General features: G+C 66.0%; 51 protein-coding genes and 2 tRNA genes (1 of these 53 cut by a window edge). 21 read left to right on the forward strand and 32 right to left on the reverse strand.

All coding sequences use genetic code 11. The annotated features are described in order from the left end of the window. Positions 1–429: 429 nt before the first annotated feature. The 3 genes from lpdA to aceE are packed head-to-tail and all read right to left on the reverse strand — an operon-like array spanning position 430 to position 6,683. Entirely contained in the window at positions 430–2,280 is a 1,851-nt protein-coding gene (gene lpdA / locus A1D30_RS01470; protein WP_063459032.1) for a dihydrolipoyl dehydrogenase, read from the reverse strand. Positions 2,281–2,299: 19 nt separating this feature from the next. Further along, on the reverse strand, positions 2,300–3,946 hold the full coding sequence (aceF, locus tag A1D30_RS01475; RefSeq protein ID WP_063459033.1) for a dihydrolipoyllysine-residue acetyltransferase: 1,647 nt from the start codon (positions 3,944–3,946) through the stop codon (positions 2,300–2,302). Between the two features lie 19 nt (positions 3,947–3,965). After that, positions 3,966–6,683 carry a pyruvate dehydrogenase (acetyl-transferring), homodimeric type gene (gene aceE / locus A1D30_RS01480; protein ID WP_063459034.1) on the reverse strand — a complete coding sequence of 906 codons (2,718 nt, stop codon included), beginning with the start codon at positions 6,681–6,683 and terminating at the stop codon, positions 3,966–3,968. 168 nt (positions 6,684–6,851) lie between these two features. On the opposite strand from aceE, the gene A1D30_RS01485 reads away from it, so the two are divergent. From A1D30_RS01485 to A1D30_RS01505, 5 genes are all read left to right on the forward strand, one after another. Continuing rightward, on the forward strand, positions 6,852–9,413 hold the full coding sequence (locus A1D30_RS01485) for a PAS domain S-box protein (protein ID WP_063459035.1): 2,562 nt from the start codon (positions 6,852–6,854) through the stop codon (positions 9,411–9,413). Continuing rightward, a complete protein-coding gene (locus tag A1D30_RS01490) occupies positions 9,410–10,036 on the forward strand; it encodes a response regulator transcription factor (protein ID WP_015013997.1) in 627 nt (208 codons plus the stop codon). Before A1D30_RS01485 ends, A1D30_RS01490 begins: the two co-directional genes overlap by 4 nt. Positions 10,037–10,111: 75 nt before the next feature. Further along, positions 10,112–10,966, forward strand: coding sequence for a bifunctional methylenetetrahydrofolate dehydrogenase/methenyltetrahydrofolate cyclohydrolase FolD (gene folD, locus A1D30_RS01495; RefSeq protein ID WP_063459036.1), 855 nt, complete (start codon positions 10,112–10,114; stop codon positions 10,964–10,966). A gap of 81 nt (positions 10,967–11,047) precedes the next feature. Further along, positions 11,048–13,093, forward strand: a complete 2,046-nt coding sequence (locus tag A1D30_RS01500) for a M3 family metallopeptidase (protein ID WP_063459037.1) — start codon at positions 11,048–11,050, stop codon at positions 13,091–13,093. Between the two features lie 46 nt (positions 13,094–13,139). Further along, on the forward strand, positions 13,140–13,793 hold the full coding sequence (locus A1D30_RS01505; RefSeq protein WP_063459038.1) for a glutaredoxin family protein: 654 nt from the start codon (positions 13,140–13,142) through the stop codon (positions 13,791–13,793). 108 nt (positions 13,794–13,901) lie between these two features. Here the strand turns inward: A1D30_RS01505 and rpiA are convergent, their stop codons facing one another. Then, positions 13,902–14,597: a ribose-5-phosphate isomerase RpiA gene (rpiA, locus tag A1D30_RS01510; RefSeq protein WP_063459039.1), complete on the reverse strand. Its 696-nt coding sequence runs from the start codon at positions 14,595–14,597 to the stop codon at positions 13,902–13,904. Between the two features lie 36 nt (positions 14,598–14,633). Here rpiA and A1D30_RS01515 point away from each other — a divergent pair, with 36 nt between their 5' ends. Then, entirely contained in the window at positions 14,634–15,686 is a 1,053-nt protein-coding gene (locus A1D30_RS01515; RefSeq protein ID WP_063459040.1) for a quinone-dependent dihydroorotate dehydrogenase, read from the forward strand. A 93-nt stretch (positions 15,687–15,779) separates the two neighbouring features. Here the strand turns inward: A1D30_RS01515 and A1D30_RS01520 are convergent, their stop codons facing one another. From A1D30_RS01520 to uvrB, 16 genes are all read right to left on the reverse strand, one after another. Beyond that, positions 15,780–16,127: a hypothetical protein gene (locus tag A1D30_RS01520; RefSeq protein WP_242421753.1), complete on the reverse strand. Its 348-nt coding sequence runs from the start codon at positions 16,125–16,127 to the stop codon at positions 15,780–15,782. Beyond that, positions 16,124–16,519 (reverse strand): phage holin family protein, encoded by a 396-nt coding sequence (locus A1D30_RS01525; RefSeq protein WP_063459042.1) that lies wholly within the window; start codon positions 16,517–16,519, stop codon positions 16,124–16,126. Before A1D30_RS01525 ends, A1D30_RS01520 begins: the two co-directional genes overlap by 4 nt. A gap of 51 nt (positions 16,520–16,570) precedes the next feature. Continuing rightward, complete coding sequence (locus tag A1D30_RS01530) at positions 16,571–16,873, reverse strand: DUF883 family protein (protein WP_063459043.1); 303 nt, start codon at positions 16,871–16,873, stop codon at positions 16,571–16,573. A gap of 147 nt (positions 16,874–17,020) precedes the next feature. After that, positions 17,021–18,118: an NAD(P)/FAD-dependent oxidoreductase gene (locus A1D30_RS01535; RefSeq protein ID WP_063459044.1), complete on the reverse strand. Its 1,098-nt coding sequence runs from the start codon at positions 18,116–18,118 to the stop codon at positions 17,021–17,023. A 48-nt stretch (positions 18,119–18,166) separates the two neighbouring features. Beyond that, a complete protein-coding gene (locus tag A1D30_RS01540) occupies positions 18,167–19,207 on the reverse strand; it encodes a histone deacetylase family protein (RefSeq protein ID WP_063459045.1) in 1,041 nt (346 codons plus the stop codon). 169 nt (positions 19,208–19,376) lie between these two features. Next, positions 19,377–19,451, reverse strand: a tRNA-Val gene (locus A1D30_RS01545). Positions 19,452–19,501: 50 nt separating this feature from the next. Then, positions 19,502–19,576: transfer RNA gene (locus A1D30_RS01550), tRNA-Val, on the reverse strand. Between the two features lie 38 nt (positions 19,577–19,614). Beyond that, the gene (dnaQ, locus tag A1D30_RS01555) at positions 19,615–20,328 is read right to left on the reverse strand and encodes a DNA polymerase III subunit epsilon (RefSeq protein ID WP_063459046.1); all 714 of its coding nucleotides are present in this window, start codon (positions 20,326–20,328) and stop codon (positions 19,615–19,617) included. A gap of 1 nt (position 20,329) precedes the next feature. Then, positions 20,330–20,668 carry an ISC system 2Fe-2S type ferredoxin gene (fdx, locus tag A1D30_RS01560; protein WP_010458418.1) on the reverse strand — a complete coding sequence of 113 codons (339 nt, stop codon included), beginning with the start codon at positions 20,666–20,668 and terminating at the stop codon, positions 20,330–20,332. Positions 20,669–20,711: 43 nt separating this feature from the next. Beyond that, positions 20,712–22,583 (reverse strand): Fe-S protein assembly chaperone HscA, encoded by a 1,872-nt coding sequence (gene hscA, locus A1D30_RS01565; RefSeq protein WP_063459047.1) that lies wholly within the window; start codon positions 22,581–22,583, stop codon positions 20,712–20,714. Between the two features lie 71 nt (positions 22,584–22,654). Beyond that, entirely contained in the window at positions 22,655–23,173 is a 519-nt protein-coding gene (gene hscB / locus A1D30_RS01570) for a Fe-S protein assembly co-chaperone HscB (protein WP_063459048.1), read from the reverse strand. A gap of 104 nt (positions 23,174–23,277) precedes the next feature. After that, positions 23,278–23,601, reverse strand: coding sequence for an iron-sulfur cluster assembly protein IscA (gene iscA, locus A1D30_RS01575; protein ID WP_063459049.1), 324 nt, complete (start codon positions 23,599–23,601; stop codon positions 23,278–23,280). 15 nt (positions 23,602–23,616) lie between these two features. Beyond that, positions 23,617–24,021: a Fe-S cluster assembly scaffold IscU gene (gene iscU / locus A1D30_RS01580; RefSeq protein ID WP_063459050.1), complete on the reverse strand. Its 405-nt coding sequence runs from the start codon at positions 24,019–24,021 to the stop codon at positions 23,617–23,619. A gap of 39 nt (positions 24,022–24,060) precedes the next feature. Then, on the reverse strand, positions 24,061–25,281 hold the full coding sequence (locus A1D30_RS01585; protein WP_063459051.1) for an IscS subfamily cysteine desulfurase: 1,221 nt from the start codon (positions 25,279–25,281) through the stop codon (positions 24,061–24,063). Positions 25,282–25,394: 113 nt separating this feature from the next. Then, the gene (gene iscR / locus A1D30_RS01590; protein WP_015013980.1) at positions 25,395–25,931 is read right to left on the reverse strand and encodes a Fe-S cluster assembly transcriptional regulator IscR; all 537 of its coding nucleotides are present in this window, start codon (positions 25,929–25,931) and stop codon (positions 25,395–25,397) included. 244 nt (positions 25,932–26,175) lie between these two features. Continuing rightward, the gene (gene uvrB / locus A1D30_RS01595; protein WP_063459052.1) at positions 26,176–28,266 is read right to left on the reverse strand and encodes an excinuclease ABC subunit UvrB; all 2,091 of its coding nucleotides are present in this window, start codon (positions 28,264–28,266) and stop codon (positions 26,176–26,178) included. 106 nt (positions 28,267–28,372) lie between these two features. On the opposite strand from uvrB, the gene A1D30_RS01600 reads away from it, so the two are divergent. Together A1D30_RS01600 and A1D30_RS01605 are read left to right on the forward strand one after the other, a co-directional pair. Beyond that, positions 28,373–29,569, forward strand: a complete 1,197-nt coding sequence (locus A1D30_RS01600; RefSeq protein ID WP_063459053.1) for an amino acid aminotransferase — start codon at positions 28,373–28,375, stop codon at positions 29,567–29,569. 34 nt (positions 29,570–29,603) lie between these two features. Next, positions 29,604–30,191 (forward strand): nucleotidyltransferase family protein, encoded by a 588-nt coding sequence (locus A1D30_RS01605; protein ID WP_242421754.1) that lies wholly within the window; start codon positions 29,604–29,606, stop codon positions 30,189–30,191. 87 nt (positions 30,192–30,278) lie between these two features. Here A1D30_RS01605 and ygiD read toward each other — a convergent pair whose 3' ends face one another. Beyond that, positions 30,279–31,184 carry a 4,5-DOPA dioxygenase extradiol gene (gene ygiD, locus A1D30_RS01610; protein WP_063459055.1) on the reverse strand — a complete coding sequence of 302 codons (906 nt, stop codon included), beginning with the start codon at positions 31,182–31,184 and terminating at the stop codon, positions 30,279–30,281. A 133-nt stretch (positions 31,185–31,317) separates the two neighbouring features. Between ygiD and A1D30_RS01615 the strand changes: the two genes are divergently transcribed. From A1D30_RS01615 to A1D30_RS01625, 3 genes are all read left to right on the forward strand, one after another. Beyond that, positions 31,318–32,208 carry a CoA transferase gene (locus A1D30_RS01615; protein ID WP_063459056.1) on the forward strand — a complete coding sequence of 297 codons (891 nt, stop codon included), beginning with the start codon at positions 31,318–31,320 and terminating at the stop codon, positions 32,206–32,208. Between the two features lie 14 nt (positions 32,209–32,222). Further along, on the forward strand, positions 32,223–32,915 hold the full coding sequence (locus A1D30_RS01620) for a cold shock and DUF1294 domain-containing protein (protein ID WP_063459057.1): 693 nt from the start codon (positions 32,223–32,225) through the stop codon (positions 32,913–32,915). A 660-nt stretch (positions 32,916–33,575) separates the two neighbouring features. After that, the gene (locus tag A1D30_RS01625; RefSeq protein ID WP_242421755.1) at positions 33,576–36,035 is read left to right on the forward strand and encodes an EAL domain-containing protein; all 2,460 of its coding nucleotides are present in this window, start codon (positions 33,576–33,578) and stop codon (positions 36,033–36,035) included. Between the two features lie 45 nt (positions 36,036–36,080). On the opposite strand, the gene A1D30_RS01630 is transcribed toward A1D30_RS01625, so the two are convergent. Further along, positions 36,081–38,582 (reverse strand): YgiQ family radical SAM protein, encoded by a 2,502-nt coding sequence (locus tag A1D30_RS01630; protein WP_063459058.1) that lies wholly within the window; start codon positions 38,580–38,582, stop codon positions 36,081–36,083. A 191-nt stretch (positions 38,583–38,773) separates the two neighbouring features. Between A1D30_RS01630 and A1D30_RS01635 the strand changes: the two genes are divergently transcribed. After that, on the forward strand, positions 38,774–39,742 hold the full coding sequence (locus tag A1D30_RS01635; RefSeq protein ID WP_063459059.1) for a helix-turn-helix domain-containing GNAT family N-acetyltransferase: 969 nt from the start codon (positions 38,774–38,776) through the stop codon (positions 39,740–39,742). Positions 39,743–39,782: 40 nt separating this feature from the next. Then, positions 39,783–40,331: a GNAT family N-acetyltransferase gene (locus A1D30_RS01640; protein ID WP_063459060.1), complete on the forward strand. Its 549-nt coding sequence runs from the start codon at positions 39,783–39,785 to the stop codon at positions 40,329–40,331. 85 nt (positions 40,332–40,416) lie between these two features. Here A1D30_RS01640 and A1D30_RS01645 read toward each other — a convergent pair whose 3' ends face one another. Next, positions 40,417–40,608 (reverse strand): hypothetical protein, encoded by a 192-nt coding sequence (locus A1D30_RS01645; RefSeq protein ID WP_063459061.1) that lies wholly within the window; start codon positions 40,606–40,608, stop codon positions 40,417–40,419. 207 nt (positions 40,609–40,815) lie between these two features. Between A1D30_RS01645 and A1D30_RS01650 the strand changes: the two genes are divergently transcribed. Both A1D30_RS01650 and A1D30_RS01655 read left to right on the forward strand, forming a co-directional pair. Further along, positions 40,816–41,409: a YigZ family protein gene (locus tag A1D30_RS01650; protein WP_063459062.1), complete on the forward strand. Its 594-nt coding sequence runs from the start codon at positions 40,816–40,818 to the stop codon at positions 41,407–41,409. 84 nt (positions 41,410–41,493) lie between these two features. Further along, positions 41,494–41,709 (forward strand): YjfB family protein, encoded by a 216-nt coding sequence (locus A1D30_RS01655; RefSeq protein ID WP_063459063.1) that lies wholly within the window; start codon positions 41,494–41,496, stop codon positions 41,707–41,709. An 85-nt stretch (positions 41,710–41,794) separates the two neighbouring features. On the opposite strand, the gene A1D30_RS01660 is transcribed toward A1D30_RS01655, so the two are convergent. The 4 genes from A1D30_RS01660 to A1D30_RS01675 are packed head-to-tail and all read right to left on the reverse strand — an operon-like array spanning position 41,795 to position 46,941. Next, complete coding sequence (locus A1D30_RS01660; RefSeq protein WP_063459064.1) at positions 41,795–42,940, reverse strand: FAD-dependent oxidoreductase; 1,146 nt, start codon at positions 42,938–42,940, stop codon at positions 41,795–41,797. 16 nt (positions 42,941–42,956) lie between these two features. Then, positions 42,957–44,519, reverse strand: coding sequence for an amidase family protein (locus A1D30_RS01665; protein WP_063459065.1), 1,563 nt, complete (start codon positions 44,517–44,519; stop codon positions 42,957–42,959). Between the two features lie 29 nt (positions 44,520–44,548). Further along, positions 44,549–45,535: a tripartite tricarboxylate transporter substrate binding protein gene (locus A1D30_RS01670; RefSeq protein ID WP_063459066.1), complete on the reverse strand. Its 987-nt coding sequence runs from the start codon at positions 45,533–45,535 to the stop codon at positions 44,549–44,551. A 53-nt stretch (positions 45,536–45,588) separates the two neighbouring features. Beyond that, the gene (locus A1D30_RS01675; protein ID WP_063459067.1) at positions 45,589–46,941 is read right to left on the reverse strand and encodes a D-serine ammonia-lyase; all 1,353 of its coding nucleotides are present in this window, start codon (positions 46,939–46,941) and stop codon (positions 45,589–45,591) included. A gap of 93 nt (positions 46,942–47,034) precedes the next feature. On the opposite strand from A1D30_RS01675, the gene A1D30_RS01680 reads away from it, so the two are divergent. Then, positions 47,035–47,988, forward strand: a complete 954-nt coding sequence (locus tag A1D30_RS01680; protein ID WP_063459068.1) for a LysR substrate-binding domain-containing protein — start codon at positions 47,035–47,037, stop codon at positions 47,986–47,988. Positions 47,989–48,006: 18 nt separating this feature from the next. On the opposite strand, the gene A1D30_RS01685 is transcribed toward A1D30_RS01680, so the two are convergent. Together A1D30_RS01685 and A1D30_RS01690 are read right to left on the reverse strand one after the other, a co-directional pair. After that, positions 48,007–48,198, reverse strand: coding sequence for a hypothetical protein (locus tag A1D30_RS01685; protein ID WP_063459069.1), 192 nt, complete (start codon positions 48,196–48,198; stop codon positions 48,007–48,009). Between the two features lie 273 nt (positions 48,199–48,471). Continuing rightward, complete coding sequence (locus tag A1D30_RS01690; RefSeq protein ID WP_063459070.1) at positions 48,472–49,374, reverse strand: LysR family transcriptional regulator; 903 nt, start codon at positions 49,372–49,374, stop codon at positions 48,472–48,474. 167 nt (positions 49,375–49,541) lie between these two features. Between A1D30_RS01690 and A1D30_RS01695 the strand changes: the two genes are divergently transcribed. From A1D30_RS01695 to A1D30_RS01705, 3 genes are all read left to right on the forward strand, one after another. Further along, complete coding sequence (locus A1D30_RS01695) at positions 49,542–50,582, forward strand: aldo/keto reductase (protein WP_082836256.1); 1,041 nt, start codon at positions 49,542–49,544, stop codon at positions 50,580–50,582. 99 nt (positions 50,583–50,681) lie between these two features. Then, complete coding sequence (locus A1D30_RS01700; RefSeq protein WP_063459071.1) at positions 50,682–51,308, forward strand: hypothetical protein; 627 nt, start codon at positions 50,682–50,684, stop codon at positions 51,306–51,308. A 216-nt stretch (positions 51,309–51,524) separates the two neighbouring features. After that, positions 51,525–51,812 (forward strand): DUF6150 family protein, encoded by a 288-nt coding sequence (locus A1D30_RS01705; protein WP_063459072.1) that lies wholly within the window; start codon positions 51,525–51,527, stop codon positions 51,810–51,812. A gap of 38 nt (positions 51,813–51,850) precedes the next feature. Here A1D30_RS01705 and A1D30_RS01710 read toward each other — a convergent pair whose 3' ends face one another. Next, positions 51,851–52,696, reverse strand: coding sequence for a fumarylacetoacetate hydrolase family protein (locus tag A1D30_RS01710; protein WP_063459073.1), 846 nt, complete (start codon positions 52,694–52,696; stop codon positions 51,851–51,853). Between the two features lie 343 nt (positions 52,697–53,039). On the opposite strand from A1D30_RS01710, the gene A1D30_RS01715 reads away from it, so the two are divergent. After that, positions 53,040–53,648, forward strand: coding sequence for a chromate transporter (locus A1D30_RS01715; RefSeq protein ID WP_063459074.1), 609 nt, complete (start codon positions 53,040–53,042; stop codon positions 53,646–53,648). Then, the gene (locus A1D30_RS01720) at positions 53,645–54,241 is read left to right on the forward strand and encodes a chromate transporter (RefSeq protein ID WP_063459075.1); all 597 of its coding nucleotides are present in this window, start codon (positions 53,645–53,647) and stop codon (positions 54,239–54,241) included. The genes A1D30_RS01715 and A1D30_RS01720 overlap by 4 nt, the downstream gene beginning before the upstream one ends. A 50-nt stretch (positions 54,242–54,291) precedes the next feature. Here the strand turns inward: A1D30_RS01720 and A1D30_RS01725 are convergent, their stop codons facing one another. Both A1D30_RS01725 and A1D30_RS01730 read right to left on the reverse strand, forming a co-directional pair. Then, on the reverse strand, positions 54,292–55,458 hold the full coding sequence (locus A1D30_RS01725; protein ID WP_063459076.1) for an ABC transporter substrate-binding protein: 1,167 nt from the start codon (positions 55,456–55,458) through the stop codon (positions 54,292–54,294). Positions 55,459–55,634: 176 nt separating this feature from the next. Further along, positions 55,635–56,069: the 3' portion of an NAD-dependent deacylase gene (locus A1D30_RS01730; protein WP_063459077.1), read on the reverse strand. The gene runs 291 nt beyond the window's last position; only the last 435 of its 726 coding nucleotides appear in the window; its start codon lies beyond the right edge, outside the window — the gene reads right to left on this strand; its stop codon occupies positions 55,635–55,637.

Raw genomic sequence — 56,069 nt, forward strand, 5'->3', positions numbered from 1 at the left:
CCAGGCTGGCCGACCTGACCGGGCAGAAGGTTCTTGATGCGTTCCCATTGAGCATCAAGTAGGGCGTATCTTTTACTCACGGCCACCACATGGGGCTGCAGCAGGCTCTTTCAACCATGTAGGGGCTTTGATTGATGACACGCCCTAGCAAAGGCTCCATGCGCGCATCGGATGGCAGCAAGGGCTCGAACTGATGGGGCGCGTTGTACATGACCCTATTTTGCCAACTTTAAAACCATTGTAAACAATTGATTTTATTAAATATTTTTAATTTACGCCGAGATTTTTGCCAACATATTCGCCAACCAAAATTTACCGCCATGCACCCCGTCTGCACAATGCGACATAGCCAAAGAAAAGCCGCGCAGTCCTTGCGGAATCTGCGCGGCCAGCTACTGAATCAGTAGCATTTTTCAGCGGAATATCGGCTTATTTCTTCTGCGGCGGCACATCCGTGCAGCTACCGTGCGCAATCTCCGCCGCCATGCCGATGCTTTCACCCAGCGTGGGGTGCGGGTGGATGGTCTTGCCAATGTCCACCGCGTCTGCGCCCATCTCGATGGCCAGCGCGATCTCACCAATCATGTCGCCCGCATGCGTACCCACCATGCCGCCGCCCAGGATCTTGCCGTGGCCGTGGGCCTCAGGCGAGTCGTCGAACAGCAGCTTGGTCACGCCTTCGTCGCGGCCGTTGGCGATGGCGCGGCCAGAGGCAGTCCAGGGGAACAGGCCCTTCTTGACTTTGATGCCCTGGGCCTTGGCCTGGTCTTCCGTCAAGCCCACCCATGCCACTTCGGGGTCGGTGTAGGCCACGGATGGGATCACGCGGGCGTTGAAAGCGGCAGCGGCCAGCTCCTTGTTGCCTTGCAGTTCACCGGCGATGACTTCTGCCGCCACGTGCGCCTCATGCACCGCCTTGTGCGCCAGCATGGGCTGGCCCACGATGTCGCCGATGGCGAAGATGTGCGGCACGTTGGTGCGCATCTGGATATCGACGTTGATGAAGCCACGGTCCGTCACGGCAACGCCAGCCTTATCGGCAGCGATCTTCTTGCCGTTGGGGGTGCGGCCCACGGCCTGCAGGACCAGGTCGTAGGTTTGCGGAGCCGGGGCGGTGCCGCCCTCTTCCGCTGCGGCGAACGTCACCTCGATGCCTTCGGGCGTGGCCTTGGCCCCCACCGTCTTGGTCTTGAGCATGATGTTGTCGAAACGCTTGGCGTTCATCTTCTGCCAGATCTTCACCAGATCGCGGTCGGCGCCCTGCATCAAGCCGTCCATCATTTCGACCACATCCAGGCGTGCGCCCAGGGTGCTGTAGACGGTGCCCATTTCCAGGCCGATGATGCCGCCACCCAAGATGAGCATGCGCTTGGGCACTTCCTTGAGCGCCAGGGCGCCGGTGGAATCGACCACGCGCGGATCGTCGGGCATGAAGGGCAGGCGCACGGCCTGGCTGCCGGCGGCGATGATGGCGCGCTTGAAGGCGATGACCTTCTTGGTGCCCGTCTTCTCCTGCGCGGTGCCGGTGGTTTCTTCCACTTCGAGGTGGTTGGCTCCGACAAAGGCACCGTAGCCGCGCACGGTGGTCACCTTGCGCATCTTGGCCATGGCGGCCAGGCCGCCGGTGAGCTTGCCGATAACCTTTTCTTTGTGGCCGCGCAGCTTGTCGATGTTGACTGCGGGCGCGCCAAAGTCCACGCCCAGGTCGGCCATGTGGCTGACTTCGTCCATGACGGCTGCCACGTGCAGCAGCGCCTTGGAGGGGATGCAGCCCACGTTGAGGCACACGCCGCCCAGGGTGGCGTAGCGCTCGACGATGACGACCTTGAGGCCCAGGTCGGCTGCGCGGAAGGCGGCGCTGTAGCCACCGGGGCCGCCGCCGAGCACGAGCACGTCGCAGTCCAGGTCAGCCGTGCCTGCAAAGCTGGATGCTACTGGATTGATAGCTACTTGGGCTTGCTGGACGGGCGCAGAGGCCGTTTTTTGTTCAGAAACTGCGGGCGCTGGGGCTGCGGCAGGTGCTGGCGCTGCCGCGCCTGCGCCCTGCACTTCCAGCGTCAGCACCACCGAGCCTTCGGCGATCTTGTCGCCCAGCTTGACCTTCAGTTCCTTGACCACGCCAGCATGGCTGGAGGGGATCTCCATGGAGGCCTTGTCGGACTCCACGGTGATCAGGCTTTGCTCGGCCTTGATGGTGTCGCCGGGCTTGACGAGCACTTCGATGATGGCCACTTCGGCGAAGTCGCCGATGTCGGGCACCTTGATGTCGATGATTGCCATGGTGTGTCTTGGCCTTTCGTTACATCACGATGCGGCGGAAGTCCGCCAGCAGCGAGGCAAAGTACACGTTGAAGCGTGCGGCGGCGGCGCCGTCGATCACCCGGTGGTCCCAGCTCAGGCTCAGGGGCAGCATGAGGCGCGGTGCGAACTGTTTGCCGTCCCACTTGGGCTCGATGCTGCTCTTGCACACGCCCATGATGGCGACTTCGGGCGCGTTGATGATGGGCGTGAAGTAGCGCCCACCAATGCCGCCCAGCGAGCTGATGGAGAAGCAGCCGCCGGTCATGTCGGCCGGGCCGAGCTTGCCGTCGCGCGCCTTCTTGGCCAGGTCGCCCATCTCTTGCGAGATCTGGACGATGCCCTTCTTGTCGGCGTCACGGATGACGGGCACGACGAGGCCGTTGGGCGTGTCGGCCGCAAAGCCGATGTGAAAGTAGTTCTTGAGCACCAACTGATCGCCGTCGAGCGAGCTGTTGAACTCGGGGAACTTCTTGAGCGCAGCCACGGCGGCCTTGATCATGAAGGCGAGCATGGTGACCTTGACGCCACTCTTCTCGTTCTCTTTGTTGAACTGCACGCGGAAGGCTTCGAGGTCGGTGATGTCCGCGTCGTCGTGGTTGGTGACGTGGGGGATGACGACCCAGTTGCGGTGCAGGTTGGCGCCGCTGATCTTCTTGATGCGCGAGAGGTCCTTGCGCTCCACCGGGCCGAACTTGGTGAAGTCCACCTTGGGCCAGGGCAGCAGGTCGAGGCCGATGCCGGAGCCACCGCCGCTTGCGGGTGCCTTGGCGGCCTGGGCCTTGGTCTGCACGGCGCCTGCCATCACCTGCTTGGTGAAGGCGGCCACGTCGTCCTGCGTGATGCGGCCCTTGGGACCGGTGCCCTTGACTTCGTCAATGGGCACGCCCAGTTCGCGGGCGAATTTGCGCACCGAAGGCGATGCGTGGGGCAGGCCTGCGGTGGGGGTGCCGGGCTGGTGGGCGGGCACCGAGGCTGTGGCAGCGGCGGGTGCTGCCGCAGCGACTGCAGGGGCAGCCACGGGGGCTGGTGCGGGCGCAGCAGCTGCAACGGGTGCGGCTGCAGGCGCTGCAGCAGCTGCCGCGCCTTCCAGAATTGCCACCAGATCACCGATGTTGACGGTGTCGCCAATCTTGACCTTGAGTTCCTTGAGCACGCCTGCGGCGGGCGACGGGATCTCCATGGAGGCTTTGTCGGACTCGACGGTGAACAGGGACTGCTCGACCTTGATGGTGTCGCCGACCTTGACCAGCATCTCGATGACGGCCACGTCTTTGAAGTCGCCGATGTCGGGTACACGCACTTCGACCGGGCCAGCGGCCGCAGGGGCTGGCGCAGCTGCCGCCACGGGGGCAGGAGCCGCCGCTGCAGGAGCTGGCGCAGCGGCCGGAGCTGCGGCAGCGCCCGCGTCAGCAGACTCCACCACGGCGATCACTGAGCCTTGTTTGACCTTGTCGCCCAATGCAATCTTGAGCTCCTTGACCACGCCAGCGTGGCTGGACGGGATCTCCATCGATGCCTTGTCGGATTCGACCGTGATGAGCGACTGCTCGGCCTTCACGGTGTCACCCACCTTGACCAGCAACTCGATCACGCCCACTTCGTCGAAGTCCCCGATGTCCGGGACTTGAATGTTGACCAATGCCATTGTTCTGTCTCCGTTCGATTTATGCGTAGAGCGGGTTGACCTTGTCGGCCTGGATGTTGTACTTGGCAATGGCCTCGGCCACCTTGGCCGCAGGCACCTTGCCTTCTTCGGACAGCGCCTTGAGCGCAGCCACAACGATGTAGTGGCGGTTGATCTCGAAGTGCTCACGCAGTTTGCTGCGGAAGTCGCTGCGGCCAAAGCCGTCGGTGCCCAGCACCTTGTAGGTGCGGCCGGCGGGGATGAACGAGCGGATCTGGTCCGCGTAGTTCTTCATGTAGTCGGTGGATGCGACCACGGGGCCCGTGGTCTTGCCCAGTTGCTCGGCCACGAAGGACGTGCGTGGCGCCTCGGTGGGGTGCAGCAGGTTCCATCGCTCGACGTCCTGGCCGTCGCGGGCCAGTTCGTTGAAGCTTGGGCAGCTCCAGATGCTGGCGGCTACGCCCCATTCCTTCTCCAGCAGCTCTTGCGCAAAGAACGATTCGCGCAGGATGGTACCGCTGCCCAGCAGTTGCACGGTGGGCGCATCAGCAGCCAGGGCGGGCGCCTGCTTGCACAGGTACATGCCCTTGATGATTTGCTCTTCCGTGCCAGGCTGCAGGCCGGGCATGGCGTAGTTCTCGTTGAGCAACGTGATGTAGTAGAAGACGTTTTCCTGGCGCTCGACCATGCGCTTCAAGCCGTGGTGCATGATCACGCCGACTTCGTGGGCGAAGGTCGGGTCGTAGCTCACGCAGTTGGGGATGGTGCCGGCCAGGATGTGGCTGTGGCCGTCTTCATGCTGCAGGCCTTCGCCGTTGAGCGTGGTGCGGCCCGAGGTGCCGCCCAGCAGGAAGCCGCGCGCTTGCATGTCGCCCGCTGCCCAGGCCAGGTCGCCAATGCGCTGGAAGCCGAACATCGAGTAGTACACGTAGAACGGGATCATGATCCGGTTGTTCGTGCTGTAGCTGGTGGCGGCAGCGATCCAGCTGGCCATGCCGCCGGCTTCGTTGATGCCTTCCTGCAGGATCTGGCCGGCCTTGTCTTCCTTGTAGTACATCACCTGGTCGCGGTCCACCGGGGTGTACAGCTGGCCCTTGGGGTTGTAGATGCCGATCTGACGGAACAGGCCTTCCATGCCGAAGGTGCGGGCTTCGTCCACCAGGATGGGCACCACGCGCGGGCCCAGGGCCTGGTCGCGCAGCAGCTGCGTGAGGAAGCGCACATAAGCCTGGGTCGTGGAGATTTCGCGGCCTTCGGCGGTGGGTTCAAGCACGGCCTTGAAGGTGTCAAGCGAGGGCACGGTGAAGCTCTCTTCGGCCTTGGGCAGGCGCTTGGGGAGGTAGCCGCCCAGGGCCTTGCGGCGCTCTTGCAGGTACTGCATTTCCGGCGTGTCGTCGGCCGGCTTGTAGTACGGGATGTCGGCCAGCTGGCTGTCCGGGATGGGGATGTTGAAACGGTCGCGGATGTACTTGATGTCTTCGTCCGACAGCTTCTTGGTCTGATGCACGGTGTTCTTGCCTTCACCGGCCTTGCCCATGCCGTAGCCCTTGACGGTCTTGACCAGCAGCACGGTGGGCTGGTTCTTGTGCGCGTTGGCGGCGTGGAAGGCGGCATACACCTTGGCGGGCTCGTGGCCACCGCGGCGCAGCTCGAAGATCTCTTCGTCGGTCATGTGCTCGACGAGCTTGGCGGTCTCGGGGTACTTGCCGAAGAAGTTCTTGCGCACGAAGGCACCGTCGTTGGCCTTCATGGCCTGGTAGTCGCCGTCCAGCGTTTCCATCATCAGCTGCTTGAGCTTGCCGGTCTTGTCGCGCGCCAGCAGGGTGTCCCAGCCGTTGCCCCACAGCAGCTTGATGACGTTCCAGCCCGCGCCACGGAATTCACCTTCCAGTTCTTGAACGATCTTGCCGTTGCCGCGCACCGGGCCGTCCAGGCGCTGCAGGTTGCAGTTGATGACGAACACGAGGTTGTCGAGGTTTTCACGCGCGGCCAGGCCAATGGCGCCCAGCGATTCGGGTTCGTCCATCTCGCCGTCGCCGCAGAACACCCAGACCTTGCGCTTTTCGGTATCGGCAATGCCACGGGCGTGCAGGTATTTGAGGAAGCGGGCCTGGTAAATGGCCATCAGCGGGCCCAGGCCCATCGACACCGTGGGGAACTGCCAGAACTCGGGCATCAGCTTGGGGTGCGGGTAGCTCGAGAGGCCCTTGCCATCCACTTCCTGGCGGAAGCTGTCGAGCTGCTCTTCGGTCAGGCGGCCTTCCATGTAGGCGCGGGCGTAGATGCCGGGGGAGCTGTGGCCCTGGATGTACAGCAGGTCGCCACCGTGGTCTTCACTCGCAGCATGCCAGAAATGGTTGAAGCCGGCGCCGAACATGCTGGCCACCGAGGCAAAGGAACCGATGTGGCCGCCCAGGTCGCCACCGTCGGCGGGGTTCAGGCGGTTGGCGCGCACGACCATGGCCATGGCGTTCCAGCGCATGTAGGCGCGCAGGCGCTTTTCAATCGCGATGTTGCCGGGGCAATGGGCTTCCTGGTCGGCCTCGATGGTGTTCACGTAGCCAGTGTTGGCCGAGAACGGCATGTCGATGCTGCTCTGGCGGGCGTGCTCAAGGAGCTGCTCCAGGAGGTAATGGGCGCGCTCGGGGCCCTCTTTGTCGATGACGGCGGACAGGGCGTCCATCCATTCACGGGTTTCCTGTTGATCGGCATCCGTGCCGATGCCGAAACCGGCCTGAGGGTCGGGCTGAGCTGACATGCTTTGTCTCCTGTAGGTGTGGCAGCAAATTTAGTACGTTGGCTCTAGTTTCGCACATTTTTTAAGAATTTCAAATGGTGCCAATGCATTTCATATTACGGCATTTTGCTGCAAGCGCACATCCGCAGAATGGAGGATTGCAGCGCACGGCTCCCCTACACTTGCAGGATGGATTCGATGCCCCCTGCCCCCTCCCCGACGGCGCCGACCGTGGCTGCGCCGATACGCTGGTGGCGCAAGTGGTGGCGCGGCTTGTCGCCCACCCGGCAAGACCGGTTTGCGGCACTCGCCCCGCTGGCGGCGGTGCTGATGTTTCTGGCCGCGATAGTTGCGGCGTTCTGGTATTTGCGTGCCGAAGAGGCCGAGCGCGAGCAAGAAGCCCTGCGGCGCGATGTGGAATACGCCCAGCAGCGCGTGCGCCTGCGCCTGCTGGAACGCCAGGAACAGCTCATGCGCATTGCGCGCGACCTGTCCAACCAGGACCTGGGCCGTGCTGAATTTGTCATCCGCGCCGAGGCGCTGATCAGCCAATACCCCGAACTGCAGGCCATCACCTGGATCGATGACCGCCGCCGCATCCGCGCCAGCCATGCCGCCCCCACCCTGGCCAGCAGCGAGCTGCGCATTGCGGGCGAAGTGCTCAAACCCGGCGACACGGCCGACACCTTTGGCCTGGCGCGCGACCTGCAGCAGCCCGTGTATGCGCAGCCGGCCGCCACCTCAGGCGACGCCACTCCGCTGCTGCAGCTGCAGGTGCCGCTCAACAACCAGGGCAAGTTCAGTGGCGTGGTGCTGGGCGAATACTCCATCGACAGCCTGCTGCGCTACGGCACCCCCACCGAGGTGCTGGCGCGCTATGCGGTGACGCTGCTCGACAGCAAGAACCAGGTGCTGGCCGGTACGCCCCTCGGGCCACGCAACAAAGCCACGCAGCTGCTGCCCTGGACGCCCAAGGCCAACGAATACGAGATCCCCGTCTCCCCGGTCGGCAACGGCCTGGTGCTGCGCGCCCAGGCCTACCGCACGTCGCTGGGCGTGGTGGGCAGCGGCCTGTTCTGGCTGGTGGGCACCCTCAGTGCGATGACCGCCTGGATGCTGATTGCCACCTGGCGCCACACCCGGCGCCGCATGCAGGCGCAAGAGGCGCTGGTGGCCGAGACCAACTTCCGCCGCGCGATGGAGAACTCCATCCTCACCGGCATGCGCGCCCTCGATATGGAAGGCCGCATCAGCTATGTGAACGCGGCCTTCTGCCAGATGACGGGCTGGAGCGCCGAGGAGCTGGTCGGCCTGAAAGCGCCCTTTCCCTACTGGCCAGAGGCCGATCACGAAACCCTGCAGGCCAAGCTGCGCGACGAGCTGCGCGGCAACACCATGGCGGGCGGATTCCAGGTGCGCGTCAAGCGCAAGAGCGGCACGCTGTTTGACGCGCGCCTCTATGTGTCGCCGCTGATCGACGCCCACGGCCACCAGACCGGCTGGATGACGTCGATGACCGACATCACCGAGCCCAACCGCATCCGCGAGCAGCTCTCTGCCTCGCACGAGCGCTTCACCATCGTGCTGGAGTCGCTGGATGCCTCGGTGTCTGTGGCGCCGCTGGGCAGCGAGGAGCTGCTGTTTGCCAACAAGCTCTACCGCCAGTGGTTTGGCTCACAAACCGGCGGGCACCTGCAGCTGGTGGCACAGGCGGGCGTGGTGCCCGTGGCGGGCAAAGAGCAGAGCGGCATGGACGATGAAGACGGCCTGATGGGCCTGCCCACCGACCCGCTGACCAGCGCCCGCACCGAGAACGCCGAAATCTACCTGCCCGACCTGGGCAAATGGCTGGAAGTGCGCTCGCGCTACCTGAACTGGGTGGACGGCCGCCTCGCGCAGATGGTGATTGCTACCGACATCACACCGCGCCGCCTGGCCGAAGAACAGGCCGAGCGCCAGGCCGAGCGCGCCCAGTCCGTAAGTCGCCTCATCACCATGGGCGAGATGGCATCGAGCGTGGCGCACGAGCTCAACCAGCCGCTCACTGCCATCAACAACTACTGCAGCGGCATGGTCTCGCGCATCCAGAGCGGCCAGCTGACCGAAGAAGCCCTGCTCACCGCCCTGCAGAAAACCGCCCACCAGGCCCAGCGCGCGGGCCAGATCATCCAGCGCATCCGGTCCTTCGTGAAAAAGAGCGAGCCCAACCGGACACTGGCCGACGTGCACTCCATGGTGAACGAGGCCGTGGAACTGGCCGACATCGAGCTGCGCCGCCACAACGTGCGCCTGACCCACTACGTGGCCGCCCGCCTGCCGCCCGTGATGGCCGACACCATCCTGATCGAGCAGGTGCTGGTCAACCTGATGAAGAACGGCGCCGAAGCCATCCAGCACGCCAACCGCCCCGCCGCAGGCCGCAGCGTGGAGCTGCGCGTGGTGCCCAAGCAGATCGAAGACCGGCAGGTGGTGGAGTTTTCGGTGCAGGACACCGGCAAGGGCCTGGCGCCCGAAGTGCTCGAACGGCTGTTCGAAGCTTTCTTCTCCACCAAGGCCGAAGGCATGGGCATGGGCCTCAATCTGTGCCGCAGCATCGTCGAGTCGCACCAGGGCCGGATGCAGGCGGAGAACCTCTACAATGGCCCGGAGGTCATCGGCTGCAGGTTCTCCTTCTGGCTGCCGCTTGCCAAGCCTGCCGATGGCACTGCAAATTCTGTAGCAAACGTACAAAACCCAAGGACTGTTGCATGAGCTTGATCCCGAAAAAAGGCACTGTTTACGTCGTAGACGACGACGAAGCCGTCCGCGATTCCCTGCAGTGGCTGCTGGAAGGCAAGGACTACCGCGTACGTTGCTTTGATTCGGCTGAGACCTTCCTCTCCCGCTACGACCCGCGCGAAGTCGCCTGCCTGATCGTGGACATCCGCATGGGCGGCATGACCGGCCTGGAGCTGCAGGACCGCCTGATCGAGCGCAAGTCCCCCCTGCCCATCGTGTTCATCACCGGCCACGGCGACGTGCCCATGGCCGTGAACACCATGAAAAAGGGCGCACTCGACTTCATCCAGAAGCCTTTTGACGAGGAAGAACTGGTCGGCCTGGTCGAGCGCATGCTGGACCACGCCCGCGAGAGCTTCGCCGGCTACCAGCAGGCCGCCAGCCGCGACGCCCTGCTCTCCAAACTCACCAGCCGCGAAGCCCAGGTGCTCGAACGCATCGTGGCCGGCCGCCTGAACAAGCAGATCGCTGACGACCTGGGCATCAGCATCAAGACGGTAGAGGCGCACCGCGCCAACATCATGGAAAAGCTCAACGCCAACACCGTGGCCGACCTGCTCAAGATCGCCCTGGGCCAGAACGCTCCCAAGGGCTGAGGTTTACTCACTTTTTAATAGCTTCTTGCGCTTATCCAGTGCGCGCAGACGGCATTTTTGACTTGTATTTTTGATATGACAGCACAGCTCATCGACGGCAACGCCCTCTCACGCCAACTGCGCGCCGATGTGGCGCAGCGCGCGGCGGCCCTGAAAACCCGGGGCGTCATGCCCGGGCTGGCCGTGGTGCTGGTGGGCGACAACCCGGCCAGCCAGGTCTATGTGCGCAACAAGGTCAAGGCCTGCGAAGACAGCGGCCTGCACTCGGTGCTCGAAAAGTACGACGCCGACATGACAGAGGCCGCGCTGCTGGCCCGCGTGGACGCCCTCAACAACGACCCGGCCATCCACGGCATCCTGGTGCAGCTGCCCCTGCCCAAGCACATCGATGCGCAGAAGGTCATTGAAGCCATCTCGCCCGCCAAGGACGTAGACGGTTTCCACATCGCCAGCGCGGGCGCGCTGATGACCGGCATGCCCGGCTTCTGGCCCTGCACGCCTTACGGCTGTATGAAGATGCTGGAGAGCATCGGCTACAGCCTCAAGGGCAAACACGCCGTGGTCATCGGCCGCAGCAACATTGTGGGCAAGCCCATGGCGCTCATGCTGCTGGGGCAGAACGCCACCGTCACCGTCTGCCACAGCGCCACGCAGGATCTGAAGGCCCAGACGCTGCAGGCGGATGTGATCGTGGCCGCCGTGGGCAAGCGCAATGTGCTGACCGCCGACATGGTCAAGCCCGGCGCCGTGGTGATCGACGTGGGCATGAACCGCAACGACGAAGGCAAGCTCTGCGGCGACGTGGACTTTGACGGCGTCAAGGAAGTGGCGGGCTGGATCACCCCCGTGCCTGGCGGGGTTGGCCCCATGACCATTACCATGCTGCTGGTCAACACCATCGAAGCCGCCGAGCGCACCGCTGCGCACTGAGCCCGCCGCTCAGTGCCCCCGAGGTCGGCGTCGGCCGCTTTGCAACTTGAACCTGTGCCACCTGGCGCCATCTAATTTCGCATGAGCAACGCCCTTCTCGACTTCTCCGACCTCCCCCTGTTCGACCGCATCACGCCGCAGGACGTCGCCCCGGCGATGGATGTGCTGCTGGAGCGCGCCAACCAGGCGCTGGAGACGGTCACCGCCCCGGACTTTCCGGCCCGCTGGGATGCTATTGCCAAGGTGCTGGATGTGGCCACCGAGCAGTTGGGGCGCTCCTGGGGCGCCGTGAGCCACCTCAACAGCGTGGCCGACACGCCCGAGCTGCGGGCCGCCTACAACGCCGCCCTGCCCCGTGTCACCGAGTTCTGGACCCGCCTGGGCGCCGATGAACGCCTGTATGCCAAGTACAAGGCCATCGACCCAGCCACCCTCACGCCCGAACAGCGCCAGGCCCATTCGAATGCCGTGCGCAATTTCGTGCTCAGTGGTGCCGAACTGACCGGTGCCGCCAAGGAGCGCTTCGCCCAGATCCAGGAACGCCAGGCCGAGCTGAGCCAGAAGTTCAGCGAAAACGCGCTGGATGCGACCGACGCCTACGCCTACTACGCCACGGCCGAAGAGCTGGAGGGCATCCCGCCTGACGTGCAGCAGGCCGCCCTGGCTGCGGCGCAGGCCGAGGGCAAGCCGGGTTACAAGCTCACGCTCAAGATGCCCTGCTACCTGCCGGTGATGCAGTTTGCCGCGCGCAGCGACCTGCGCGCCAAGCTCTACCGCGCCTATGTCACCCGCGCTTCCGAGCAGGCCGAAGGTGACGGCCGCAAATTCGACAACTCCGCACTCATCGGCGAGATCCTGGCGCTGCGCCGCGAAGAGGCCCAGTTGCTGGGCTACGCCAACTTCGGCGAAGTGTCCGTGGTGCCCAAGATGGCACAGTCGCCTGCCGAGGTCATCCGCTTCCTGCGCGACCTGGCCCGCCGCGCCCGCCCCTACGCCGAAAAAGACGTTGCCGACCTGCGTGCCTTTGCCGCCGAGCACCTGGGCCTGGCCGATCCGCAGGCCTGGGACTGGCCCTACATCTCCGAAAAGCTCAAGGAAGCCCGCTACGCCTTCAGCGAGCAGGAACTCAAGGAGTACTTCACCGCGCCCAAGGTGCTGGCGGGGCTGTTCAAGATCATCGAGACACTGTTCGAAGTGTCAATCCGCCGCGACTCTGCCCCCACATGGCACCCGGCGGTTGAGTTCTACCGCATCGAGCGCAACGGCCAGTTGGTCGGTCAGTTCTACCTGGACCAGCCCGCGCGCACCGGCAAACGCGGCGGCGCCTGGATGGACGACGTGCGCACCCGCTGGCAGCGCCCGGACACCGGCGCGCTGCAGATGCCCGTGGCCCACCTCGTCTGCAATTTTGCCGATGGCGTGGATGGCAAGCCGCCATTGCTGACGCACGACGACGTGATCACGCTGTTCCACGAATTCGGCCATGGCCTGCACCACATGCTCACGCAGGTGAACGAGCGCGATGTCTCCGGCATTGGTGGCGTGGAATGGGACGCCGTGGAGCTGCCCAGCCAGTTCATGGAGAACTTCTGCTGGGAATGGGACGTGCTCAAGCACATGACCGCCCATGTGGTTACGGGCGAACCCTTGCCCCGCGCCCTGTTCGACAAGATGATCGCTGCCAAGAACTTCCAGAGCGGCATGGCCACGCTGCGCCAGATCGAGTTTGCGCTGTTCGACATGCTGCTGCACACCGAACACGACCCGGCGCAGGACTTCATGCCGCTGCTGACCCAGGTACGCCAGGAAGTGGCCGTGCTGCAGCCGCCACCTTTCAGCCGCACGGCCCACACCTTCAGCCACATCTTTGCGGGTGGCTACGCCGCCGGGTACTACAGCTACAAGTGGGCCGAGGTGCTCAGCGCCGATGCCTATGCCGCGTTTGAAGAAACTACCGGCAGCGACGGCCTGCCCAGCGCCGAAACCGGACGCCGCTACCGCGAAGCGATTCTGGAAGCGGGCGGCAGCCGCCCCGCCATGGAGTCTTTCAAGGCCTTCCGGGGCCGTGAACCCAGCCTGGACGCCCTGTTGCGCCACCAAGGCATGGCGGAAGAATTGACAGCTTGAGGCCCCACGGCGCAGCCCACAACGAACTGGAATAAGGAGAACAACCATGCACAAGCCCTTGTTGGCCCCCCTGTTGGCCTCGTTGCTGATGACCTTGGCTGGCGCCAGTGCCCAGGCGCAAGGCGTGTACCGCATCGTCGGGCCCGACGGCAAGGTGACGTTCTCCGACCGCCCTCCCGCCGATGCACCGGCCCAAGCGGCACGCACCACGGGTGCGGCGCCAGCCGCCGCCAGTGGCAATGCCACCCTGCCCTATGAGCTGCGGCAGATCGCCACGCGGTTCCCGGTCACGATTTACACCGGCAATGACTGCGCCCCTTGCACAGGCCTGCGCAACGCCTTGGTGGCGCGGGGCGTGCCGTTCACCGAACGCACGGTGACCACCAGCGAAGACGCGGCAGCATTGCAGCGCCTGAGCGGATCGGCCAGCCTGCCCTTTGGCAGCATTGGTGGCCAGCAGCTGGTCGGGTTCTCGGACGCGGAATGGACGCAGTACCTGGACGCGGCGGGCTATCCCAAGCAGTCACAACTGCCGGCCAACTACCAACAGCCCACAGCGACTCCACTGGTGGCGGTCAAGTCGGCTGCAACGGCTCCTGCGGTAGAGAAGCCAAAAGCTGCAGCCCCTGTACGCCCCGCACCGGTGGCACGCCCTATTGACGGCCCAACGCCCAGCAACCCAGCAGGAATCCGCTTCTGACGAGCACCATAACGCCGCTGCACCGGCCAAAAGAAGGGGTCCCATGGGACCCCTTTCTTTTTTAATAACGCTTCTGTGCCATCGCACAAACGTTTGTCGGCAGGCAACTCAGCGGGAATAGTCCAGCGTCTTGACCCCCTGGGCCGTCCCCAGCAGGCACACCGTGGCCTTCTGGTGGGCGAACACCCCCACGGTCACCACGCCCGGCCACTGGTTGATTTGTGACTCGAACGCCAGCGGGTCGGTGATCGACAGGCCCTTGACATCCAGGATGTGCTGGCCGTTGTCGGTCACCAGCGGCTGGCCATCTTTGAGCCGCAGGCTGGCCTGGCCGCCCATGGCTTGGAAACGGCGCGCAATGTGATTGGCTGCCATGGGAATCACTTCGACGGGCAGGGGGAACTGCCCCAGCGCCTGGACGAGCTTGGACTCATCGGCGATACAGACAAACCGCGCGGCCAGGGCGGCCACGATCTTCTCGCGCGTCAGCGCCGCACCGCCGCCCTTGACCATGTGGCCCTGGCCGTCGATCTCGTCGGCGCCGTCGATGTAGACGGAGAGCGCCGCCACCTCGTTGGCATCGAACACCGCAATGCCCAGCGCCTTCAGGCGCTCGGTGCTTGCTACGGAGCTGGACACCGCACCTTTGATCTGGTCCTTCATACCCGCCAGCGCGTCGATGAACTTGTTGACCGTGGAGCCTGTGCCCACCCCCACAATCTCGCCGGGCACCACATACTGCAGCGCGGCTTGGCCAACCAGGGTCTTGAGTTCGTCTTGGGTCAGGGGATTCATCGTCGTCATGGGAGAAAATCGGGGGTAATCCTGAATTATCCCCCCATGTCCCTGATCCCCTACGCCCTCACCCGCCCCTTTCTCTTTGGCATGGACGCCGAAGCCGCCCACGAACTCACCATGGACATGCTGGCACGCGGGCAGCGCACGCCGCTGCAGTGGGCCTGGTGCAATGAAACGATCCATGATCCCGTCGCGCTGGCGGGCCTGACCTTTCCCAACCGGGTGGGCATGGCGGCGGGGTTGGACAAGAACGCACGCTGCATCGACGCACTGGGCGCCATGGGGTTTGGGTTTGTGGAGGTGGGCACCGTCACCCCCAGGGCCCAGCCCGGCAACCCCAAGCCGCGCATGTTCCGCCTGCCTGAGGCCCGCGCCCTCATCAACCGCCTGGGCTTCAACAACGAAGGGCTGGAAGCCTTTCTGCGCAACGTGCAGCAGGCGCAGTTTCGCAAGCAAAACCGCCGCAACCCCATGCTGCTGGGCCTGAACATCGGCAAGAACGCCACCACCCCCATCGAGAACGCCACCAGCGACTATCTCACCTGCCTGGAGGGCGTGTACCCGCATGCGGATTATGTGACGGTCAATATCAGCTCGCCCAACACGCAAAACCTGCGTGCCCTGCAAAGCGACGCGGCGCTGGACGCCCTGCTCTCCGCCATCGCCGAGCGCCGCGAAGCCCTGGCTACCCGGCACGCCAAGCGCGTGCCCGTGTTCGTGAAGATTGCCCCCGACCTGGATGAAGCCCAGGTGGCGGTGATTGCTGCCACGCTGCAGCGCCACGGCATGGACGGCGTGATCGCCACCAACACCACCATCAGCCGTGCGGCCGTGCAAGGCATGCGCCACAGCGAAGAGACCGGCGGGCTCAGCGGCGCGCCAGTGCTGGAGGCCAGCAACCAGGTCATCCGGCAACTGCGTGCCGCCCTGGGCAGCCGTTTTCCCATCATTGGTGTGGGCGGCGTGATGAGCGCAGAAGACGCGGTGAGCAAGGTCCGCGCGGGCGCGGACGTGGTGCAGATCTACACCGGACTCATTTACGAAGGGCCCGCATTGGTCGTCAAGGCGGCCAAGGCCATCAAGGCCATGGGCTAAGACCGGCCCAAGGGATTTGCTTTTCTCTTGACTCAAAAAAAGAGCCACTGTGCAGTGGCTCTTTTCATGGGAAGGCCCGGCACAGCCGGGTGCTTATCGCCGCAGGCGCAGCAGCATGGGCAGCAGGATGCCCGCCCAGCGGATCAACCGCCGTGGTCCGGCCACCACGGCCACACCCGCGATGGCTGCCACAGCCATGGGGTGCTCGCGGGCAAAGCCTGCGGCGCGCAACGCCAGCGAGTCCTCAGTGCCCCCTGCGGCGGCAGGCTGGCTGTCCGCCAAGGCCTGCGCCTGCGCCCGCGCGGCACGACGCGTACGCAGCCGTTCGCGCTGCAAGGCAATGCGGTCCAGAATACGCTGTTGCTGGGCCGTAGGCGCGGGCAGCACAGATCGGGTGGGCTCCGGCACGACGGGCCGGGAAGAGGTAGACGGGGTACTCACAGGCGCTCCTTGATGTCGCGCCAATCCTGGGCCAGTTCGCGGCGCGTCAATGCAAAACCATTGCCTGCACGCTGAGCCACCGACACCAGCGCCACCAGGGCGGCCACCCACCCCAGCGTCCAGACGCCCGCCACCAGCCAGGCGACCAAGGTGCGCTGCGGCGTGTCCCAGAAGTGCACCAGCACGGCGATCGACAGCATGATCAGCGCCACCACCGTGAGCCCGGTGACCACAATGGTCAGCACCAGCAGTTGCTGAAACCGCTGCTTCAGATCGGACCACTCCAGGCGGGCCAGGTCCACGCGGTCTTCCACCGCAATGGCCCCTTCGATCACGTTGGCGCGCCAGCGGGCCGCCAGGCCCTCCAGGCCCAGAAGCGACAGCCAGTTCATGCGGGGCGGCCCTCAGGGCCCGCCATGGTCAGCGTGCGCATGGCGCGGCGCTCAGCGGCGCGCCAGCAGAAAACCGACCAGGGCGCCCACAGCCAGTGCAGCGCCTGCCACACGCCAGGGTTCGTCGTGGGCATAGCGGTCGGCCGCAATGGCTGCATCCTTGGCCTGGCGGGCGGCGTCCTGTGCGGCACGCACCGCAGATTCGCGCACGTTGTGCATGCCATCGTCCAGGCGCTGGCGCAGCAGCTTGATCTCTGGCACCGTGTCCAGGTCCTTGTTGGCCAGCAGGCCGCGCAGATCGGAAACCAGTTTTTCCAGTTCGCCTTGGGTGGTGGTGGTGTCGGAAGCAGTCATACAAGCAGCCTTTCTTTCAATCAACAAGCGGTTTGGAAAACCCCAGAACAGGGACCTCGGGCCATCTTAGCCACCCGCCCAGAGACCCCTCGTAGGACGGGGGCGCAAGAGGTTACCGATTGCAACGAATTTGCCCCAGATCAACGTTCAAACCAGCGCGGCCACATGCTCCGCAATGGCCAGGGAACTGGTCAAACCGGGCGACTCGATGCCAAACAGGTTGACCAGCCCGGGCACGCCATGGACCGCAGGCCCCTGGATCACAAAATCGGCCGCAGGCTGGCTTGCACCGTGGATCTTGGGGCGGATGCCTGCATACCCCGGGGCCAGCGCACCATCGCGCAGACCGGGCCAGTACTTGCGCACCTCGGCATAGAAGGCATCGCCCCGCGCCGGATCCACCAGCAGGTCGTCGGCCGATGTGACCCACTGCACATCCGGCCCGAACTTGGCCTGGCCGCCCAGGTCGAGTGTGAGGTGCACGCCCAGCCCTGCGGCCTCGGGCACCGGGTAGATCAGGTGGCTGAAGGGAGCTTTGCCGGTCAGCGTGAAATAGCTGCCCTTGGCAAAGTGGGCCGTGGGCACATGCGCAGGGTCCAGCCCCACAAAACGGGCAGCCAGGGCCGGTGCGTACAGGCCCGCCGCGTTCACCACCGTGCGGGCCTGCAGGCGCGTGCCGTCAGATGCTTCCAAATTAATAGCACCTTCCGCAATATGGGCGCGCGCAAGAGGCGAATTAACTGCCACAAGTCCCCCCGCGTTCTCCAGATCGCCCTGCAAGGCCAGCATCAGCGCGTGGCTGTCCACGATGCCCGTGCTGGGTGAATACAACGCGCCCACACATTCCAGCGCGGGCTCCAGCGCCAGGGCCTCGTCACGGCTGAGCCACTGCAGGTCGAGCACGCCATTGGCCTGCGCACGCGCCTGGATCGACTCCACGCTGGCCAGCTGCGCGGCCGAGGTGGCCACCAGCAGCTTGCCGCAGCGCCGGTGCGGCACCCCGCGTTCGGCGCAATAGGCGTAGAGCAGCTCCTTGCCCCGCACACACAGCTGGGCTTTGATCGAACCGGTGGGGTAGTACAGCCCGGCATGGATGACCTCGCTGTTGCGCGAACTGATGCCCGTGCCAATGGCATCGGCCGCCTCCAGCACCATCACCTCACGCCCCTGCAAGGCCAGCGCACGGGCCACGGCCAGGCCCACCACACCGGCGCCCACCACCACACAATCCACCGCATCGGTCATTCGTTCATCCCTTTCACAACAGGCCGCCTTCCCTTGCCCAAGCGGGTGCTATGCCTGCTCAAAGCCATCCAGCACATTGACGGCGTTGGTCCCCAGCTCAGCGGCGGCATACCCGCCCTCCAGCACAAACATGGTGGGCAGCCCCAGGCGGGCCAGGCGCCCGCCCAGACGGGTGAAGTCAGCGGATGCCAGCGCGAAGCGGGAGATCGGGTCACCCTCGAAGGCATCGAGGCCCAGCGAGATCACCAGCGCATCGGCCTGGTAGCCTGCGATGCGGGTACAGGCCTGCTCCAGGGCGTCGAACCAGGTGGCAGCGCTGGTGCCTGCAGGCAGCGGCAGGTTCAGGTTGTAGCCCGTCCCCTTGGCCTCCCCCACTTCGTCCGCATGCCCCAGGTAGAACGGGTATTCCGTGCGCGGGTCGCCATGGAGGCTGACGAAAAGCACATCGTCGCGGGCGTAGAAGATGCTCTGCGTGCCGTTGCCATGGTGGTAGTCCACATCCAGCAAGGCCACGCGCCGGGCGCCCTGGTTGCGCAATGCCTGCGCTGCCACGGCGGCGTTGTTCAAGAAGCAGTAGCCGCCCATGAAGTCGGGGCCCGCGTGGTGGCCGGGCGGCCGCGTGCAGCAAAAGGCGGCGCGGGCGCCCTGCGCCACGCGCGCGGCCGCGCTCGCAGCGCCATCGGCACCGGCCTTGGCCGCCGCCCAGGTGCCTACAGCCATGGGCGTGCCGTTGTCCATGGAATACAGCCCCAGCCGGGCCACAAAGTTGTCTGGCTCGACATCGCTGCGCAGCGTGCGCACTGGCCAGACGGAGGGAAATGGCTGAATCGTTGCATTGGCAACAGGGTCCAGCGCCAGCCACTGCTGCCAGGCGGTCTGCAAAAAGGCGAGGTAGCGCGGTGCATGCACCTGGGCCAGCACGGGGCTGCTGTCCACATCCGGTGCCACCATGCCGTGGCCGCGCGCGCGCAGGGCCTCTTCCACATAGTCCACCCGCGCGGGTTTCTCGAAACAGGGCACCCGCTCGCCCCGGAAGAATTCATGGACGGGAGCATGCCCCTGGTGCAGGGGATTGTGGAAAGTGATCATGGGGTTGGCGCCAGCAAGCAGTGGGGAAAAGCGCAGCGGGCACGCGCCGCTGCAATCCGTCAAGCCCACCACTGTAGCGGCTTGGCAAGGCGCGCCAGCCAAGTGGCACCCGCATGCCCGCAGGCAAGAAAAAACCCCTGCGGATCAGAAATCTGCAGGGGTTTGGTGTTGGTGGGTGATACATGGATCGAACATGTGACCCCTGCCGTGTGAAGGCAGTGCTCTACCGCTGAGCTAATCACCCGTCGCACCCGCCTTGAAGCAAGGCCGTAGCGCGAAAGTCTGTCAAAAGCGTGGTAGGTGATACATGGATCGAACATGTGACCCCTGCCGTGTGAAGGCAGTGCTCTACCGCTGAGCTAATCACCCGTGTCGCTGTGACAAGCCTTAGATTATGGCACAGCTTTTCAGGCCTGCTGAGAAGTTCGCCAAATTGTTTTGCCTCCGCTGGCCTTGTCGATCTGCGTGAGCACCTCGGCATGCGCCGTCTGCTCCTGCTCGCTGGCGCGCAGCACCGGCAGCACCAGGCCACGCAAATCGATGGCAGCGACCTTCACGCCGTCGGCACCCTCCTGGGCATCGTCGGCCATGAGCAGTGCGTCCTGCCCGCGCGTGAGGTTGATGTAGACATCGGCCAGCAGCTCGGCATCCAGCAAGGCGCCGTGCAGCGTGCGGCCCGAGTTGTCCACGCCCAGGCGGTCGCACAGGGCGTCGAGCGAATTGCGCTTGCCCGGGTACATCTCCTTGGCCATGGCCAGCGTGTCGGTCACGCTCTCCACGTAGGTGCGGAACGCGGGGCGGCCCACCAGCTCCAGCTCCTTGTTCAGAAAGCCCACGTCGAACGCCGCGTTGTGGATGATGATCTCGGCACCCTGCAGGTACTGCAGGATGTCGTCCACCACCTCGACAAACTTGGGCTTGTCCTTCAGGAACTCGTTGCTGATGCCGTGCACCTTCAGCGCGTCTTCATGGCTGTCGCGGCCCGGGTTGAAGTACAGGTGCAGGTTGTTGCCGGTGAGCTTGCGGTTGAGCAGCTCCACACAGCCCAGCTCGATGATGCGGTCGCCCCCCTCGGCCGACAGGCCGGTGGTTTCGGTGTCGAGAACGATCTGCCGTGTCATTTCAATGGTTTTCCTTGGCGTGGTTGATCGTGTACTTGGGGATTTCCACGGTCACGTCGGTTTGCGCCAGGATGGCCTGGCACGACAGGCGCGACTGCGGCTCCAGGCCCCAGGCGCGGTCCAGCAGGTCTTCTTCCTCTTCCTCGGCCTCGTTCAGCGAATTCAGCCCCTGGCGCACGATCACGTGGCAGGTGGTGCAGGCGCAGCTCATGTCGCAGGCGTGCTCGATGTTGATGTGGTTGTCCAGCAGCGCCTCGCAGATCGACGTGCCTGCGGGGGCCGTGATTTCGGTGCCTGCGGGGCAGTATTCAGGGTGAGGAAGGATCTTGATGACGGGCATGGGGTGGTCTTTTTTCTTGTTCGGAGAGGTGCGCTCGGCGGTATCAGAGGGCCTGCACGTTCTTGCCGGCCAGCGCCTGCTGGATGCCCCGGTTCATGCGCTGGGCCGCAAAGGCTTCGGTGCCCTTGGCCAGGGCGTCGGTAGCGGCTTCGATGACGGCCGCATCGTCAGCATCGCGCTGGTGGCGCAGGGCCACCATCAGGGCATCGATGGTGGCGCGCTCTTGCGGGCTCAGCACATCGCCATCGGCATCCAGCGCGCTCTGGGTGGCGAGCAGCATGCGGTCGGCGTCCACACGGGCCTCGACCACGGCGCGGGCCTTCATGTCCTGCGCGGCCGTGGCAAAGCCGTCCTGCAGCATGCGCGCGATCTGCTCATCCGACAGCCCATACGACGGTTTCACGTCGATGCGCGCCTCCACGCCACTGCCCTGCTCCTTGGCGCTCACGCTCAGCAGGCCATCGGCATCGACGGTGAAGGTCACGCGGATGCGCGCAGCCCCTGCGGCCATGGGCGGAATGCCACGCAGCTCAAAACGCGCAAGGCTGCGGCAGTCCTGCACCAGGTCGCGCTCGCCCTGCACCACATGCACCGCGAGCGCCGTTTGCCCATCCTTGTAGGTGGTGAAATCCTGCGCCTTAGCGGTGGGAATGGTCTCGTTGCGCGCCACGATGCGCTCGACCAGGCCCCCCATGGTTTCGATGCCCAGCGACAGCGGGATCACATCCAGCAGCAGCAGGTCGCCCGCCGTGTTGTTGCCCGCGAGCTGGTTGGCCTGGATGGCGGCCCCCAGGGCCACCACTTCGTCAGGGTTCAGGTTGGTCAACGGCTCTTTGCCAAAAAATTCGGCCACCGCGCGTTGCACCTGGGGCATGCGGGTGGAGCCGCCCACCATCACCACGCCCTGCACTTCATCACGCGCGAGGTGGGCGTCGCGCAGCGCGCGGCGCACGGCGGCCATGGAGCGCGCCGTCAGCGCGGCGGTCACGGCTTCAAAGTCTGATTTTTTAACGTCAAAATGGGCCTCACCGCGCGACAGTATTGCCTTGAAAGCTACCAAATCAGTAGTAGTCAATGCTTCCTTGCATGCGCGGGCCGCCATGCGCACGGCCGATTTGTCGGCAGCGGTGACGGCCTCCAGCCCCAGTTGCTGCAGCACCCAGTCGGCCAGTGCGGCGTCGTAGTCGTCGCCCCCCAGCGCCGAATCGCCACCCGTGGCAATCACCTCGAACACGCCCTGCGTGAGGCGCAGGATGGAGATGTCAAAGGTGCCGCCCCCGAGGTCGTACACGGCGTAGACACCTTCGCTGGCGTTGTCCAGGCCATAGGCAATCGCTGCCGCCGTGGGCTCGTTGATCAGGCGCAGCAGGTGGATGCCCGCGAGCTTGGCCGCATCCTTGGTGGCCTGGCGCTGGGCGTCGTCGAAGTAGGCAGGGACGGTGATGACCGCGCCATACAGATCGTCGTTGAAGGTGTCTTCGGCGCGGTAGCGCAGCGTGGCCAGGATCTCGGCACTGACTTCAACGGGCGACTTGTTGCCGTCCACCGTCGCCAGGCTGACCATGCCCCCTGCACCCGCGTCGCTGGCGGTAACAAAGTCATAGGGCAGCTTGCCCGCGTCCGCCACGTCTTTCAGGCCCCGGCCCATGAAGCGCTTGGCCGAGGCGACGGTATTGCGTGCGTCCTGGGCCTGGGCGGCCACGGCGTCGTACCCGATCTGGCGCCCGCCGTTCTCCAGGTACCGCACCACCGAGGGCAACAGCACCCTGCCCTGCGCGTCGGGCAGGCATTCGGACACACCATTGCGCACGGCGGCCACCAGAGAGTGGGTGGTGCCCAGGTCGATGCCTACGGCAATGCGCCGCTGGTGTGGGTCGGGGGACTGGCCGGGTTCGGAAATCTGCAGAAGCGCCATGAAATTTCGGGTCTCAACGTGGTGGGGCCTGCCGTCACGCAAACAGAGGCCCAGGGGAAAGCAAAACCGCTCTATTGTCCCAGTTGCTCTCGGCGACGTTCAATGTCGTCGGCAAATCGCGCAATGAACATGAGGGCTCTGACCTGGCGGGCTGCGCCCGCGTAGTCCTGCTGCTGGTCGATGAGCTGCCCGCAATGCGCCAGCGCGTCACGGCGGGCCTGGCTGACACCGTCATCCAGCGCATCGAATTCGCTCTCGGCACGGGCCTCTTCCAGCGCCTCGCGCCACTCCATCTGCTGCATGAGGAAGGCCGCTGGCATGGCCGTGTTGTCTTCGGCGTTGATGGGCGCGCCGTGCAGCTCGCACAGATAGGCCGCGCGGCGCATCGGGTCCTTCAGGCGCTGGTAGGCCTCGTTGATGCGCACCGACCATTGCATGGCCACGCGCTGCGCGGCCGCGCCCTGCGCCGCAAACTTGTCGGGGTGGGCTTCGCGCTGCAGCTCTTTCCAGCGCGCGTCGATGGCGCTGCGCTCCTGCGCAAAACGGCGCTCAAGGCCAAACAGTTCAAAGTCGTCGGATTGCAGGTTCATGCGCGAAAGGGGCGAGGCAAAAAGTGCAAGAAAAAACCGCCAGCACAAAGCGCGTTGGCGGTTTCACGGTGCAGCGCAGCGGGCTGGCGAGCGTTCACACCTTCTCAGACGCGGAAGCTCTCCCCACAACCGCAGCGGTCACGCTCGTTGGGGTTGTTGAACTTGAAGCCTTCGTTCAGGCCCTCGCGCACAAAGTCCAGCTCGGTGCCATCGATGTAGGCCAGGCTTTTGGGGTCGATGAGCACCTTGACGCCGTGGTTTTCAAACACGATGTCCTCAGGCTCGCTGTCGTCCACATACTCCAGCTTGTAGGCAAGCCCCGAGCAGCCGGTCGTCTTGACCCCCAGGCGCACGCCCAGGCCCTTGCCTCGGCGGGCAAGATAGCGGTTGACGTGCCGTGCAGCGGCTTCTGTCAGCGTGATGGCCATATCGCTCTCGGTGGATCAGGCTGCGGTGGCGGCAGTGGCTGCGTGCTTGGTCTTGTAGTCCAGCACGGCCGCCTTGATGGCGTCTTCGGCCAGGATGGAGCAGTGCACCTTCACGGGCGGCAGGGCCAGTTCTTCGGCGATTTCGCTGTTCTTGAGCGCTGCCGCTTCGTCCAGCGTCTTGCCCTTGACCCACTCGGTCACGAGCGATGACGAGGCAATGGCCGAACCGCAGCCGTAGGTCTTGAAACGCGCGTCTTCGATCACGCCGGTCGCGGGGTTCACCTTGATCTGCAGCTTCATCACGTCGCCGCAGGCGGGCGCGCCCACCATGCCGGTGCCCACCGAATCGTCACCCTTGTCGAAGGAACCCACGTTGCGGGGGTTTTCGTAATGGTCAACCACTTTTTCTGAGTAAGCCATGATGTGTACCTCTTCAATGCTTCAAAAATCTTCGGGGATTCAGTGCGCAGCCCACTGGATGGTGCTGATGTCGATGCCGTCCTTGTACATCTCCCACAGCGGGCTCAGTTCGCGCAGGCGGGCCACGTTCTCGCGGATGGTGGAGATCGCGTAGTCGATCTCTTCCTCGGTCGTGAAACGGCCGATGGTCATGCGCAGGCTGCTGTGGGCCAGCTCATCGCTGCGGCCCAGGGCGCGCAGCACATAGCTGGGCTCCAGGCTGGCCGAGGTGCAGGCTGAACCCGACGACACCGCCAAGCCCTTGATGCCCATGATGAGCGACTCGCCTTCGACGTAGTTGAAGCTCATGTTCAGGTTTTGTGGCACGCGGCGCTCCATGCTGCCGTTGATGAACACCTGTTCGATGTCCTTCAAACCGTCCAGAAGCCGTTGCTGCAGCGCGTGGGCCTTGGCGTTGGATTCGGGCATTTCTTCCTTGGCGATGCGGAAGGCCTCGCCCATGCCCACGATCTGGTGCGTGGGCAAGGTGCCCGAGCGCATGCCGCGCTCGTGGCCACCACCGTGCATCTGCGCTTCCAGGCGCACGCGGGGCTTGCGGCGCACATACAGCGCACCCACGCCCTTGGGGCCATAGGTCTTGTGGGCCGTCATGCTCATCAGATCGACGGGCAAGGTGGCCATGTCGATGGCAATGCGGCCCGTGGCCTGAGCGGCATCCACGTGCAGCAGGATGCCCTTTTCTCGGCACAGCGCGCCGATGGCGGGGATGTCCTGGATCACGCCGATTTCGTTGTTCACGAACAGGATGCTCACCAGGATGGTGTCGGGGCGGATGGCCGCCTTGAGCGCATCCATGTTGACCAGACCGTCTTCCTGCACATCGAGGTAGGTGGCTTCAAAACCCTGGCGCTCCAGCTCGCGCATGGTGTCCAGCACGGCCTTGTGCTCGGTCTTGAGGGTGATGAGGTGCTTGCCCTTGCCTTTGTAGAACTGGGCAGCGCCCTTCAGGGCGAGGTTGATGGACTCGGTGGCGCCACTGGTCCAGACGATTTCGCGAGGGTCTGCACCGATCAGGTCGGCCACCTGAACACGCGCCTTCTCGATGGCCTCTTCGGCCTCCCAGCCCCAGGCATGGCTGCGCGATGCCGCGTTGCCGAAATGCTCACGCAGCCACGGGATCATGGCGTCCACCACACGGGGGTCCACCGGGGTCGTGGCGCCATAGTCGAGATAGATGGGGAAGTGCGGGGTCATGTCCATGGCTGGCTCAGTAAGGGTGTCTGGCTGGCAGATTTACGAGAAAAAGGTCGATGTTCAGAAAATCGCGTTCAGGGCGGTGCCGACCCCAAGGGTCGGCGCGGGCTCTGCGGGTGTCAGGATTTCGCGAAAACGTTGCCCAGCGCAAACACCGAATTAGGGGCGTTGACGCGAATGGGCTTGACCACGGGTGTCGTCGAGATCGCGCGGCGCACCACGGGTTTGTCTTCGATCTGTACGCCCTTGGCGAGTTGTTCGTCCACGAGTTTTTGCAGGGTCACGGAGTCGAGGAACTCCACCATGCGCTGGTTGAGCGAGGCCCACAGCTCGTGCGTCATGCAGCGGCCGGCTTCGCCCAGGCAGTTTTCCTTGCCACCGCACTGCGTGGCGTCAATCGGCTCGTCCACCGACACAATGATGTCGGCCACCGTGATGTCGCCTGCCTTGCGGGCCAGGGTGTAGCCGCCGCCGGGGCCACGGGTGGATTCCACCAGTTCATGGCGGCGCAGCTTGCCAAAAAGCTGTTCGAGGTAGGACAGCGAAATCTGCTGGCGCTGGCTGATCGCAGCCAAGGTGACGGGGCCGTTGTTCTGACGCAGTGCCAGGTCAATCATGGCAGTGACCGCAAAACGGCCTTTGGTGGTGAGACGCATTGCAAGCTCCTTGTGCTGAGGCTCGTTCGTTAAAGAAACTGCCTGCGCTGGCTAGTGGTCAGCACGGGCACCGTCTCCGCCCCTTACTCCACACAGCGGTCTGCGCGGAGCCCTTCATCGTTGGGCTTTGTTCTTGAGTGTTTTGTGCAAGTATAACACAAATCCCTATTGAATTTGTCGGGATAAAAAACCAACAGGTCGCAATTTGGTCTGGATTGTATTTTTTGGCCTTTCACCACCCCGATCACAAGGCCACCGAGTCGCCTCCGTGTGCGCCAAACGCCTGGTCTTTGAGCCTTGTCAGCTGGTCGCGCACCCGTGCGGCCTGCTCGAACTCCAGGTTGCGTGCATGCTCCAGCATGAGCTTTTCCAGCCGCTTGATCTCGCGCGCCACATCCTTCTCGGACATGTCCTCCACCTTCGCGCGCTGCAGGGCTTCCTGCTCCAGCCGCTCGGCGTCCTTGCCCGCTTTTTCGCTGTAGACCCCGTCAATCAGGTCTCTTACCCGCTTGACAATGCTGCGCGGTGTGATCCCGTGTTCCTCGTTGTGTGCAATCTGCTTGATGCGGCGGCGTTCCGTCTCGCCCATGGCTTTTTTCATGGACTCAGTGATGCGGTCGGCGTACAGGATGGCCTTGCCATTAAGGTTACGCGCCGCACGGCCAATGGTCTGGATCAGGCTGCGCTCGGCGCGCAGGAAGCCTTCCTTGTCGGCATCCAGGATCGCCACCAGCGACACCTCGGGGATGTCCAGCCCCTCGCGCAGCAGGTTGATGCCCACCAGCACATCAAACGCGCCCAGACGCAGGTCGCGGATGATTTCCACGCGCTCCACGGTGTCCACATCGCTGTGCAGGTAGCGCACCTTCACGCCGTTGTCGGTGAGGTAGTCGGTCAGCTGCTCGGCCATGCGCTTGGTCAGCGTGGTGATAAGCACACGCTCCTCTTTCTCCACCCGGATGCGGATCTCCTGCAGCACATCGTCCACCTGGTGGGTGGCGGGGCGCACCTCCACGATCGGGTCCACCAGGCCGGTGGGGCGCACCACCTGGTCCACGATCTGGCCGGAATGGGTCCGCTCATAGTCCGCCGGCGTGGCGGTGACAAAAATCACCTGCCGCATGCGCTGCTCGAACTCCTCGAACTTGAGCGGCCGGTTGTCCAGCGCCGAGGGTAGCCGAAAGCCGTACTCGACCAGCGTGGTCTTGCGCGCGCGGTCGCCGTTGTACATGGCGCTGAGCTGGCCGATCATCTGGTGGCTTTCGTCCAGGAACATCAGCGCATCGCGGGGCATGTAGTCCGTCAGCGTGCTGGGCGGATCGCCGGGCGCGGCGCCCGACAGGTGCTGGGTGTAGTTCTCGATGCCCTTGCAGTGCCCTACTTCGCTGAGCATCTCCAGGTCAAAGCGTGTGCGCTGCTCCAGGCGCTGGGCCTCCACCAACTTGCCGTCGGCCACCAACTGCTGCAGGCGTTCGGCCAGCTCGATCTTGATGGTCTCCACCGCCGCCAGCACCTTGTCGCGCGGGGTGACGTAGTGGCTGCTGGGGTAGACAGTGAAGCGCGGGATCTTCTGCTTGACGCGCCCCGTGAGCGGGTCGAACAGCTGCAGGCTTTCCACCTCGTCGTCGAACAGCTCGATGCGGATCGCCAGCTCGGAATGCTCGGCCGGAAACACGTCAATCGTGTCGCCCCGCACGCGGAACTTGCCGCGCGAAAAGTCCGCCTCGTTGCGCTGGTACTGCATGCGGATCAGCTGGGCAATCACGTCGCGCTGCCCCAGCTTGTCGCCCACGCGCAGCGTCATCACCATGCGGTGGTAGCTCTCGGGCTCGCCAATGCCATAGATGGCCGACACCGTGGCCACAATCACCACGTCCTTGCGCTCCATCAGGCTCTTGGTGCACGAGAGCCGCATCTGCTCGATGTGCTCGTTGATGGCGCTGTCCTTCTCGATGAACAGGTCGCGCTGTGGCACATACGCCTCGGGCTGGTAGTAGTCGTAATAGCTCACGAAATACTCCACGGCGTTCTTGGGGAAGAACTCGCGAAACTCGCTGTAGAGCTGCGCTGCCAGCGTCTTGTTGGGCGCAAAGATGATGGCCGGGCGGCCCATGCGCGCGATCACGTTGGCCATGGTGAAGGTCTTGCCCGAGCCCGTCACACCCAGCAGGGTCTGAAAAGTCTCCCCGTCATTGAGGCCCTCCACCAGCTTGGCAATGGCCTCGGGCTGGTCGCCTGCAGGCGGGTACGGCTGGAACAGCTCAAAGGGAGAGTCGGGGAAATGGACGAACTCGCCGTCTTGCTTTTCAGTTATGACTTCGGTGATATCTGGCATGGGACGTGGTCAACGGGTCGGGCAGACGGGCCGCTAAAATCGGCGGAACCCGGCACAGTACACCACGCCCGGATTCTTCGCTACTGACAACCTTTCAAGGATTTTCATGTCTCTGTTCACCGCCGTCGAAATGGCCCCCCGCGACCCCATCCTGGGCCTCAACGAGCAATTCAACGCCGACACCAACCCCAACAAGGTCAACCTGGGCGTCGGCGTTTATTTCGACGACAACGGCAAGCTGCCCCTGCTGCAATGTGTGCAGGCCGCAGAAAAGACCATGATGTCCACCCCCACGGCCCGTGGCTACCTGCCTATCGACGGCATCGTGGCTTATGACAACGCCGTCAAGAGCCTGGTGTTCGGTGCCGACAGCGAACCCGTGACGTCCGGCCGCGTGGCCACCGTGCAAGCCATCGGCGGCACCGGCGGCCTGAAGATCGGTGCTGACTTCCTGAAGAAGGTCAGCCCCAGTGCCAAGGTACTGATCTCCGACCCCAGCTGGGAAAACCACCGCGCGCTGTTCACCAACGCCGGTTTTGAAGTCGATACCTACGCGTACTACGACGCCGAAAAGCGCGGCGTGAACTTCGAAGGCTTCCTGGCCAGCCTGAACGCTGCGGCCCCCGGCACCATCGTTGTGCTGCACGCCTGCTGCCACAACCCCACCGGCTACGACATCACCGCCGCCCAGTGGGACCAGGTCATCGCCGCCGTCAAAGCCAAGGGCCTGACCCCTTTCCTGGACATGGCCTACCAGGGCTTCGGCCACGGCATCGCCGAAGACGGCGCTGTGATCGGCAAGTTTGTGGCCGCTGGCCTGAACTTCTTCGTCTCCACCTCGTTCTCCAAGAGCTTCAGCCTGTACGGCGAGCGCGTCGGCGGCCTGTCGGTGCTGTGCGCCGACAAGGAAGAAGCCAGCCGCGTGCTGAGCCAGCTCAAGATCGTGATCCGCACCAACTACTCCAACCCACCCATCCACGGTGGCGCAGTGGTGGCCGCCGTGCTGAACAACCCCGAGCTGCGTGCGATGTGGGAACAAGAACTGGCCGAAATGCGCGTGCGCATCAAGGCCATGCGCCAGAAGCTGGTCGATGGCCTGAAGGCCGCTGGTGTGAAGCAGGACATGAGCTTCATCACCACCCAGATCGGCATGTTCAGCTACTCCGGCCTGTCCAAGGACCAGATGGTGCGCCTGCGCAATGAGTTCGGCGTGTACGGCACCGATACCGGCCGCATGTGCGTCGCGGCCTTGAACAGCAAGAACATCGACTACGTCTGCCAAGCCATTGCAAAGGTCGTCTGAGCAGGATGACAAAGCGGCGCTCGCGCGCCGCTTTGTGAGCGAAACGCTCCAGAACCCGCACAACGCGGTCCTTCTGGAGCGTTTGCCGTTTCTGGGCCTGCCCGATGCGTGGCTGGTCGCAGGCTGCCTGTTCCAGACGGTATGGAACCTGCGCTCCGGCCTGGGGCCCACGGCGCACATCAAGGACTACGACCTGTTCTACTTCGACGGCGACGACTTGTCCGAATCGGCGGAGCAGCAGGTGCAAGCCCGCGTCTCCACTCTCTTCGCCGACCTGCCCATCACCGTGGAAGCCAAGAACCAGGCGCGCGTGCACCTCTGGTACGAGCGCTGGTTTGGCTACCCGTATGCGCCACTGCAATCGGCCCGCCACGGGATCGAGCGTTTTCTGGTGCCCTGCACCTGCGTGGGTTTGCAACCTGGCAACACAATACAAACCCCACCGTTGCTGTACGCTCCCTACGGCCTCGCGGAGCTGTATGCCGGGCTGATGCGCCCCAACCCGGCCTGCCCCCACCTGCCGCTGTTCCAGGCCAAGGCAGACAGTTACCGGGAGCGCTGGCCGTGGCTGACCATCCAGCCGATGTTGCCCGCCACCGGCGCACGGCCTGAGAATTTCTAGCCTTTTCGGCCTCTTCCGCCTGATGGATAAGCGCTAACAGCTATCAATATCAGAGCAAAACACCCAAAGCGGCATCGATGCAACCTGTCACCCCCACAGCACCGACCGCATCGAGATCGACGCCGACTGGTAGCCGGTGTTGAAAAAGCGCGGCATCTCGCTGGACTCCACCGCACCGGCGGCGTACAGCAGCGGTAGGTAGTGCTCGTACGTGGGGTGTGCCTGCTGGGCCATGGCACCCAGCTTCTGGAAGTCTTGCAGGGCGCCCAGTTGGCCTTTTTTGATCTGCTCCTGCACTACGGTGTCGAACTCGGCAGCCCAGTCATACGCCTCGTTGGCCGCCGTGCCCCGGCGGGTGAGGCGCAGGTTGTGCACAATGTTGCCGCTGCCCACAATCAGCACGCCGCGCTCGCGCAGGGCCTTGAGCTGCTGGCCCAGCGCATAGTGCTCGGCCGGGGCGCGGCTGTAGTCCATGCTCAGCTGCATCACCGGGATGCGCGCCTGGGGGAACATGGGCTTGAGCACCGACCAGGTGCCGTGGTCCAGGCCCCACTCACCCTCATCCACCCCCAATGCGGCACCGGTGGCGGGAGATTTCAGCTCCTTGGCCAGGCTGCGCGCCACGGCCGGGGCGCCCGGCACAGGGTACTGCTGGTCAAACAGCGCCTGGGGGAAGCCGCCAAAGTCGTGGATGGTTTTGGGGTTAGCCATGCCGGTGAGCTGCCAGCCGCCGCGTGTGAGCCAATGGGCCGACACACACAGGATAAGCTGCGGCTGCACCGCGCGCGCCATCAGCTCCGCGCCCATGGCCTGCCAGCTGCGGCGCCAGGCGTTGTCCTCGATGGCGTTCATGGGGCTGCCGTGGCCCACAAACAGCACGGGCATGCGGGGCGAGGGCTTGAGCGCCTGCAATGCCGATGCCGTGGCGGCGCTGCTCAGGGACGTGGTCATGAAAGCTCCCGGAAAGGCGGCCAGGCCCGTGAGGGCGGCCAAAGAGGTTCTGCGTTGCATGGGTCAGGGAGCGTAACAAATTATGTATAACGCAGGGAGTGAGCCCGCGCGCCCAGTGAAGTTCCGGCGCCACACCTTCCGTCCAAAACCACAACACCGAGACAACCCAGAGCCCATGACCACCGCCCTGCCCCAGCCCCTGCGCAACGCCCGCGTCCTCAGCCTTGCCCTCAACCTGCCCGGCCCCGCCGCCCTGATGCGCTGTGCCCGCATGGGCGCCGAGTGCACCAAGCTCGAACCGCCCCCGCCCCCCGGCCACCCCAGCGCCGACCCCATGGGCATCTACAGCCCGGCGGCCTATGCCACGCTGCACCAGGGCGTGCGCGTGGTGCATGCCCACCTCAAGATACCCGAAGGCCAGGCCGCGCTGCACGCAGAGCTGGCCCGCACCGATGTGCTCATCACCTCGTTCCGCCCCTCGGCGCTCACCAAGCTGGGCCTTGGCTGGGAGGCCCTGCAAGCGAAGTACCCGCGCCTGTCGCTGGTGCGCATCGTGGGCGCAGCGGCAGAGCGGGCCGAGGAGCCCGGCCACGACCTCACCTACCTGGCCGATGCGGGCCTGGTGACCGGCACCGAGATGCCCCCCACGCTCTACGCCGACATGGGCGGCGCCCTGATGGCCAGCGAAGCCGTGCTGCAAGCCCTGCTGGAGCGCGCCCACACCGGCAGCGGCGTGTGCATCGAAGTGGCCCTGGCCGACGCCGCCGCCTGGCTCGCCCAGCCGCGCGACTGGGGCCTGACCACGCCCGAGGGCGACGTGGGCGGCCACCACGCGGGCTACCGCATCTACCCCTGCGCCGACGGCCGCGTGGCCGTGGCCGCGCTGGAACCGCACTTTGCCGCCAGCCTGTGCGCCGCTGCGAGCCTGCCCGCCACGGGCGACCCAGAAGTGCTGCGCGCCCCGGCCACGCACGCCGCCGTGGCAGCCTTTCTGCACACGCAGACCCGCGCCCAGCTGGACGCGCTCGCCGTGGCGCAAGACATTCCCCTGCACACCCTCGCCTGATCCCTTTTTTACCGATGCAGAAACAAGGCACCGTCATCCGCTGGGACGCGACGCGCGCGTTCGGCTTTATCCGCAGCCCCGACACATCCGCCGACGTGTTCTTTCATGTGCGGGACTACCGGGGCAGCGCAGCTCCCCGCGAGGGGCTGGCTGTGGTCTACGAAGAAATCCACGTGGGCGGCAAGGGGCCCCGGGCCATGGCGGTGCAGCCTGCGGCCCAGGCCGGGGGCGCAACCCGCCCAGCCCCCAGCGCGCCTGCAACGGCGCCGCCGCGCAAGGCGCAGCACGCGCGCGCCCCTGCACCACCATCCGCCCCGCGCCGCGAGCGCCCGGCAAAAACGCAGCCGGGGGCCAATGCCCCGGCCCTGCCCACCCTGCTCCTGATGCTGGGCTGGGCCGCACTGCTGGCCTGGGGCGTCTGGGCGGGCAGGCTCCCTCTGTGGTCACTGGGCGCTGCTGCAGCCATCAACCTCCTGACCTTTGTCACCTATGCCATGGACAAAAGCGCAGCACAAAACGGCCGGTGGCGCACACCAGAAAAACACCTGCACCTGCTCAGCCTGGCAGGGGGCTGGCCGGGTGCGTGGTGCGCGCAGCAGTGGCTGCGGCACAAGTCGAGCAAGCAGGAGTTCCGCACCATGTACTGGGCCACGGTGGTGCTGCATTGCGCGGTGCTGGGGGCCTGGGTGGGCGGGTGGCTGCGGTAGCGGCTCCAAAATGCTTCTATTTTGATAGCGTAAAGTGCATGATGGGCGCGCGGCAACGGCCATTTTTGCTTGTATTTTGAGCACCCGTTGCACTATAGAGGCCACAGCACGGGCCCGGCAACCGCCGCCACGTCGGCTGCTGTGCGCCCCGTCTGAACGGACAGCACTGGCGCACCAGCCCCAAACGCCCACAGCAGCAGACGGCAACAAGCACACCCCTCCGCTTGCCAAACTTTGCATGCGTCTGCCAATTGATCGCTATATAGTGGTTCGCAGGCATTGCACTGCAGCACGATCCACCGATCTGGGGTTCCAGCCACGGCGAAGTCGGTTCACGCACGGTGCAGGCACAGCAAAGCAAAGCAAAGCAGCTAGGGATGTCCTGCATAACCCTCGCGAGTCGGTGGTGGTGCGGATCGGGATGGGCCGCAAGGCGACTTTTTGCAGCCAATAGCTCGGCTATTGGCAAGAAAAGCAACGCAGCGGACCGCCCGAGACCGCGCTATCACGGACCGCAGGGAGTTATGCAGGACATCCCTAGGGCACGCTGGCCACGGCCAGCGCCCGGCAACGAAGCATGAGGCGGGGGGCCAATCCATGGATGTGTTGCAGCAGCCAGAGCAGCCAGTCGAGCGAAAACCGGTGCCGTTGACCCTGCGGGTGACATGGCCCTTCATCGTGATGGTGCTGCTGCTGGCCGCCTGTGCCACGGCCAGCCTGCAGGTTCTGTCCGGCGTGCGCGCCTTTGTGGCGGGCGAAAGTCTGTGGACCAAGGGGCAGAAGGACGCCATCTACCACCTCCACCAGTACGCGATCAATGGCTCGCCCCAGGCGTTTGACGGGTTTGTGCGCGCCATGGACATCCCCCTGGGCGACCGGGCGGCGCGGCTGGCCCTGCAGCCCGGCCAGGTGCAGACCGATGTGGCGCGCGAGGGCTTTTTGCGCGGCGGCAACCACCCGGACGACATCGACAGCCTGATCTGGCTGCTGCGCTACTTCAACCACCTGGACCTGGTCAAAAAACCCGTGAGCCACTGGCTCATCGGCGACGAATACATCAACGCGCTGCGCGAGCTGTCGCACGAGATCCACCAGCGCAACACCGACGGCACGGCGGACGCCGCCACCCGGCAGCGGTGGCAGGACACCATCCACGAGATCAACGCCGGCGTGACCCCCGCCGCGCGCAACTTCAGCGAGGCCCTGGGCGAAAGCTCGCGCCAGATCGTGCTGCTGCTGATGTGGACCAACATGGGCATGGCGGCCGTGCTGATCGTGCTGACCCTGTGGCACACCCACGGCCTGCTGGAGCAGCGCCGCCGCGCCGAGCAGGCCCTGGAGGCCGAACGCGAGCAGGCCCGCACCACCCTGACCGCCATTGGCGACGGTGTGGTGACCACCAACACCCAGGGCCAGGTGCTCTACATGAACCCCGCCGCCGAGGCCCTGCTGGCCCGCCCGGCCATCGAGGCCACCGGCCAGCCGCTGGCGCAGCTGCTGGTGTTCGATGGCGAGGCGCCGCCCCTGTCTGCCGACACGCTGGTGCAGAACATCCTGCGCAGCAGCAGCGCGGCCTTGGGCAATGTGCACACCACACTGGTGCGCCCGGACCAGACCGTCGTGCCGGTCAAGCTGGTGGGCTCGCCCATCCGCCACCGCGATGCACTGACCGGCGCCGTGCTGGTGCTGCACGACGTGACGCGCGAGCAGCACTATGTGGAGCAGCTGTCGTGGCAGGCCAGCCACGATGCGCTCACCGGCCTCGTGAACCGGCGCGAGTTCGAGCACCGGCTCGAAGCCCTGCTGGCCCAGCCCCGCCCCGTGGGGCGCGAGGGCTCGCTGCTGTATGTGGACATGGACCAGTTCAAGCTCATCAACGACACCTGCGGCCACCAGGCGGGCGACGAGATGCTGCGCGAGGTCTGCCGCATGCTGCAAAGCCACCTGCGCGAAGGCGACACGCTGGCGCGCCTGGGCGGCGACGAGTTCGGCATCCTGCTCAAGGACTGCCCGGCCGGGCCTTCGGCCCGCATCGCCGAGCAGCTGCGCCAGGCCGGGCAGGAGCTGCGGCTGACCTGGGGCGGCCAGCAGCTGCGCACCGGCCTGTCCATCGGCATGGTGCAGCTCATCCCCGCGCTCACTTCCATCCAGGAGGCCATGCGCGTGGCCGACATGGCCTGCTACCGCGCCAAGGAAGGCGGGCGCAACCGCGTCTTCATCTACCAGACGGAAGACATCGAAATGAGCCGCCGCGAGGGCGAGATGGACTGGGTGCGGCGCCTGCGCCTGGCGCTGGAGCACAACCAGTTCCAGCTGCACGCCCAGGCCATTGCCCCGCTGCAGCCCAGCGGCGAAACCGGCTTGCACATGGAGGTGCTGCTGCGCCTGCGCGAGGATGATGGCCAGCTGATTGCGCCCGGCGCCTTCATCCCGGCCGCCGAGCACTACGGCATGATGACCTCCATCGACCGCTGGGTCATCCGCCACACGCTGGAGGCTTTGGCCCGGCACCAGCACCAGCCGGGCCTGCCGCCGGTGCACACCTGCGCCATCAACCTCTCGGGCGCCAGCCTGGGGGACGACAGCCTGCTCAAGCTGATCCGCAGCGCACTGGCCGATTCGGGGGTAGACCCGCACATGCTGTGCTTCGAGATCACGGAAACCAGCGCCATCTCGCACCTGCCCAATGCCGTGCGGCTGATGAAGGAGCTGCAGCAGCTGGGCTGCCGCTTTGCGCTCGATGACTTTGGCGCGGGCATGTCGTCCTTCAACTACCTCAAGCACCTGCCGGTGGACTACCTCAAGATCGACGGCAGCTTTGTGAAGGACATGCTGCACGACCCCGCCAACCGGGCCATGGTGGAGATGATCCACCACATCGGCCACGTGATGGGCAAGCAGACGATTGCGGAGTTTGTCGAATCCCAGGCCATCGTGGAGACCCTGCGGGAGATTGGCGTGGACTATGCGCAGGGCTATGCGCTGGCGCGGCCGGTGCCGCTGGAGGACTACCTCGCCCTTGGCAACACCCCCAGGCCAGAGCCTGCGCGGGGTGCCGGTGTGGCACAGGGCCACGCGCCGCCGCACAGCACGCCCTTCCCCCAGCAGCGCCCTGCCTGATGTTTCCTTGAGGGGCCAGGGCGCGTTCCGCGCACCCGGCGGCGGTCAGCGCGCTTTCTTGAACGCCTTGCCGTTGCCAGCGGGCTTGGTTTTGGAGGCAGAACCCGTCACACGCGGCGGCAGCCCGGTGTGCTGGGTCAGCATGCGCCCCGGTTGGGGGGCCGTGCCACGAAAACGCACATCGCCCTTGGGCTCGTTCAGATCCTGCGGGCGGGGGCGCAGGGCAACGGCCTTGCCATCCTTGTTGATGGTGTAGCCGAGACCTCCGCCGCCCGTGGACGCGGTGCTGTTCTTCTTGCGCGCGCTCTGGTAGCCACCATCCGTCAGCGGCTGGAAGGTGGGGATCAAATGCTGCTTGCCATTGCCGATCAGGTCCGCGCGGCCCATGGCCTTGAGCGCTTCGCGCAGCAGCGGCCAGTTGTTGGGGTCGTGGTAGCGCAAAAAGGCCTTGTGCAGGCGGCGGCGCTTTTCACCGCGCACGATGTCCACCGACTCTTCCGCTTCGTCGCGCATCTGGCGGCGCACACGGGTGAGCGTGTTGCGGCCCGAGTGGTACATGGCCGTGGCCGTGGCCATGGGGCTGGGGTAGAAGGTCTGCACCTGGTCGGCGCGAAAGCCGTTCTTCTTCAGCCAGATGGCGAGGTTCATCATGTCCTCGTCGCTGGTGCCCGGGTGCGCGGCGATGAAGTACGGGATCAGGAACTGCTTCTTGCCCGCCTCTTCGCTGAACTTCTCGAACATCTGCTTGAACTTGTCATAGCTGCCGATGCCCGGCTTCATCATCTTGGTGAGCGGGCCCTGCTCGGTGTGCTCGGGCGCGATCTTGAGGTAGCCGCCCACGTGGTGCTGCACCAGCTCCTTCACGTACTCGGGCGACTTCACCGCCAGGTCGTAGCGCAGGCCCGATCCGATCAAGATCTTCTTGATGCCCTTGAGCGCGCGGCCACGGCGGTAGATCTTGATCAGCGGGCCGTGGTCGGTGGTGAGGTTCTGACAGATGCCGGGGTACACGCAGCTAGGCTTGCGGCAGGCAGCCTCGATCTCGGGCGAGCGGCAGCCCAGGCGGTACATGTTGGCCGTGGGGCCGCCCAGGTCGGAGATGGTGCCGGTGAAGCCCTTGACCTTGTCGCGGATGTCTTCGATCTCCTGAATGATCGAATCCTCGGACCGGCTCTGGATGATGCGGCCTTCGTGTTCGGTGATGGAACAGAAGGTGCAGCCGCCAAAGCAGCCGCGCATGATGTTGATCGAGAAGCGGATCATCTCCCACGCGGGGATCTTGGTCGCGCCGTCGTGGCTGCCGTTTTCGTCGGCGTAACTGGGGTGCGGGCCACGTGCGTAGGGCAGGTCGAACACGTAGTCCATCTCGGCCGTGGTCAGCGGGATGGGCGGCGGGTTGATCCACACGTCGCGCGCCGTCACGCCCTCACCGTGCGCCTGCACCAGCGCGCGGGCGTTGCCGGGGTTGGTCTCCAGGTGCAGCACGCGGTTGGCGTGGGCATAGAGCACGGGGTCGCTTTTCACCTGCTCGTAGCTGGGCAGACGGATCACGCTCTTCTCGCGCGGCGGCACCTTGAGCTTGGCCTTGAGCGCGGGGTTGGCCACGAACAGCATGGGCTGAATGGCGGGGTTGGGGTCGGATTTTTCAGGGCTTTTTTGGCCGTTACCGCGCGTCCCATCTGCCTTGATAGCTACAGAATCAGGAGCATCCTCCTTGCTGCAGGTGCTGCCCTGAGCGGCCGCCTGCTCGCTGGTGGTCATGTAGGGGTTGATGTGTGCTTCCACGCGGCCGGGCTCGTCCACGGTGGTGGAGTCGATCTCGAACCAGCCCTTGCCGCTTTCGTCGTCGGGCCGGCGCACAAAGGCCGTGCCGCGCACGTCGGTGATGTTCTCCACCGGTTCGCGCGCCGCAATGCGGTGGGCCACCTCGACCAGCGCGCGCTCGGCATTGCCGTACAGCAGCAGGTCGCACTTGCTGTCCACCACGATGGAGCGGCGCACCTTGTCGCTCCAGTAGTCGTAGTGCGCAATGCGGCGCAGGCTGCCTTCGATGCCACCCAGAATGATGGGCACGTCCTTGTACGCTTCGCGGCAGCGCTGGCTGTAAACGATGGCCGCGCGGTCAGGGCGCTTGCCGCCCACGTCGCCGGGGGTGTAGGCATCGTCGCTGCGGATCTTCCGGTCGGCGGTGTACCGGTTGATCATCGAATCCATGTTGCCCGCCGTCACGCCCCAGAACAGGTTGGGCTTGCCGAGCGCCTTGAAGGGCTCGGCGCTTTGCCAGTCGGGCTGGGCAATGATGCCCACGCGAAAGCCCTGGGCTTCGAGCGTGCGGCCGATCACGGCCATGCCGAAGCTCGGGTGGTCCACATACGCATCGCCCGTCACCAGGATGATGTCGCAGCTGTCCCAGCCCAGTTTCTCCATCTCGGCGCGGCTCATCGGCAGGAACGGGGCCGTGCCAAAGCGCTTGGCCCAGTACGGACGGTAGCTGGTCAAAGGCTTTGCGGCGCGCGCAAAAAAGGAGACGTCAACGGGGGCGTTCATGCAAAGGGGGTCGCGGCCGCCCCCGGTGCAATGGGGGCCTTCGTGGGGCGCGTCTGTGGTGAGTAACCTGCGATTTTACGTTGGCAAGCGGTTTTTGTCGCCTTCGCAGCACTTGCCCCTCACTGTTACAGGCTTGATGGTCGTCAAGCATATACTTGCCTTTGTCAATTAATTAACTGACAAAGGCATTTATGAGCACCGCCACGCCAGCCCCTTCGGCCCGGACCTCCACCCCTGTCCCAGCCAGCGCCGTGAAAGCGGTGCGCCGCTTCAACCGCTTCTTCACCCGCCGCATTGGGGTGCTGGACCCGTACCTGGGCAGCAACCTGTCGCTGACCGATGTGCGCGTGCTCTACGAGCTGGCCCACCGCGAAGCCCCCGTGGCCAGCGAACTGGCGCGGGAGCTGGGGCTGGACGGCGGTTACATGAGCCGCATCCTGCGCCGCTTCGAGCAGGCCGGGTGGATCAGCCGCAGCACCAGCGCGCAGGACGCCCGGCAAAGCGTGCTGACCCTGACGGAGGCCGGGCGCGCGGTGTTCGAGCCGCTGCAGCAGCGCTCGCGCGACGAAGCCACCGCCCTGCTCGCCCCCCTGCCCCCCGCGCGCCAGCAGGAGGTGGTGGACGCCATGGAACGCATCGAAACCCTGCTGGACCCGGCCTCGGGTGCAGGCGCGTCCCCGCGCATGGCCGTGCTGCGCGACCCCGTGCCCGGCGACATGGGCTGGGTGGTGCAGCAGCACGGCGAAATTTACTGGCGTGAATACGGCTGGGACAGCCGCTTCGAAGCCCTGGTGGCCGACATTGCCGCGCAGTTTCTGCGCAAGTTCCAGCCCGAATGGGAGAAAGCCTGGATCGCCGAGCTGGACGGCGAGCGGGTGGGTGCGGTGTTTGTGGTGCGCAAATCCCCCACCACGGCCCAGCTGCGCATGCTGATCCTGGCCCCCAAGGCGCGCAGACTGGGCCTGGGCGCGCGGCTGACCGACGAATGCCTTGCCTTTGCGCGCGCCAAGGGCTACAAGAAGATGGTGCTGTGGACCAACAGCTGCCTGGCCGCCGCGCGGGGCATCTATGCCCAGCGCGGCTTCCGCCTGACCAAGTCGGAGCCCTACGACGGCTTTGGCCAGCAACTGGTGGGCGAAACCTGGGAACTGAAGCTTTAACAAACACCTGCTGGCACCGCACACCCACAAGGCAGCCACCATGACCCCCAACCCCCGTCCCACGATCCGCCAGGTCACGCCCGAGGATGATTTGGTGCGCCTCACGGCACTCATCCACGCCGCCTACGCGCCCCACGCCCGCCTGGGCCTGCGCTACTGGGGCACCCACCAGTCGGTGGAAGACACGGCCAAGCGCTTTGCGTCAGGCACCGGCCTGGTGATGGTGGACGGAGACGACTACGTGGGCACGGCCACCTTGCGGCCGCCCCAGCCGGATTCCACCGTGCCGCTGTACCGCGACCCCACGGTCTGGTCGCTGTGCCAGTTCTGCATCAGCCCCCAGGCCAAGGGCCTGGGCTATGGCAAAGAGCTGCATGCCCATGCCACCGCATTTGCCCGGCAGGCAGGCGCCCGCACCTTGGCGCTGGACACAGCCCAGCCTGCGGCGGCCTTGATTGCGATGTATGAATCCTGGGGCTACCAGCTGGTGGGCGAATGCGACTGGCGGCCGCTGACCAACTACACCAGCGTGCTCATGGCGCGCAGCCTGGTGGACCTGCTGATTGACGGCGGCCCGGGCGGCGGCTGAAGTCCAAGGCAAACAGGGCTCCAGAAATGGCAATGGCCCCAAAAGGGGCCATCGGTGGCAAAGCCGGGATCGGGCCCCGCACCGCTTACCACTCGCCCACTTCCCGCACGCGCTGGGCCAGGTCGGGCAGGTCGTCTTCTTCCTCCACCGGATCGTTCACCACGGGGGCCGCCATGGGCTTGTGGGCGGCGGCCGGGGCCGACCGGGACATGAACCGGCCAAACACCTGGCTGGCAAAACGGGGGGACACGGGGGCGGAGAACGGGGTGGCAAACATGGCAGTTCCTTTTTTTCGGGTGGGCCTGGTGCTTTCAAAAACGTAGCGCCAGCGTAGGCCACCACAACATCTGGGCAGTGTAGGAATGCACGCCGCTCTGGCGTGTGACAGAACGCACACTCCCGGCCCCGGCGCCCATCCCACGGCGCGATGACAACGCCGGGCGTGACATTCGTCACACAGTGCGCGCCGTACACTCGCTGCCCCATGCCCCACACCCTGGCTGCCCCCGCGCACAGCGAACTCATCATCAAGAAAAGCCGCTTCATCGGCTGCGTGCAACCCATGGCCGACCGCGCCAGCGCCCAGGCGGCCGTGGATGCGCTGTGGAAGCAGCACCCCGGGGCAGCCCATATCTGCTGGGCGCTGCTGGCGGGGGGCCAGTCGGCTGCGGTGGACGATGGCGAACCCGGGGGCACCGCCGGGCGCCCCATGCTGGATGTGCTGCGCCACCAGGACCTGGAAGGCGTGCTGGCCACCGTGGTGCGCTACTTTGGCGGTGTGAAGCTGGGTGCGGGCGGCCTGGTGCGCGCCTACACCGACAGCATTGCCCAGGCTTTGCTCACCGCCCCCAAGGTCACGCTGCAGCGCATGGCCACACTGCAGTGCCAGGTGCCCTATGCGCTGGAAGGCTTCGTGCGGCGCGAGGTCGAATCGGCCAGCGCCGAGCTGGTGGACGTGCAGCATGGCACGCTGGTGCAGTTGCAGATCCGCCTGCCCGAGGCACAAGCGGGCGCGTTTGTGCAGCGCATCAACGATGGCGGACAAGGCCGGGTGGGCTGGACGGACAACCGGTCCTGACCCCAGCCCCGCCTTGGGAGGTGTAACACCCCTCAAGCCCGCCGCCGGGATGCCGATAAACGGCCATTACCCCAAGGAATCGCCATGGACGTCGCCCTCACCAACAGCATCGTCAGCACCGCCACCAACCTGGCCAGTGCCAAAACCTCGGACGCGCTGAACATGGTGGTGCTGAAAAAGGCGCTCGACATGCAAGCCGTGTCGGCCGCCACCCTGCTGGACGCCATGCAGCAGTCCATGCCCCAGCCCCAGCTGGCCACCAGCGGCACGCTGGGGACCAACGTCAACACCTTCGCCTAAGTTTCATGGCATCGGTGGCGGCGCCACCCATGGACCATGAAAGTTATTTCACACTAAGGGGCTGAGCCCCTCCCGCCTAGGCACCTCAGCGCAAACGCGCGGGCGAGAGCCCTTCCACCCCCACACCCTCGCGCACCAGCTCCTCGGCCAGCGGCTCGCCCCGCAACAGTTGCCGCGCCAGCAACGAGGCGCCCGCCGCGCTCTGAATCCCATACCCGCCCTGCCCGGCCAGCCAGAAGAAGCCGGGCACATGGTTGTCCCAGCCAATCACCATGTCGCCATCCGGCACAAACGAGCGCAGCCCGGCCCAGGTGTGCGACGGGCGGCGGATCTGGAAGCGGGTCATTTCCTCGATGTGATAGATCCCGGTGGCCACGTCCAGCTCTTCAGGCACCACATCGTGCGGGTGCGTGGGATCCGCGTTGGCCGGTGAGCCCAGCAGTTGCCCAGCGTCGGGCTTGAAGTAAAAACTCTCGTCAATGCCGATCACGGCGGGCCAGTGCGTGGCGTCCATGCCTTCCGGAACGGGAAAGGTAAAGGCCGTGCGGCGGCGCGGCTCCAGACCGATGGGCGGCACGCCCGCCAGCCCCGCAATCACATCGGCCCAGGCGCCCGCTGCGTTGACGATGGTGGGGGCGGCAAACAATCGCCCATCGGCCAGCATCACCTGCCACACAGTGCCTTCGCGGCGCACGGCCGTGACCTCTGCGTTCGTCAGCACCTGTCCGCCGTGCTGGCGCAGGCCCCGCAGATAGCCCTGGTGCAGGGCGTTCACGTCAATGTCGGCCGCCTCAGGCTCGCTCATGCCTGCGGCCACGGCCTCGGGTTTGAGGCAAGGCAGCATCGCCAGCAAATCGGCCCGCTCCACCCACTGCACATTGGGCGAGGTGGCATGCGCTTCCTCGTAGGTCTGCTTCAGCAAATCCAGCTGGTCCGGCCCGGCCACGTAGACCACGCCCCGGGGCGAGAGGATAGGGACGGCGCCAAACTCGGGCGGCGGGGCGTCGTAAAACGCGCGGCTGGCCCGGGTCAGCGCCTGGATGTTGGGCGTGCCATAGGTCGCCATGTACAGCGCAGCAGAGCGGCCTGTGGTGTGGTACCCAGGCTGGGACTCACGCTCCAGCAGCAGCACGCTGGCGCCCTGCCCGGCGGCACTGTGCTGCACCAATTGCCAGGCCACAGAGGCCCCGGCAATGCCCGCGCCAATCACGATGGTGTCTACGGATTGCATGGTCGGTGTCTCCTGCTCAAACAGCGGATACCTGCGCAGCCGATGCCGCTCGGTCGTCGCGCGGCAGGCTGCGGGCATCGCGAGGGTCGGGTGCCACGGTCACGATGGAGGTCAGCGCGGGTTCGGCGCGCGTCTGTACCAGCTTGGCGATGTCGGGCCTGGGCCGTGCCAACCCTGCAATGCCCTTGAACGCCTGCTCCAGCGCATGGCCCACGCCCAGCGTGTGCCGGTCGGCGCGGAAGCGGCCCACGATCTGCAGGCCAAACGGCATGCCAGCATCGTCCAGCCCGCACGGCAGGCTCAGCGCCGGGTGGGTGGTGAGCGTACTCACATAGGTCAGCGCCAGCCAGCGGTAGTAGTTGGCCTGCGGCTCGCCGTTGATGTGGCTGGCGAACAGCTCGGTCCATGCGAACGGCGACACGGGTGTGGTGGGCGCGAGGATGATGTCGTAGTCCTCGTACAGCTTCTGGAACCGCGCCAGGATGCGTGTCTGCTCGGCCTGCGCCCAGGCGCTGTCCAGCAGCGTCATGGCGGCGCCCATTTCGTAGTTGGCGCGGGTGTTGGGGCCCAGGCTGGCGGGGTCGCGCTCATAGGCCTCGCGCGTGCTGGCCACAAAGGCCTCGGCGCGCAGCACGTCAAAGCAGCGGTGCACATCGCCCAGGTCGATGTCGATGGCGTCGCAACGGGCAAACAGGTGCTTCATGGCCTGCACCTTGCGGCGGAACACGGTGCGGATGCCGTTGTCCACAGCGCATGCGCCAAAGTCCTCGGTGGTGGCCACGCGCAGGCGGCTCAGGTCCACGGTTTCAGGCAGCAAGAAACTCATCGGGTCCAGCGGGTAGCTCAGCGGGTCACCCGCCGACATGCCCGCCGATGCGGCCAGTTGCAGGCAGGCCTCTTCCACCGTGCGGCCCATGGGGCCCACCACTGAAATCGGCGTCCAGCCCAGCAGCTTGCGCGAGCTCGGCACCACACCGGGCGATGGCCGAAAGCCCACCACACCACAAATGGACGCCGGAATACGCAGCGACCCGCCCGTGTCCGATCCCGTGCACACCGGCAGCATGTCGCACGCCAACGCAGCGGCCGAGCCGCCCGACGAGCCCCCGGCGTTCAGGTTGGGGTTGAACGGGTTGCCCGTGGCGCCCCACACCGTGTTGCGCGAATTGGCGCCCGCGCCCATTTCGGGGATGTTGGTCTTGCCCGCCACGATCGCACCCGCAGCGCGCAGGCGCGCCACCAGCACGTTGTCCTCGGCCGGAATGTGCTCGCGGTAGATCTGCGATCCATAGGTGGTCAGCAAGCCCGCCGTGGCCTCCAGGTCCTTCACGCCCATGGGCAGACCATGCAGCAGACCCAGCGGCTCGCCGCGCAGCACCGCCTGCTCAGCCGCCTTGGCCTCGGTGCGGGCGCGGTCGTAGCAGGTGGCGGTGACGGCATTCACATGCGGGTTCACGGCTTCGATGCGGGCAATGCAGGCGTCGAGCAGCTCCACCGGCGAAATCTCGCGCGTGCCGATGTGGTGGCGCAGTTCGTTGGCAGTCAGTTCGACCAGGGCTTGGGGGCTTGTTGTTGTCATCTCGGGGGTGTCTCCTTGTCGGGGCGGGGTCAATCTACGGTGATGCTGGCCCGCAGGGCAATGGCACGCATCAGCGGCAGCTCTTTGTCGATGAGTTCGCTGACGGCCTTGGACGAAGCATAGGACGGTTCAAAGCCCGTGGCGATGAGCTTGTCGCGCGTTTCCGGGTCGGCCACCACCTGGGCCAGCGCCAGCTCCAGCCGCGCCTTCACGGCCGGTGGCAGGCCGCGCGGCGCCACCATGGCCAGCCAGGTGTCCATCTCCAGGCCCGGGTAACCGCTCTCTGCCAGCGTGGGCACCTTGGGCAGCAGGGCCGAGCGTTTGCCGGAGGTCACCGCAATGGCCTTGATCTTGCCGTCCTTGAGCTGCGGCAGCGCGGCCGATACGGTGTCCACCGTGAACGGGATCTGCCCGCCGAGCAGGTCGGTCATCGCAGGCGCGCTGCCCTTGTAGGGCACATGCTGGATCTTGAGGCCCGCCGCGTGGAAAAACATCTCGCCCGCAAACTGCGAGGTGGTGCCCGCACCGAACGAGCCATACGAATATTTGTCCGGCCCCGCCTTCACCAGGGCCACGAACTGCTTCACATCCGCTACCGGCACGTCCTTGTTGGCCAGCAAGATCAGCCCCGTGCGCCCGGCAATGCCAATGGGCTCGAAGCTTTTGACCGGGTCATACGGCAGCTTGGCGCGCACCGCCGGGTTCACCGTGAAGGTGGTGCCCGAGCTCATGAGCAGCGTGTAGCCATCCGGCGCCGCCCGCGCCACCGACGTCGCGCCAATCACCGTGCCCGCCCCCGCGCGGTTGTCGATCACCACGCTCTGGCCCAGCTTGTCGCCCAGCTTCTTGCCAATCAGGCGCCCCAGCACATCGGTGGCGCCACCGGGCGGGAACGGAATCACCAGTGTGATCGGCTTGGTGGGGAACGCCGCCTCTTGCGCCATGGCCGGGGCCCATGCGGTGGCCCCCAAGGCAGCACAGAGGGCGGCAGACAAAAGCAGTTGCTTGCGGTTCATGGGGTTCTCTCCAAAGGGCACAAAGGTTGGGGGAATCGGGGAATGAGAAGAAATCAGCCCTGCGCAGTCAGCACGGCCCGCCCGCGCTGCACAAAGCCCTGGTACTGCGCATCGGGCACCAGCAGGCCACCCGTGGTCCACACCAGGTGGGTGGCCTGGTGCAACACGGCGTCGATGCCCGTGCTGCGCAGCCAGGCCTGCCCGGCGGTAGTGCCCGTCAGCAGGGCCGGGCCGCTGAAGCCTGCCGCAGCCGAGGGCTCGATGCGCTCGCCCAGGGCATCCAGCACCCGCACCAGGTGCGCAAACAAGGTGTCATCGGCGACAGTGAACACGCCCGACAGCAGCGGCTGCATCAGCTCGGCTGCCAGCAGGGATGCGCGCGGTACGGCCAAGCCATCGGCCTCGGTGCGGTTGGTCAGGCCCCAGTCGTACACCGAGGGATGCTCCCCCTGCCCGGCCATCATTTGCACCAAAAAGCACGGCGACTGCACCGGCTCGGCAAAAAAACAGTGCACATGCGGCCCCAACACCTGCCGCAGGCCGAAGGTGATGCCCGCTGGCGCGCCACCCACCCCACAGGGCAGGTAGACGATGAGCGGGTGTTCGGCATCCACCGCCACGCCCTGCTCGGCCAACTGCTTTTGCAGATGCAGCGCCGCCGCGCTGTAGCCCAACAGCAGCGAGAACGATTGCTCGTCGTCCACAAAGTGGCACAGCGGGTTGCTGGCCGCCTCGGCGCGGCCCGCAGCCACGGCGCGCTCGTAGTCGCCCGTGTGTTCCACCACCAACACGCCACGCTGGCGCAGGCGGTCTTTCTTCCATTCCTTGGCATCGGCCGACATGTGCACCGTGGCCTGAAAACCCAGGGCAGACGCCACCACACCAATGCTCATGCCCAGGTTGCCGGTGGAGCCCACCGCCACCTGGTAGCGGCCCAGCACCTCGCGCGCCTGCGGCGTCGCGAGCGCGCGGTAGTCGCCGCCGGGCTGCACCAGCCCATGCTGCAGCGCCAGCCCCTCGGCAAACTCCAGCACCTCGTGCATGCCGCCCCGCGCCTTGATGGAGCCCGCCACGGGCAGGCTGTGATCGGCCTTGATGAACAGGCTCCCTTGCGCTTCGGCCATGCCCAGCGCGGGGGCCAGGGCCGCAGCAGGCAGCAGGGGCGACTCCACCACGCCCCCGGTGGCGGCGAGCTCGGGGAACACCTGCGCCAGCAGCCCGGCAAAACGTGCCAGGCGGGCAGCCGCTGCGTGCGTATCATCCAGACTAATGGTCCTGCCCAGTGCAGGCAGCGCGGCGGCGGGCTGTGCCTGCCGCGCCGGGTTGGTCCACAGGGCGGGCTGGGCGTTGCGCAGGCGAGTGGCCAGCAAGGCATCGATGGCAGGTTGGGGTTCGGCAATCGTCATGGCGCGTTCATCTCGAAAAGTCTTGCCCTCATTTTTCGCCAGTCACGCCTCCGTCACAAGCCATTTATATTGAGCGCATCATTAGTATTAATAATGGATATTCGCCTCTCCCCCTCCCTGCTCGCCTGGCTGCGCAGTTTTGATGCAGCCGCCCGCCACGGCAGCTTCACCAAGGCGGCGGCCGAGCTGTGCATCACCCAGGGCGCGGTGAGCCAGCAGGTCAAACAGCTTGAAGACTGGCTGCGCCGCCCGTTGTTCCTGCGCACCCCGCGCGCGCTGGTGCCCACGCCCGAGGGCAAGTGGCTGGCCGTGGTGCTGCGCGAGAGTTTTGACGCCATCGAAAGCACCCTGGCCCAGATGCGCCAGCCAGCAGAGGCCGCCACCGCCACGCTGAGCTGCTCGCCCTCGTTTGCCATGAGCTGGCTCACGCCCCGGCTGGGCGACTTTTTCCGCCAGCACCCCCACACCGGGCTGCGCGTGTTTGGCGAGTTCCACACGCTGGACCGCACCCGCATGGTGCGCGACGGCGTGGAAGCCGCCGTGCGCTTCGACCTGGGCGGCTATCGCGACCTGAACGCCACCGTGTTCCTCGACGAATGGCTCATCCCCGTGGCCAGCCCCGAGTTCCTGGCCCACCACCCGCCCATCACCCAGCCGCAAGACCTGCACGGCGACTGGCTGCTGCACGACGGCAGCGCCTGGGACGGCGCCGACACATACGAAGAATGGCAACACTGGTTTGCGCAGAGGGGCGCCACGCCACCGCCCTGGGCGGGCGGCCAGCAGTTCAACCTGTCGCAACTGGCCCTGGGCGCCGCGCTGGCTGGCCAAGGCATTGCCATGGGCCGCGCCGCGCTGGTGCTGCAGGACGTGAAAGCCGGGCGGCTGGTGCCGCTGCTGGGGCGCAGCGTGCCGTCACGCGCGGCCTATTCGTTTGTGACCACCACACACCCGAGCCCCGCCATGGAGCTGGTGCGGGAGTGGCTGGGGGACGAGGCGCGGAAGTTTGGCGAGGAGCGGGCGCAGGTGCTGCCGCCGCTGGCGTGACGCCCTGCTCCATTGCCGTCACGCATGCCACAGCGTCAGCGTGCCCAGCACTAGCATCAATAACACCACTCCCGCTAGCCGTGCGGTTTCTACAGGCCCACGACGGCTGAGGAAATCAGCAGCCCACCTTTTCAGCGGATGTTGCTCAGGCAAGAGTTTGGCCCCCGCGAACACCAGCACGACAACAACAAGCCCGGTGATCAACACCATGAGTGAGATAGGAAAAGACGGGTTCACAGAGCAAGCTCCCTTTCAGCGGCGTTGACAGCCCGGCTGCCACGAAACGGATCAACAAAATCTGCGCAGGCTACCAGAAGCACCCTGGGCCACTGCACGTATTCTCTATTCGCCAGAATCTGACCAAAAAAAGCCCTTTGCGCGCATCCATCATGCCCAAGCAGCTATCATTTTTGATCATCCCGCAACATTGGCCTGAAAACCGACCCCTCGGCACAAACCGCCCTGCCCGTACCAGCGCCGCCCCTACCCCTGCCCCCGCAGCCATCCAATCAAGGCGCGCAGTGCCGGGCTGACCTGCTTGCGCCCGGGGTAGTACAGCGCGAAGCCAGGCTCGGCCGGGCACCAGTCGGCCAAGGCCTGCACCAGATGGCCCGCGCGCAGTTGGGGCTGGGCCATGGCTTCGTACACGTAGGCCCAGCCTGCGCCCCCCAACGCAGCACGCAGGGCCAGGCGCTGGTCGTCCACGGTGAGCGGGCCTTCCACGGCCAGGTCAAAGGCCTGGGCGCCCTCACCCGGGGGCACAAATTGCCAGCGGTACAGCGCCCCGCTGGGGAAGCGCTGGCGCACACAAGGCCGCTGCAGCAGGTCGTGCGGGGTTTCGGGTACGCCCAGGGCGGTGGCCAATGTGGGGGCGGCCACCACGGCAAACCGCTGTGGCGGCCCGATGGGCACGGCCACCATGTCCTGCGGCAGGGCTTCGGGGAAGCGGATGCCCGCATCAAACCCCTCGCGCACGATGTCCACCAGCCCGTCCTGGGTGCACACCTCCAGCGCCACGCCGGGGTGGGCTTTCAAGAATCCGCCCAGCAAAGGGCCCAGCAGCAGGTCGGCGGCGCTGCGCGGCACATTGAGCCGCAGGGGCCCGCGCACCTCCTGGCCCCACTGGGCGGCCTCGGCCAGTGCGCCGTCCAGCCCCTGCATCACCGGCGTGAGCTGGGCCCGCAGCTGGGTGCCCGCCTGGGTCATGGCCACGCTGCGCGTGCTGCGCTGCAGCAGGGGCACGCCCAGCCGCTCTTCCAGCGTGCGCACGGCCTGGCTTACCGACGACGGCGACAGGTTCAGCGCCCGGGCCGCGCGCCGAAAGCTGCGCCACTCGGCCACGGCCATGAAGACGCGCAGGTGCTGGAGGTCGGGGGGTGCGGGCATGGGGCGGATTGTTCCACACCCACCGGTCCGCAAAGGGCGGCATGACGCGGCCATTGTGCGGCCTGGCCGGACAGTGCATTCAGGCCAGAAGCGCTTGCGGGAGGATGCTCACAGGAAGAACATCCACCTCTTTGTTGCAGGCACCCGCCACCACCCCAAGGAACCATATGGCCGAACCAAACAATCCCTCCAACAACACGCACCCGCTGCCGCGCCCGCTCGGGCAGCGCCAGGTCCACCCGCTGGGGCTGGGCTGCATGGGCATGAGCGAGTTCTACGGGCAGACCGACGATGCGCAATCGCTGGCCACGCTGCACATGGCGCACGGCCTGGGCGTGAATCACTTCGACACGGCCGACGCCTACGGGTTTGGCCACAACGAATCCCTGCTGGGCCGCTTTCTGCATGAACTCTCCCCCGGCCAGCGCGCAGAGGTCACGGTGGCCACCAAGTTCGGCATCGTGCGCGAGCCCGGCCGTTACGAGCGGCGCATTGACAACTCGCCCGCCTACATCCGCCAGGCCTGCGATGCATCGCTACAGCGCCTGGGCGTGGAGCGCATCGACCTGTACTACTGCCACCGCCGCGACCCGGCCGTGCCACTCGAAGACCTGATGGGCACCCTGGCGGACCTGGTGCGCGCGGGCAAGATTGCGGCCGTGGGCCTGTCGGAGGTGAGTGCGGAGAGCCTGCGCACCGCCCACGCACTGCACCCGGTGGCGGCCGTGCAAAGCGAATATTCGCTGTGGGAGCGCGGCGCCGAGCAGGCCGTGCTGCCCACCGCCCAGGCGCTCGGCATTGCGTTTGTGGCCTACAGCCCGCTGGGCCGGGCCTTCCTGACCGACCAGCCGCCCGTGCTGGATGCCCTGGCCCCCGACGACTTCCGGCGGGCGCTGCCGCGCTTCAATGGCGCCGAGGGCCAGGCCAACCGCAGCCTGCAGCAAGGCCTGGCGCAACTGGCGCAGTCCGCAGGCCTGCCGGTGACCACGCTAGCGCTGGCCTGGATGCTTAACCGCCATCCGCATGTGCTGCCCATCCCCGGCACCCGGCGCAGCCAGCACCTGCAGCAGAACCTGGCAGCGGCGCAGGCCACGCTGCCCGCCGAAGTGATGGATGCGCTGGACGCTCTGTTTGCACCGGGCCAGGTGGCGGGGGCCCGCTACACGGAGGCGGGCTGGGTGGGGATCGAAGCCTCTGCCACGGCCTGAGGACCGATTCAGGGTGCGCCTTCGGCGACCGATTGGCGCACCCGCCGCTTCTGCGCACAATCCGGTGCCACCACGCCCCTCTGCCCGGCCCGCCGCACCATGAGCCTCTCCACCGTCTTCAAGATCACCATCGCGCTGCTGATCGCGTTTTTTGCCATCGAGAAGCTGCGGGTGCACCGGGCCGACCAGCGGCTGCGCAGCCCGGTGGGCACCACACAACAGCAGCCGTTTGCCGACAGCCCTGTGCAGACTGCCACGCGCGATGCGCCGTTTGTGCGGCAGGGGTACGAGATCAAGCCGCTGGCGAACTTTGCCGTGCGGGCGCGGGTGCTGTCGCGCGAGGACTATGTGCTGGGCAGGGAGGCAGACCTGTCGCGCACCGACCTGGCGCTGGGTTGGCAGCGCATGGCCGACCCGGCGGTGTACGGGCTGCTCAACATTTCCCAGGGCAGCCGCTGGTACCGCTATTCCTGGCGCGACCAGCCACCTATCCCGCTGCAGGAGATCATCGAGTCGTCTGCCAACATGCACATGATTGCGGCCGACGCCACAGTGGAGCGCGCACTGGGGAAGGTCCGCAAGGGGCAGTGGGTGCGCATCACCGGCAAGCTGGTGGAGGTGAGCCATGCGAGCGGTTGGCGCTGGACCAGTTCGCTCACCCGCAGCGATTCGGGCGCCCGCGCGTGCGAGCTGGTGTGGGTGGAGTCGTTGCAGGTGGAGGACTGACGGTGCTGGTTGGGCTACGGACCAAACTCCGCACCGCTGCGAAATCAGTAGCTATCAACCCATGACCATAGCGCGCAAGCGGGGTTTTCTGTTCAAATCCCCAGCGCACCGTACGGTCAGCGCCCCGCCGTGCAAGCCCAGCCCGGATACTGCGGCTACAGGGTTTGCCCAACGGGCAGACCACCGGACTCCCCTGAACCCCAGCAAAGGACGCCCATGGCCAAGATCCTGGAAGTGAAGTATGAGCACCAGGCCGATGCCCGCGTGTGCGAGGTGGCCCACAAGAGCCAGGCCGACCTGTGCTGGCACGAGGTGCACTACCCCGCGCAGGCCAGCGGCGACGCGATCTGGTTCATGGTGGCCTATGCGAACCAGGCCAGTTTCAAGATCCTCCGCGTCAAGCACGCCAGCCTGGCAGACCTGACGATCTTCAAGGTGGCGACCCCCGAGGAGGCGGGCTGGAACACCAAGGACCACTTGCTGATCGGCAAGCTGGGCAAGTAGGCGGGCTAGACGTAACCCACCTGGGCAGTCAGCTCAGCTCAACCCCCCACGCACTTCTGCACCTGCTCGCCCAGGCCGGTCGCGCCCAGGCGCATCACGTCGCCGGGCTTCAGGAACCAGGGCGCGGGCTTCTGGCCCAGGCCCACGCCGGCGGGGGTGCCGGTCAGGACCAGGTCGCCGGACTCCAGCGTCATGAACTCGCTGATGTACGACACCACCGTGGGCACATCAAAAATGAAGTTGCGGGTGCTGCCGTTCTGCACGCGGCGGCCGTTCACCTCCAGCCACAGATCGATGGCGTGCGGGTCGCCCACCTCGTCGGCGGTCACCAGCCAGGGGCCGATGGGGGCGAAGGTGTCGTGGCTCTTGCCTTTGTCCCACTGGCCGCCACGCTCCATCTGCCAGGCGCGTTCGGACACATCGTTGGCCAGCACATAGCCCGCCACATGCTCCAGCGCCTGCGCCTTGGCCACATTGCGCGCGCGGGTGCCGATGACGATGCCCAGCTCCACCTCCCAGTCGGTCTTGACCGCGCCGGCGGGGATGCGCACATCGTCGTGGGGGCCGCTCAGCGCCGTCACGGCCTTCATGAACAGCACAGGCTCGGCGGGGGGCTGCAGACCGGCCTCGCGCGCGTGGTCGGCGTAGTTCAGCCCCACACACACGATCTTGCCCACGCCCCCCACCGGGCTGCCCAGGCGCGGTGTGCCGTAGACAGGCGGCAGGCGGCTCGCGTCGATGGCGGCCAGGGCCGACAGGGTGCGCGGGTTGAGCTGGGCGGGGCCGATGTCGGGCAGCAGCATGGACAGGTCGCGCAGCGTGCCGGTGGCGTCGAGCAGGCCGGGGCGTTCGGCGCCGGGCTGGCCGTAGCGGATGAGTTTCATGGCGGGGAGTCCTGGTGGATGGTCTTGTGGGTGATCGATGGAGGGGCTGCGCAGGCATCAGGTGTCCGGCACCCGGCAAAAAATGGGCAGGTGCCTTGCGCTGCCCGCTGCGCCCATTGCGCAGCATAGCGGCCTGCCACCCCCTGTGCAGACGCAAATCACCGCCCCTGCCTTGCCACAACGCGACGCCAGCGCCCCACCCGCAGCCCTCGCCCGCCGCGCAGCACGCGTAACATGGCGCACGGGGCGCGCTACCCAAGGCCGCCCCACCAAATACTCCTGATTTGATAGCTATTACCGCAATACAGACGCGCGGTAACGGCCATTTTTAGCACTATTCACCATGGCCCCTGCCGCCAACCTGCCCTCCGCGCCCCCCGCCTCCCCCGAGCCGCCTCCCCGGCCCCAGCCGCGCAACCCGTCCGACCTGTTCTGGTCTTTCACCTGGCTGGCCTTGCAGGGTTTTGGCGGCGTGCTGGCCGTGGTGCAGCGCGAGCTGGTCGAGAAAAAACGCTGGATGACCAACGAGGAGTTCGTCGAGGACTGGGCCGTGGCGCAGATCATGCCGGGCCCCAACGTGGTCAACCTCAGCATCATGATCGGCGACCGCTACTTTGGCCTGCGCGGCGCGTTTGCGGCGCTGGCGGGCATGTTGACCTTTCCGCTGATCCTGGTGCTGGCCCTGGCCGTGGTCTATGCGCAGTTTGCCAGCCACCCGGCCGTGGCCGGTGCGCTGCGCGGCATGGGTGCGGTGGCCGCCGGGCTGATCGCCGGGGTGGCCATCAAGCTGTTCACCTCCATCAAAAGTCACCCGCTAGGCCGCCCGCTGTGCGTGGCCTTCCTGGCGCTGACCATCGTGGCCATGGTGGTGCTGCGCTGGCCGCTCTGGTGGATCCTGCCGGTGATTGGCGGCGCGGCCTGCGTGCTGACCTGGAGGAAGCTCGCACCATGAACAGCCTCGCCCTCACGCTCAGCCCGATGGACTGGCTGAACCTGTTCCTCTACTACATGTCGCTGTCGCTGCTGGCCGTGGGCGGCGCCATTGCCACCGCGCCCGACATGCACCGTTTTCTGGTCGAACGCCAGGCCTGGCTCACCGACCCGCAGTTCAACGCCTCCATCGCCATCGCCCAGGCCGCCCCCGGCCCCAACGTGCTCTTCATCGCCCTGCTGGGCTGGAACGTGGGCATCAACGCGGGCGGCCCCGGCGTGGCGGGCTGGCTGCTGGGCGCCCTGGGCATGGCGGTGTGCATGCTGGGCGTGATGCTGCCCAGCAGCCTGCTCACCTGGCTGGCCACGCGCTGGGGCCACCGCAACCGCGAACGCCGGGGCGTGCGCGCCTTCAAGCAAGGCATGGCGCCAGTGGTGATTGGCCTGCTGCTGGCCACCTCGTGGGTGCTGGCGCGCGCCCACGGCGGCCCCGCCGAGGCCTGGCCCCTGTGGCTGCTGAGCGGCGCCACTGTGCTGCTGGTGTGGCGCACCAAGTTGCACCTGCTGTGGATGCTGGGCGCGGGGGCGGTGCTGGGGGCGTTGGGCTGGGTGTAGCCGGTGGCAGAGGTGCCGCGCTAGGCACCCCTGCGTGAAACGGGGCCGGATCAGCTGATGCGGCGCCCGTTCTCCGCATACACGGCCAGATAAATCGCGTCCGAGCCGATGTAAGGCGCCTTGTTGCCAAAGCCCACGTTGAAGTCACCAAACGACAGCGCGCGGATGCTGGCCAGGCCTGCGCGCAGGCGCTCGCGGGTGGGTTCCTTGCCTGCGTTTTTCAGGCCCTCGATCATGATCTGGGCGTTGAGCCAGCCTTCGAGTGCGCTGCCGCTGTTGAGGTAAGCGGCGTCGCCGCCGGTGGCTTTCAGGGTGCTCTGGAACTTGCGCACCACCACCGACTTTTGCGAGTTGGCGTCGGGGAACACCTGCACCAGTGCCAGGCCGCGCGTGGATGCGGCCAGCTTGGGCAGTTCCGACGAGATCACCGTCACCGATAGGCCCGCCAGCGGCACACCCTGCGCCTTGGCGCGGAAGGCCTGCACAAAGGCCGTGTTGGCCGTGCCCGTGGTGGCCAGCAGCACGGCACCGGGGCGCTCGGCGGCCACCTTGTCGGCCAGCTCGGCGCCGTTCTTGCCGTCCACGGCCAGCGCAAATTCGCCGCCGCGCTCGACCTTGATTTCATCGAGCGCTGCGGACATGTCCTTGAGCACTTCCTTGCCGAAGGGGTTGTCCAGGTACACCACGGCAATGCGCTTGAGGCCCATGTCCACGATCTGCTTGACCAGGCGCTGGGTTTCCTCGCGGTAGGTGGGGCGCAGGAAGAACACATGCTTGTTGCCAGGCGCGCGCAGCGAGGTGGCGCCCGTAACGGGGCCCACGGTGGGGATGCCCTTGGACTCGACGAGCGGCAGGATGGAGGCGGTGTTGGCCGTGCCCAGGGGCGAGATCAGCGCAAACATCGACTGCGCCTCGATCATTTCGGTCACGTTCTTGAGCGTGCGCGCGGCCACGTAGCCGTCGTCCTTGGCATCCACTCGGATCTCGCGGCCATGCACGCCGCCTGCGGCATTCACCTCGGCAAACGCTGCCTTCATGCCTGCGAGTTGCTCGATGCCGGCCTGGCCCAACGGGCCGGTGAGCGCGATGGAGCAGCCCAGGGTGATGGAGCGGGCGGTCAGCGCTTCTTCAGCGGCCAGGGCGTGGTGGGCCCAGGTGGGCAGACCGGTGGCAGCGACAGCCTGGGTGGCGCGCAGCAGAAATTGACGACGGCTCATGGTGGTGCGGGGGCCTGAATGGATAAAAGTGGCGCAGGCTACCGGCCACCGCGCGCGCCCACTGTCCGCTGCGCGACAAAAGCCGCCGCACGGGCCCCAAACCGGGGGTTTTCACCGAGCCAGCCGGGTTGCCAGGGCCTAGAGCGGGGCCCGGAGCACGCTACGGGGCGCTGGTGTCAGCTGCCCAGCAGTTGCGGCAACACGCTGGCAGCCGTGCCGCGCAACAGCGCGTGCGCCGTGTCGTCCAGCGCGCTGGGTGCGGGGTTCAGCACCACCACCTGGGCACCCGCTGCCCGCGCCTGGTGCGCCAGGCCCGCTGCGGGGTAGACCGCACCGGCGGTGCCCACCACCAGCATCAGGTCGCACTGCCGGGCGGCGTTCTCGGCGGCTTGGAGCGTGGCCCAGGGCAAGGCCTCGCCAAACCACACCACGCCCGGCCGCACCAGGTTGCCGCAGCGGTCGCAATGGGGCGGGTGCCCGGCCACGGCATGGTCGAGGTGGCAGCACGGGCGGGGGGTGTCGAGCCAGCGGTTGCTAGCAATGTCGCCGTGCAGGCACAACACGCCGGGGCTGCCTGCGCGCTGGTGCAGGCCGTCCACGTTCTGGGTGAT

Source organism: Acidovorax sp. GW101-3H11 (assembly GCF_001633105.1).
Lineage (GTDB): Bacteria > Pseudomonadota > Gammaproteobacteria > Burkholderiales > Burkholderiaceae_C > Acidovorax.

Excerpts from the sequence above, each read along its gene's own strand:
- lpdA (WP_063459032.1), bottom strand. The coding sequence starts at position 2,280 with ATGGCAATCATCGACATCAAGGTGCCCGACATCGGCGACTTCGCCGAA.
- aceF (WP_063459033.1), bottom strand. The coding sequence starts at position 3,946 with ATGGCATTGGTCAACATTCAAGTCCCGGACATCGGGGACTTCGACGAA.
- aceE (WP_063459034.1), bottom strand. The coding sequence starts at position 6,683 with ATGTCAGCTCAGCCCGACCCTCAGGCCGGTTTCGGCATCGGCACGGAT.
- A1D30_RS01485 (WP_063459035.1), top strand. The coding sequence starts at position 6,852 with ATGGATTCGATGCCCCCTGCCCCCTCCCCGACGGCGCCGACCGTGGCT.
- A1D30_RS01490 (WP_015013997.1), top strand. The coding sequence starts at position 9,410 with ATGAGCTTGATCCCGAAAAAAGGCACTGTTTACGTCGTAGACGACGAC.
- folD (WP_063459036.1), top strand. The coding sequence starts at position 10,112 with ATGACAGCACAGCTCATCGACGGCAACGCCCTCTCACGCCAACTGCGC.
- A1D30_RS01500 (WP_063459037.1), top strand. The coding sequence starts at position 11,048 with ATGAGCAACGCCCTTCTCGACTTCTCCGACCTCCCCCTGTTCGACCGC.
- A1D30_RS01505 (WP_063459038.1), top strand. The coding sequence starts at position 13,140 with ATGCACAAGCCCTTGTTGGCCCCCCTGTTGGCCTCGTTGCTGATGACC.
- rpiA (WP_063459039.1), bottom strand. The coding sequence starts at position 14,597 with ATGACGACGATGAATCCCCTGACCCAAGACGAACTCAAGACCCTGGTT.
- A1D30_RS01515 (WP_063459040.1), top strand. The coding sequence starts at position 14,634 with ATGTCCCTGATCCCCTACGCCCTCACCCGCCCCTTTCTCTTTGGCATG.
- A1D30_RS01525 (WP_063459042.1), bottom strand. The coding sequence starts at position 16,519 with ATGAACTGGCTGTCGCTTCTGGGCCTGGAGGGCCTGGCGGCCCGCTGG.
- A1D30_RS01530 (WP_063459043.1), bottom strand. The coding sequence starts at position 16,873 with ATGACTGCTTCCGACACCACCACCACCCAAGGCGAACTGGAAAAACTG.
- A1D30_RS01535 (WP_063459044.1), bottom strand. The coding sequence starts at position 18,118 with ATGACCGATGCGGTGGATTGTGTGGTGGTGGGCGCCGGTGTGGTGGGC.
- A1D30_RS01540 (WP_063459045.1), bottom strand. The coding sequence starts at position 19,207 with ATGATCACTTTCCACAATCCCCTGCACCAGGGGCATGCTCCCGTCCAT.
- dnaQ (WP_063459046.1), bottom strand. The coding sequence starts at position 20,328 with ATGACACGGCAGATCGTTCTCGACACCGAAACCACCGGCCTGTCGGCC.
- fdx (WP_010458418.1), bottom strand. The coding sequence starts at position 20,668 with ATGCCCGTCATCAAGATCCTTCCTCACCCTGAATACTGCCCCGCAGGC.
- hscA (WP_063459047.1), bottom strand. The coding sequence starts at position 22,583 with ATGGCGCTTCTGCAGATTTCCGAACCCGGCCAGTCCCCCGACCCACAC.
- hscB (WP_063459048.1), bottom strand. The coding sequence starts at position 23,173 with ATGAACCTGCAATCCGACGACTTTGAACTGTTTGGCCTTGAGCGCCGT.
- iscA (WP_063459049.1), bottom strand. The coding sequence starts at position 23,601 with ATGGCCATCACGCTGACAGAAGCCGCTGCACGGCACGTCAACCGCTAT.
- iscU (WP_063459050.1), bottom strand. The coding sequence starts at position 24,021 with ATGGCTTACTCAGAAAAAGTGGTTGACCATTACGAAAACCCCCGCAAC.
- A1D30_RS01585 (WP_063459051.1), bottom strand. The coding sequence starts at position 25,281 with ATGGACATGACCCCGCACTTCCCCATCTATCTCGACTATGGCGCCACG.
- iscR (WP_015013980.1), bottom strand. The coding sequence starts at position 25,931 with ATGCGTCTCACCACCAAAGGCCGTTTTGCGGTCACTGCCATGATTGAC.
- uvrB (WP_063459052.1), bottom strand. The coding sequence starts at position 28,266 with ATGCCAGATATCACCGAAGTCATAACTGAAAAGCAAGACGGCGAGTTC.
- A1D30_RS01600 (WP_063459053.1), top strand. The coding sequence starts at position 28,373 with ATGTCTCTGTTCACCGCCGTCGAAATGGCCCCCCGCGACCCCATCCTG.
- A1D30_RS01615 (WP_063459056.1), top strand. The coding sequence starts at position 31,318 with ATGACCACCGCCCTGCCCCAGCCCCTGCGCAACGCCCGCGTCCTCAGC.
- A1D30_RS01620 (WP_063459057.1), top strand. The coding sequence starts at position 32,223 with ATGCAGAAACAAGGCACCGTCATCCGCTGGGACGCGACGCGCGCGTTC.
- A1D30_RS01630 (WP_063459058.1), bottom strand. The coding sequence starts at position 38,582 with ATGAACGCCCCCGTTGACGTCTCCTTTTTTGCGCGCGCCGCAAAGCCT.
- A1D30_RS01635 (WP_063459059.1), top strand. The coding sequence starts at position 38,774 with ATGAGCACCGCCACGCCAGCCCCTTCGGCCCGGACCTCCACCCCTGTC.
- A1D30_RS01640 (WP_063459060.1), top strand. The coding sequence starts at position 39,783 with ATGACCCCCAACCCCCGTCCCACGATCCGCCAGGTCACGCCCGAGGAT.
- A1D30_RS01645 (WP_063459061.1), bottom strand. The coding sequence starts at position 40,608 with ATGTTTGCCACCCCGTTCTCCGCCCCCGTGTCCCCCCGTTTTGCCAGC.
- A1D30_RS01650 (WP_063459062.1), top strand. The coding sequence starts at position 40,816 with ATGCCCCACACCCTGGCTGCCCCCGCGCACAGCGAACTCATCATCAAG.
- A1D30_RS01655 (WP_063459063.1), top strand. The coding sequence starts at position 41,494 with ATGGACGTCGCCCTCACCAACAGCATCGTCAGCACCGCCACCAACCTG.
- A1D30_RS01660 (WP_063459064.1), bottom strand. The coding sequence starts at position 42,940 with ATGCAATCCGTAGACACCATCGTGATTGGCGCGGGCATTGCCGGGGCC.
- A1D30_RS01665 (WP_063459065.1), bottom strand. The coding sequence starts at position 44,519 with ATGACAACAACAAGCCCCCAAGCCCTGGTCGAACTGACTGCCAACGAA.
- A1D30_RS01670 (WP_063459066.1), bottom strand. The coding sequence starts at position 45,535 with ATGAACCGCAAGCAACTGCTTTTGTCTGCCGCCCTCTGTGCTGCCTTG.
- A1D30_RS01675 (WP_063459067.1), bottom strand. The coding sequence starts at position 46,941 with ATGACGATTGCCGAACCCCAACCTGCCATCGATGCCTTGCTGGCCACT.
- A1D30_RS01680 (WP_063459068.1), top strand. The coding sequence starts at position 47,035 with ATGGATATTCGCCTCTCCCCCTCCCTGCTCGCCTGGCTGCGCAGTTTT.
- A1D30_RS01685 (WP_063459069.1), bottom strand. The coding sequence starts at position 48,198 with ATGGTGTTGATCACCGGGCTTGTTGTTGTCGTGCTGGTGTTCGCGGGG.
- A1D30_RS01690 (WP_063459070.1), bottom strand. The coding sequence starts at position 49,374 with ATGCCCGCACCCCCCGACCTCCAGCACCTGCGCGTCTTCATGGCCGTG.
- A1D30_RS01695 (WP_082836256.1), top strand. The coding sequence starts at position 49,542 with ATGGCCGAACCAAACAATCCCTCCAACAACACGCACCCGCTGCCGCGC.
- A1D30_RS01700 (WP_063459071.1), top strand. The coding sequence starts at position 50,682 with ATGAGCCTCTCCACCGTCTTCAAGATCACCATCGCGCTGCTGATCGCG.
- A1D30_RS01705 (WP_063459072.1), top strand. The coding sequence starts at position 51,525 with ATGGCCAAGATCCTGGAAGTGAAGTATGAGCACCAGGCCGATGCCCGC.
- A1D30_RS01710 (WP_063459073.1), bottom strand. The coding sequence starts at position 52,696 with ATGAAACTCATCCGCTACGGCCAGCCCGGCGCCGAACGCCCCGGCCTG.
- A1D30_RS01715 (WP_063459074.1), top strand. The coding sequence starts at position 53,040 with ATGGCCCCTGCCGCCAACCTGCCCTCCGCGCCCCCCGCCTCCCCCGAG.
- A1D30_RS01720 (WP_063459075.1), top strand. The coding sequence starts at position 53,645 with ATGAACAGCCTCGCCCTCACGCTCAGCCCGATGGACTGGCTGAACCTG.
- A1D30_RS01725 (WP_063459076.1), bottom strand. The coding sequence starts at position 55,458 with ATGAGCCGTCGTCAATTTCTGCTGCGCGCCACCCAGGCTGTCGCTGCC.